The following is a 56,796-nucleotide window of genomic DNA, read 5'->3' as shown; positions in this document are numbered from 1 at the left end:
CTCGAGAAGATCTAGCGATCTGCCCGTGACATATCAGCCCTCCTCATCCGGCGCGATCAGCGAGTAGAATCCCTCCGAACTGCGTTTTGCAAATTGCGCGGGAGTCAGTATGAAAACCCTTTCACGGGTGTTGGTAGCAATCGCCTTCCTGCTTTTCCCCGTTTCATTCTTCGCAGAACCGCCGCACCTCGCCCGGTTCACCAGCGGGCACCGCCAGATCTCCTACGAAATCTTCGGCGGAACCTCCTCCGGCCCAATCATCATCATGCTGCACGGCGTAGGCGGCCCTCAGGTTCCGCTTTACCGGGGATTGGCGCAATACCTGGCGGAGAAGAATTACATCGTGCTTTTCCTGCATTACTTCGACGCGACAGACACCTATCGCGGCTCCGATCCTAACTATCTCGCCTGGGAGAAAGCCGTCGGCGACCTTGTCGACGAGTGCCATGAAAATCCCACTTTGGCCAAACGCAGGATCGTGCTTCTGGGTTTCTCCCTGGGGGCATCCGTCGCGCTGGCTGCCGGCTCGCAGGCCATTCCCGTCGATGCAGTAGCGGAGTGGTACGGCAGCCTGCCCGATGAATTCTTCTACAAGTTAAAAGGCATGCCACCGCTGCTCATTCTGCACGGCCAGCACGATGACAACATTCCCGTGGCGAATGCACATCAAATCCTGCAACTTTGCGGAATGAAGAATTTCACCTGCGAAAGCCACATCTATCAAGACCAGGGTCATGGATTCCTGCCACCCGACTACGATGATGCCGTGAAGCGAACGCTCGATTTCTTCGCGCGCCGTTTGAAATAGGAAGCCAGGATTCCCATCCGTATTGCAGGTTAATTAAGCCGCCCTGTCCGCCCACGCATCCGCCCCGTGGCAAACACATTGCCGCATCGGTCAAGATCACCGACGATGTCGTTACGAGGAACGCCTTCCCGAGGTCTCGATGTCCACAGTTTCAATCTCCAAAGCGGCTCAAAAGACCAGTCTCGCGCTTCCCATCCTGGTGGGAGGCGGGGTCGCCGGCTTGCTCGACATGACCTCCGCCTACATCAGCTTCGGACGTTATATGCCGATAGGAATCGCGGGCGGGCTGGTCGGTGCAGCCGGTCGTCATCTGTCAGTCGACCAGTACATCCTCGGCCTCTGCATCCACTACTTCATCGCTTTCTCGGCCGCCACCGTGTATTGTCTCGCAAGCAAAAAGCTGGGATTCCTGCGAGATCATTTCTTTGTCTGCGGCCTGTTCTACGGGATCGGGTTTTTCCTCTTTATGCAGTTGGTTGTCCTGCCGCTCAGCGCTTACCATGCCATGGGACCGTACCAGTACCACGCCCTGGTTCAGGGCTTGCTCGCACACATGTTTCTCATCGGACTGCCAATCTCAGTCAGCCTCCGCATGCTTTCGCGCTGACGCGATGGAGCCCTCGATTCGGCTCAATATTTGTGATTCAAACTCTGGGCTGGGCTGCCTCGGAGTTGCGCAGATCTCGATCATGCAATTCGGACAACTGGTAGTTTTACTCCAGCCCAATCACCAGCGCTTCCCGTCCCTTCGCTGCGGCCTCGTGGGTCTCAAGCCGCTTGGCCGGCTCTTCGCCGTTGAGCACGCGGAAGACGCCTTCCGCCAGCGCCTGCAACTCATCTTCGCCCGGATAGACGGTGATCGGCGCGATCCATTCAATGTATGCGCGCAGCCTGCTCACCAGGCGTTCGGAGTGCGCCATGCCGCCGGTCACCAGCAACGCATCCACGCGCCCTTCAAGCACCGCGGCCATCGCGCCCGTCTCTTTCGCAATCTGGTAGATCATGGCCTCGTAAACGCCGGCGGCCCTGGCGTCTCCCGCATCGATACGATGTTCCACCTCCTTGAGATCGCGCGTCCCCAGGTAGGCAAAAAGTCCGCCCTCGCCGAAGACCTTGCGATCAAGCTGCGTCTCGAAAAACTTGCCGCTGAAGCAGAGCTTGATGAGTTCGCGAACGGGCAGCCATCCCGTCCTGTCCGGCCCAAGCGGTCCTTCTTCGGGCGTGTTGTTGTCGATCATCTTTCCGCCGCGATGAGCCGAGACGGTGATGCCGCTCCCCAAATGTGCGATGATCAGGCGCAAATCGGAGTACGCGCGCCCGGTCTCGCGTGCAAATCGCCGCGCTACGGCCTTGATGTTCAGTGCGTGGCCGACACAGGATCGTTGAATCTGTGGCATCCCCGAGATCCGTGCACAATCCTGCCATTCGTCCACAGTGACGGGATCGACGACGTAGGCCTGCACCCCTGCGGCTTGCGCAAAGTGAATCGCCAGAACGGCTCCCAGATTGCATGCATGCTCACCCCGGCGCGCAAGGCGGAGTTCTTCGATCATCGCTTCGTCGACCAGGTAGGTCCCGCAGGCCATCGGCGGCAGTAATCCGCCGCGGCCGCCCACGGCAGCGAAATCCTTTGTATCGAGTCCCGCAGCAACCAGGGCCTTCTCAATCAGCGCCGCCCGATAGCCTGCCCGCGCCAGCATCGAGCGCCCGCGAAACCGCTCAATTTCCTCATCTCCGTGGTGTACGGCGCTCACCCATTCCGCGCCCACGCTGCTGAAAACACCGAACTTGGTAGACGTGGAGCCGGGATTGATGACAAGGACGCGGTTACCCTGGTGTGGCACGGAATTCTCCCCTGCCATGCTACACTCTTTGCAATCCCAGAATTCGATTAGAAGTTCTTGCTTGTTCCGAGTTACCGCTCCACACGCAGCACTTCCACATTGCGTTCGCGGTAAAAGCTTCAAAGGAGCATTTCAAATGGAACAAGGCACAGTTAAGTGGTTCAATGACGCAAAAGGTTTTGGCTTCATCACCCGCCAGAATGGCGAGGACGTATTCGTCCATCACACCGCCATTCAGTCGCAGGGCTTCCGCTCATTGCAGGAAGGCCAGCAGGTTCAGTTCAACGTGGTCAAGGGACCCAAGGGCTGGCAGGCTGAGAACGTTCAGGCTCTCTAATTCAGAGCTTTAAGATTCCGAAACAGCAGAAGGGCGGCCAATCAGCCGCCCTTCTCGTTTTTGGCGCCAGTTCCACAAACCTGGCGCACGAGACTATCAGGCTCTTGACGGATCATCCCAGAAGTGGGATAACTAATGACACGAAAGCTTGTGATGGGCGAAAAGCCCCTCTTCTGGATTGGATCGTCACTTAAAGACATCACTCGATTTCCATCGGAGGTTCAACGCTCTGTCGGCTTTGCTCTCAGTGCGGCCCAGTACGGCGGGAAGCATCCGTCGGCAAAACCGTGGAAGGGCGAAGGGCCAGGAATTCTGGAGATTATCAAAGACCATGACGGAGACACGTACGGGGCGCTCTGCACCGTGCGCTTTGCGAATGCCGTCTATGCTCTGCACGCGTTCCAGAAGAAATCCCCGCATGGAATTGCAACCCGAAAGTCGACGTTGCTTTGGTCAAAGAGCGTTTCAAGTTGGCGAAGATGGATTACGAGGAGAGATATGGCTAAGAGGATTCCAGAACAAGTCATTCGCAGCAGCGGCAACGTCTTTGCCGACATGGGACTGCCGGATGCGGCGGAACTCGATACCAAGGCCCGGTTGGGAGCCGCCCTCAAACTGATAGTCAAACGGAAGAGACTCACCCAGGCTGAGATCGCGACTGCGCTTAGCATCAACCAGCCGAAGGTCTCCGCCCTCCTGAATTACAAACTGGAAGGTTTTTCCGTCGAGCGCTTGATGCATTTTCTCGTGGCTCTCGGGCAAGACGTTGAAATCGTCGTCAAGGCCAAGCCAACCTCACGCTCTGCGCGCATTGCCGTGAACGCTGCCTGATTCTGCCAACTTTATTGCTGTCCGGCTACGCGTGCGAACGACCCCGTGGACCCGGAATAACTGCGAACCTTCCCCATCGCCCACGATACGCTCAGAATGCTGCAAAGATTCGTTTAGAATTGCCGTCTGGAAGCACAGATGCGCCTAATTGATCGGTTACGCACGGCTTTGAAGCCGCAGCAATTCACAGCTCCGCCATATTTGTCTGACATGAGCGATTCGACAGACGAAAAGATTCTCCAGTTCATGTGTCCCTGTCGGGCGTGCGGCAAAGAAGTGGTGAAGCGCGGAGATGGACACTCATACACCCTTCTCGCATCCGAAATTGCCCATGAAGAGTCGCAGGACCTTAAACAGTTCTTTCGACTCTATAACAGCAGGCGTTGGGCAGATTTGAATCAAATCAAGCGATTTGAAGGGGCTTTTAATGCCGCTCTTCTCTACGCAGTTCAGTGCACTGGGGGCATCACCCTGCTCTTAGTACGTTCTCCTGTCGAGCTCTTTGAAGATGACTCGCTCTTAGACGCTGTTGTTCTAGACGAGGCAGAGGTAAGCGCGATCAACATGTTGCATCTCACCTTCAAAAGTCTTTGAGTTGAGCCCTCAACGCACTCTAAAAAGGTCGCCGCGCGGGAGAATTACCGCCGATTGGGAAGCTTCAAGATCCGGGCCGATTTTACAGCGGCTGCCCCAGCCTCTTCTCCAGTTGCACGCGATACGTCCGGCTCACACGCGTCCGTGAGCCATTCTTCAGCACCGCCTCAAACTCCCCGTGCGAGATCGGCTCCAGTTGCAGCACGCTTTCGATATTGATAAGCGCCGAGCGATGCACGCGTACAAACCGCCGCGGGTCGAGCTTTTCGGCCAGGTCGTTCAACGCCGCGCGATACAGCAGTTCTTTCCCACCTACGTGCAGCGTCACATAGACCCCGGCCGCTTCAATCCAGTCGATATCGATTGCGCGCACAAACCGCGTCGTTCCGCCGGCCTTCACCACCAGCCGATCCAATCTGCGCTCCAGTGGAGCCGGTGCCGCGCTCACCATCTTCATCACGCGCTGGCCAAACTCCTTCATGCTGCGCTCATCGAACCTCGCCTTGGCGCGCGTCATCGTCGCCTCGAATCGCTCGTCGCTGAACGGCTTCAGCAGGTAATCGAGCGCATTGGCCTCAAAGGCCCGGATCGCGTGCTGATCGAAGGCCGTCACAAAGACGGTGAGCGGCATCTGCGCCGCGCCGATGGCATCGATCACGGCGAGCCCGTCCAACTCCGGCATCTGAACATCAAGAAACAACAGGTCCGGATTCTGCCGCTGAATCATTTCCACAACCGTCTGCCCATCGGCAGCTTCGCTCACTGAGGCCACCTGCTCGTCCCGCCGCAGCAGGTCGACGAGCCTCTGCCGCGCAGGCAACTCGTCGTCCGCCACCAGCACGGCTATTCGATCAGGCGTAGACGCGTTCATGTGCCTCTTCTCCCCGCCGGAACGGCAGCGAAACCTCGACCATGGTTCCGCCCTCCGCACGGTTTCTCACCGCAAAGCTGCTCGTTCCGTTGGGGTGAAGCCCCGCAATCCGTTGCCGCGTGATCGACAGGCCCAGGCCCTCTGAACCTTCGAGCGTCCAACCCAGAGGCAGGCCGACCCCATCGTCCATCACGCGAATCTCCAGCCGCTCGCCCACAGGCTTGGCGCGCACCACCAGCGTTCCCCCCGAAGCACGGCGTGAAATGCCGTGGCGGATCGCGTTTTCGACCAGCGGCTGGATGCACATCGACGGAACCGTCGCATATTTCACCTCGGGCGAAATATCCATCACAACGCGTAGCTGATCGCCGAACCGGATCTTCTGGATCTCCAGATAGTGCTCCAGGAATGCCAGCTCCTCGGCCAGCGGCACCTCCTGTCGATCCTTCGATTCAAGCGACATGCGCAGCAGGTCGCCGAGATGCTCGATCATACGGCGCGTCAGCTTCGGGTCGCGCTCCACATGCGATGAAATGGTATTCAGCGCATTGAACAGAAAATGTGGATCGAGTTGCATGCGCAACGCGTTTAGCCGCGCCTCGCTGAAGCTGTGCTCCAACCGCTCCAGGCGTAGTTCGCTGTTCATGTAGCGCTGGTAGTAGTGGTACGCCTGTATGCCGCCCAGGATGACCCAGTAAATCAGCCAGCACCAGATCTGCCACCCGATCACCGCCGGAGTGAAGAGATTCGAGATGCTGAGAGAACTCCACGGCGCAACCCCCATCAGGGCGCGCATTGTGGTGAACAGGTAGAAGTAAATCTCGGTGAAAACCAGGCTTGCCACAATATGTGCTGCCAGCCGCTTGCCCAGCGCCTCTCCGGCATACGGCAATCGCCGGTCGAGCCAGACGATGGCGGGCGTCAGCAAGCCCCATATCCAGAACTGGGCAAGATAAGTGCGAATCTCACTGTGCCACGCGCTGGTCCCGTACGCCGGCAGAGCGAACAGCGTCCCGGCTCCGGTACACACCACAGCTCCCAGCAGGGCCATACCCCACCACCGGCTGCAGAGCCGGCCGAGTAGACCTGTCTGCGGCTGAACCGCTTCCGTCCCGCCCCATTCGGTTGTATTCGCAATTCCCACGTTCTCACTCACCGGCAGCCGCCATTCTCCGCGCGTTGCCCGACTGCCGACATGCCAAATCCCGCCTGCATTCTGCGCACCAGGTGCGACCACATTATCTCGCAGCAATCCTTTTCGCGCTCATCCGGGCCTTCCATCGCCCTGTCTGGATTCTGCGGAGACTGCCCGCCAGACTGCACCATAACGGGATGGCCACCCCACAGCCACGGATATGTCATCATCTGGTCCGGTCACAGCGCAGGGCGGTTCCCTTCATCCCTCAATCGGGCGGTCGTTTGTCCTGCTGCCGCTCGTCGATCCCAAACCCGCTTCAGCGCAGTCAAGAAGCGTTCTGTGTTACACTTGAGGTAATCGTAGAATTCGATTCGAAGTCCTTGCCTGTTCCGCTTACCCGCCCACTTGCAAACTTCAGCATTGCGTTCGGCGGTAAATTCGTATCAAAGGAACTGCACAATGGAAACAGGCACAGTTAAGTGGTTTAACGACGCCAAGGGTTTTGGATTTTTGAGCCGTGAGAACGGCGAGGACGTCTTCGTCCATCACACCGCCATCCAGGCAAACGGCTTCCGTTCGCTTCAGGAAGGCCAGAAGGTCCAGTTCAACGTGACCAAGGGCCCCAAGGGCTGGCAGGCTGAGAACGTACAGCCCGTCTAAATCCGGACGAGCGTTCGAAGTGAGAATCAAAAAGGACGGCGTAACTGCCGTCCTTCTCATTTTTATACAGTATATTTTGCGGAAGCGACCCAGCCTATGCGGCTGATTTCAGTGACTTGTCTCCCGGGGAATTTGAAGTCGCATGAATCGACTTCTGATCTGATTTGTTGTTGCCGAGAAAATCCAGAGCATCGTTGATGGTGTCTTCAAACCGCGAGCCCAGCTTATGGGTGGCGCGCACGCCCTTGGAAACAAGCTGGCACACTTCAAAACGGTTAATGCCCTGTGCGAGCACCTTATGAATCTTGTCTGAACGCATGAACGACTCCGATCACGAGAGAATGTCGCCAGTGGGAGCGGCGGCATGTGGTTGCTGCGTGTGTTACGGAGCTCGTCGAAAGCAAGAGAGGGGGCCAAAGCCGAGCAGGCTGGGAGCTTCCAGATCACGTCCTGTCTCCATTCTACGCTGAGAACTGTAAATAACGCGGGAATTCGCAGCGTACAGCATTACGCAGGCAAAACAGTGATGTGCTGCCCATTCCCAGAGTTCGAGAACGTTTCCCCGAAGAGAAATCCCTGTTAACATAGGGTTCGCATCGTCCGCACATGCGGAACACATTGCATTGAATCAGTAAGAGAGGTTGCTCATTGGCAAATACAAAGAAGATTGAAGACAAAATCGAACGCAAGAAAGTGAAACGGGCGGCGCGCAAAAAGGCAGCGCCCAAGGCGAAGCGCACCACGCCGCGTGGAGCAAACAAGAAGAAAGTTAAGAAATTGGCACGCGGCCAGTCGAAGCGCTAAACGGCCGAGTCCGCACAAGCAATGGGCCCGGACAGGCAACATGCCGGTCCGGGCCTTGCCATCTAATCCCTTTCTCCCCAACGATCCTGCTCTGTCGCCCCTCTCTCCTGGTCCAATCCCCATCATGTACACTTCCGCATAAGGTTTCCCACATCGAACTGAAACCGCCTGCCAGTGCTGTACGACGGAACGGACGAGGAGAACTGCCCTGCCAAGCCAACTGCTTGCCCGCAAGTCCATCGATAAGCTCCTCCGCGAGTCGGAAGAACCCGAACACGCGCTGAAGAAGTCACTCGGCCCGTGGTCGCTCACCGCGCTCGGCATCGGCGCCGTCATCGGCTCCGGCATCTTTACCGTCATCGGCACCGCCATGGCGGGCCAGAAATTCGATAAACCTGAAATCAGCAATACCCCCCTGATCCACTACCTGCTCACCCATACCGCCATGGCCGGACGCCCCGGCGCAGGCCCGGCGCTCGCTCTATCTTTAGTCCTCGTCGCCATCGTCTGCGTCTTTACCGGCCTCTGCTATGCCGAACTGGCCTCCATGATTCCCATTGCCGGGTCTGCCTATACCTACACCTACGCTACCCTCGGCGAACTGGTGGCCTGGATCATCGGCTGGGATTTGATTCTGGAATATGCCTTCAGCAACATGAGCGTCAGCGTTGGCTTTGCTGCCCATATCGAGGCGCTTCTTGAGTGGTTCGGCCTTCATCCCGCGCTCAAGTGGATCTCTCCCGCATACCTGCCCACCGGTCTTCAGGACTTCGCAGGCCGCGATCTTTATGCCCCGGGCTGGCATTTCGGCTTCAACATCCCGGCCTTTCTCGTCGTGATGCTTCTCACCGTTATCCTGGTCCGTGGTATTCGCGAGTCGGCCCGCGCCAACAATGTCCTCGTGCTGGTCAAGATCGTCGCCATCCTCGCCTTCATTTTCGCCGCAGCAAGCTTCATCAAGCCCGCTTACTGGCATCCTTTCATGCCCAACGGCTGGACCGGCATGCTCTCCGGCGGATCGATTATCTTCTTCACCTATATCGGATTCGACTCGGTCTCCACCGCCGCCGAGGAATGCAAACACCCCCAGCGCGATCTGCCCTTCGGCATCCTCGCCACGCTGGTCGCCTGCACTCTGCTTTACGGCGGCGTGGCCATTGTGCTCAGCGGTATTGTGCCGTGGAACTCGATTATGGGAGATGCGGCGCCCGTCGTGAATGCCCTGAAGCGGCTCTCAATTGCTCCCGGCGGCGGAAGCCTTCATTGGGTTGAGCTCATCGTTCTCATCGGCGCCATGCTGGGCATGATTTCGTCGATTCTGGTCTTCCAGCTCGGCCAGGCACGCGTGTGGTTCGCGATGTCGCGCGACCGGCTGCTCCCCGACGTCTTCTCCCGCATTCATCACAAGTTCCGCACGCCCGCCATCGCCACCTGGGTCGCCGGATTTGTCGTTGGCATTCCCGCCGGGCTGCTCGACATCGGCACAGTTTCAAATCTCTCCAACATCGGCACCCTCTTTGCGTTTGTTCTGGTCTCGATCGCCGTGCTCATCCTCCGCTACCGCGAGCCCGAGCGTCATCGCTCCTTCCGCGCGCCACTAGGCCCCGTGTTCCCGATACTCAGCATCATCTTCTGCATCACGCTCATGATGGGTCTCGAAGTGCTCACGTGGGAGGCGTTCTTCATCTGGCTCTTGATCGGCCTGCTGATCTACTTCTTCTACAGCCGCCACCGGTCAGAGTTCGCGGGGATGCGATAAGGACGTTCGATATGAAAGTCGCGCCTCGCTCCTTCGCCCTCGCAGTTCTCTTGTTGGGGTCGATTTCCGATCTCACGTCCGCTCAGGATGATTCCATCGAAGCCCGCGCTAAACAGATGTCGGATAACCTCATCAGGCAACACGAAGCCTGGCGCACCATGTCCAGTCCCGGCGCTTCTATCCAAGCCAAGGCGGTTAGCCGAGAAGGAAACATCTTCTCTTACAACCTTTACGTAACTGGACTGCCGACCGACCAGCTCTATACAGTGGTCGCCTGGCCGGTGACTGGTGAAAAGCCCTACGTACAAATGGAGGGGGTAAGCCTGAGCAAGGACGGCCTTGTTAGCTGCACGTGGCGTCAGGAAGGAGAGTGCGAAGACCCTGATTCCTCGCCCAGAGATGCCGGTGCCGTCGATTTCACATTCAAACCGGTCAAAGGTGAGCCATATCGCTTCGCCCTGATCAACGGAGATTCGAAAGCATCGATCATTATTGTTCCGGACCCGATCACGGCCAAAGGCAAAGGATGCACCCTCGACGTGGTACGCCTGACTCCCGGCTTTGAACTAGCATTCTTCACCGGAACAGGCTATCCGCCGAATCTCGAAATCACGTTCGACAGCGATTCCTACGGTGAGAAACACACAGTGAAAGCGACTTCAGACAGAGAAGGCAAAATTCATTTCGCGATGATGCCCTTCGTCTTAGGCCACCCAAAAGGAACTACGCGGATCGCCGCAGTTGGCACCAATTGCTCTCCTTCGCTGAAATTCGAGTGGGGACAGCCCTAGGTTCGCAAGGCGCTAACAGGCTCCCTACAGCGAATTCAAAAACGCAATCAGCTGCCGCTTCTCCTTCTCCGTAAAGTTCATCTGGAACCGCTGATTATAAAAATTCACTAGCTCCTTCAGATCCGCAGCCGCTCCGTTATGAAAATACGGCGCGCGCGCCGCCAACCCCCGCAAAATCGGGCCTTTTCCGCGGTTCACATCGACGCATTTCCCCGTGACCAGCCCTTTTCCCGGATCGGAAGTGTAGTACGTGATCGTGCTCCCCGGATTCGCCGGGTCAGGACAGCCGCGGATCTCAAACACCGGCATATCCGGCGCGCTCAACTCCCGCAGCCCCGCCACGATTGCATTATCCGATTCATACCCCGGCAGCCGGCTCGTCGCAATATCCAGCGCAAGCGCAACCGTATGGTTGCCCACATTAGGCGAGTCGTGGCAGGTCGTGCACGTGCCCGTTATCGACGCCGGACTGCCCAGCGCAGGATTGTCATTCAACCCGCGCACTCCGGTAATGATCGCCGCCCGTGTATTAAACAGCTTCTCGCCCGCGGCAATATCTTCCCGCGCCGCGTTTCTTCCATGATCGTCCCAGTCGTCGCGGCCGTCATACCTGTGTCCGTTAACGCTCGGCTTCTCCCACGCCGTGTACAGCGAGAACGCATTCGCATTGAACGGAGATCCTTCTGGATCCCCTCCAAGAGCATCGTTGGCCCCCGGATAGTACGGCTGATTCGATAGCACCTTCGCGCCCCCCATCGCCCCGTGCTTGTCCAGCGCGCCCGCATCGTTATCGCGCACCTGCGCCGTCGAGAGCCCCATTTCGAATTGCACAATCTGCGCCAATTGCTCGTCGCTCGGCGCCACTCCCTGCGCATGTCCGGTAACGGCGCTTTTCGCCTGGTCGGCCAAATCGAAAATCATGTTCGCATCGATCGTCTGCGCATTATTCAGCGGCATAAGGGTCTCGCGCCCGTCGAACATGATGGCACTCAGGTAGCGCAGATTCGCGGTCGGCAGCGGCCGCCGGTACACAGAAATCAGCGGCCTGCCCGTCGCCGCGTCCGTCGTCATCGCACACCCATAAGGATCGTGCACCACCGCGATCTGAAACTCCGGCGCCGCCGGCAAAGTCATCCCCACGCGAATCAGGCCGCGATCGAGCAGCAGGCTGTGTGCATCCCGTCCCGTCGAGGTCGCAGTCGGACAATTCGCGCCATCAATCGCAGCAAACAGCGGATCGGTTCCGTGCGTACGCTCGTAAAGCTTCTGAACTCCCTTCGCAGTGATGCTGAAGGCCTGGTCGGCCTCGTGGCATGTCGCGCAGGTTCGCCCATTCGTGCCCAGGCTCTGGAAAAACGGATTGTCCTTATGGATATTGCCCGCGGTATTGAACGTGGCAACCGCGCCCGTTTCATCCTCAAATGGCTGAAGATTCGGAATCATCGACAGCATTGCAGCGCCCGCGCTGAGTGACAAAAACGAAACCACCGCTACCACCCCATGACGACTGCAGACGACCCTCATGCCGACAACCTCCTGAAACGACCCCGAGGCTCAGTGAATTGAATGCAATCATTTAGTGAACTCACCCTGCCAGTCGTTTCAGCAACCCAGGGGTTACGTTTGGAACATCTCCACGCAGCACCAAAGTAAACTCAATGCATGGACGATATTCAGGCGTTCATTCGCCGCCTCCCCAAGGCCGAGCTACATCTGCACCTTGAAGGCACCATCAGCCCCGCCACCCTGGTCGAATTGAGCCAGCGCCATGACGCCACGCCCATCACGCTTCCCGAAGCCGAAACGCTTTACCACTTCACTGACTTCACGGGCTTCCTCTTCGCGTTCAAGGCCGTCTGCGAACGCCTCGTCACTGCCGAGGATTATGAACTCGCCGCATGGCGCATGGCCCAGCATCTCGCCAAGCAGGGTGTCGTCCACGCTGAGGTCTACATCTCTGTCGGTGTCATCTACCACTGGCGCAATCCCGATCCCGACTGCTTCGATCCCATCTTCGCGGGCCTCGAACGCTCCCGCCTTCAGGCCGAGCGCGAGCTTGGCCTCACGCTCTACTGGATTCTCGATGCAGTTCGCCACTTCCCGCTCGACGAAGCCGAGAAAGTATTCCGCAAGGCTGCCCAACTTCGACCAAATAGCCCTTCCGTCATCGGCATCGGCCTCGGCGGCGACGAGCGCCGGCGCGGCTCCGAACCGTTTCGCGACATGTATGCGCGTGCCAAAGAAGCCGGCCTGCGCCTCACCAATCACGCCGGAGAAACGACCGGCCCCGAAGCCATCTGGGAAGCCCTCAATATCGGCTCCGAGCGCCTTGGCCACGTGCTCTCTGCGGTGGAGGACCAGAGTCTCCTCCAAGAGCTAAAAACACGGAGTGTCGGGCTTGAGCTCAATCCCACCTCGAACGTCCGCACCGGCGTCTGCCCGTCGTTCGCCGTGCATCCGCTGCGGCGCTACTTCGATGTGGGCCTTCTCGTCACTCTCAACTCCGATGACCCCGCCTTCTTCGGCTCCGACCTCGCCAACGAATACCTGCTGGCCCACACCGAACAGGGATTTACGCGGGATGAACTGCGAAATCTTGCAGCGAATTCCTTCCGCGCCAGCTTTCTCCCGGCGTCAATCAAGAATTCATGGTTAAGTAAAATTGATCAAACGTAGCGGCGTCTTTTCGCACTTTACTTAAGAATTGTGACAAACAATGTACCCATCAAACCAAAGTTTTAGTCTCACTTCACTCCTGTGGGGTACGTCAAACCAGAGTTGAGCTATCATCGATACTAGGAGAATGATCCACGCCATGTCTGCAGAAGCCAGCAACCTGACGCTCCTCGACGAACAAGAGGACAGCAAGACCCTCAAGGTCATTGGATGGGTCTCCGTCGGCATGGCCATCGCCGCCCTTGGCCTCTACGTGGGCCGCGAGATTCGCCAGCGCTACAAATTCAACAAGCGCACCCCCTATGACTTCTACTCGAACGCCGGCAATCGGCAGTCGACCGAGTTCGGCGTCGGCATCTAAGCCCTCCGCACCCCGAGAGTCAAAATGCCGCCTCGCGCGGCATTTTTCGTTTCGGGTCGTTCTTCCCAAATCGGAATTCATCGTCCGACTGAAGTCCAACGATCACAGCTGATTTCATTTCGATTCAGAAATCGCTCTTGCTTCATCAGCGAGACTTCTGCGTGGTAATCGTTTTGCACCCACGCGTAACCACTCCGCAGCGTTACTTCTTTATTTCCACATATTTCGAACGATCCTGTGTCCATCTCCGTACATCCAGATGTGCGCGAAGAACATCAGACTGAGGGAGAGTTGATATGAATTATCTACTTACACATTGGCTCCTCTCCCTCGCGGGAACAATGTTTCTCGGCATTTCCGCAATGGTGCTCCATGAGTTTGGACACCTAGCGACATCGCTGATGGTTGGCATCAAGGTCAAGAGCCTTGGGATGTGCATGAAGGGTATGTACATCGTGCGCGAAGCCGGATCGCCGATGAAAAACCTGCTTGTCTCGCTCGCCGGCCCGCTGACCAACGTTGCCCTGATCCTGCTCTTCTGGCACGTGTCGCCCACGTTCACACTGGCCAACATGTGCCTCGCGATCTGCAATCTGGCGCCCGTGCGCGGCTCAGACGGCGACCGCGCCTGGGCCTGCTTCGAACAGATGCAGAGAGAATCCTCCCCCGCCACACAACTGCAATAACCAGAGAATTCTCAATCCCCCCAAAGCCGGAAGCACCAAGCTTCCGGCTGTCTGCTTTTGCTGTTCGCTTTTGCTTTTGCTTTTTGATCCCTAGTCCCTCTGTCCTTCTGTCCCTCTGCCCTTCTGTCCCTGTCCTTCCCTGATACCCTTTCCCCATGGGGCGCATTCGTGTTCTTTCCGACCAGGTAGCGAATCAGATTGCTGCCGGTGAGGTTGTCGATCGTCCCGCCTCCGTCGTCAAAGAGCTGCTGGAAAACGCGCTCGACGCTGGAGCCCATCGCATCCGCGTCGAAGTCGAAGCCGGCGGCCGCAAGCTCATCCGCATCGCCGACGACGGCCACGGCATGAATCGCGACGACGCCCTCCTCGCCTTCGAGCGACACGCAACCTCCAAGCTCCGCACCGCCGACGAATTGCTCTCGATCTCCACTCTTGGCTTTCGCGGAGAAGCTTTGCCATCCATCGCTTCGGTCGCGCGCGTTGCGCTCGATACCTCCATCGGCGAGGACGGCCCCGGCACGCACCTCGACATTGCCGGCGGCAAAATCCATCACGTCGATGACGCTGCATTGCCCCGCGGAACCACCATCTCTGTCTCCGATCTGTTCTTTAACACCCCGGCGCGCCGCAAATTCCTTCGCGCCGAGTCGACCGAGCTTTCTCACGTAACCGCGCTGGTCACGCACTATGCCCTCGCCCATCCTGAAAAGCACTTTGAACTCATCTCCGCCACACACACGCTGGTCTCCGCGCCGCCGGTCACCAGGCCCGCTGAGCGCATCTACCAGATCTTCGGCAAAGACACGCTCGAGCAGCTGCTTCCCGTCGCCGCCGAAACGCAACTCGACCACGCCGGTCTTCCCGAGCCGCCTCCGTGGAAACGCGATCCCGACGAACCCTCCCGCAAACCGGGCACAGTTCGTGTATCCGGCTTCTACTCCAAGCCGGAACTCCAGAAGCTCAATCGCAACTCGATTTACATCTTCGTGAACAAGCGGCTCATCCGCGACCGCCTGCTGCTCCACGCCATTGCAGAAGCCTATCGCAACATCATTCCCCCCACCAGCTCGCCGGTGGTGCTGCTCTTTCTGGAGATGCCGCCCGAAGAGGTGGACGTGAATGTCCACCCCGCAAAAACAGAAGTCCGCTTTCGTCAGCAATCTCTGATTCACGACTTTGTGCGCGACAGCCTGCGCAACGCATTGATCGCCGCGCGCCCGGCCGCTGGCTTCATGACCGCGCTCGAGTCATCCCCCGCCGCAACACCCTCGCTGATCCCCGTACCCATCTCCCGCCTTCCCGGAGCACCTCAAGATTTGCGTCCCGACATGCCGCCCGACCGCGAAGGGGGAGTAGTCGACACTTCTGAAGCCGAGACGTTTCACCTGACGTCGCGCCCACTCACGCCGGTCCCTGGCAAGCTTCCTTTCGGCGAGCGCGAAATTGCCACGCACATCGAGCAGCAGACCATGCGCGAAGTTGCCGCAGCCTTGATGGAGCCGCCTACGAATGCCGCCGGCCATCTCGGCTGTTCGCCGGATGACATTGACCGCGCCTCCAGCCAGCAATCGGCACAAGCCGGAGCAGCCCAGGTTGAAGCCGACCAGCACGTCGCCAACCTCAACCACCTCGGCTCTCTGCGGCCCATCGGACAGTTGAAAGAGTCCTTTATCCTCGCGACCGGAGACGAAGGTCTCTGGATCATCGACCAGCATGTGGCACACGAACGTGTGCTCTTCGAAAATATTCTTCGCGATCGCCAGGTAGAAAAAGTCCAGCGCCAACGCCTCCTGATGCCCCTCCTCGTGGAGCTGAAACCCTGGCAAATGGTAATTTTTGCGCAAATTGCTCACGAACTTGAGCAAAACGGCTTCGAAGTAGAACCCTTTGGCCCTCAAACACTTGCGGTCAAGGCCGCTCCGGTGGGTTTGGAGGGCGCGGCTCTGGAACGGATGCTCCATCAGGTCATCGAGCAATCCGAAGCTCCGAGCGAAGCCTCCTTGAATGAGGATCTTACGTCCCTGCGTACGCGCATCGCCGCGTCCATTGCCTGCCACTCCGCCATCAAGATCAATACCCCACTTGACCCGAAGCGAATGGAGTGGCTATTGTTGGAACTTGCAAAGACCGAGCACCCAACGAGTTGCCCCCACGGCCGTCCGATAGCTCTGCTGTACTCCTGGAAGGACATTCAGCGGGCCTTCCATCGAATTTAAAAGGCATTTAAGATAGAACTTGGGTGGCATTCCTCCGCTTCACGTGAGGTTGCCAGGGCCTAGCGCCGACCCGGAAGTGAGGTTTTTCTTTGACATCGGAACAATTGCTACAAGCGCGCGCCGAAAGAATGCGCCAAAACGGCCTTGGAACACTTACCTTGGACGAAGCCCGTACGTGGATGGAAGAGACCGGACTTTGTCTCTTTTTGCCCAGACGGCAGTTTCCCCCTTCGGTTGCACCATCTTTCGTTGAGGCCGTCGCCGGACGGCCGGAGGCGACCGCGGATCAGAAGACCATCGCCATCGCTGAAGATCTCCTTATCCGTCTTGAAAATGAGGGAGTTGCGGTAAGGCTCAACCTGCAGGGCCAGCCCGGCGAACAGCCCGACTATGTGGTCGCTGCCTGGGTTCTGCCCTACGTGTACGCGCTGCGCGGCGATCGCGACTGGCGCCGCAGCCCGCAGCTTACCGGCTCGCGTCAGGTTTCACAGCTCGCGGTCCACGTCTACAAGCAGCTCGAAGGCGGCGACGCCAATGTCTCACACCTCAAACAGGCACTGGGACGCGAGGTTTCCGAGTCTGCCGTCGTTCGCGCCATCACTGAGCTCTGGCAGCAGTTGCGCATCATCCCCGTCATCGCAGCCAGGGGACAAGCCGCCAAGTGGCAGCTGCTCCGCACCCGCTTTCAGCGGGCCATCGCCGAGGGCGCTTCCACCTCGCAGGTCACGGCTATTTCAGTACTTGCCTCCATCTACCTTCAAGCTGTAATTGCCGCCAGCATGGAAGATGTCGAGCTCTTTCTGGCCGCCCTCACCGCGCGCAGCAAGATACGCGAAGTCATCCGCGGCCTGGTCGCAACGCGTCAGGTGCATACCATTTCGCTCGGCCATGCGCCGCACTTCTACGTAGCCGGCACTCTGCCGGAGTTCGAACCGGTTTCGACTATGTACGCTAGCTCCTCCATGCCGGCTTCCGCCTACTTCCTGCGCTCCTTCGAGCGGGACGAGGAAGCGCACGGCCCGGCCATTTCTCTGCAGCGCCCACATCAGCCGATGCCTGTTCCGCCGCCTGCGCCTCCTGTTCACCTCGACCAACCCGTTCAGGCTGAAAACCATGTTCCGCGCACACCGGTGCGCCGGCCCGCCGCCAATGGAACTTCCAACGGATCAACGAATGGAACTTCCAGCGCCGCACGGCCGCATTTCAATCGCGCCTCCTCAAGCGGACGCGATCGCAAGTCAACAAGTGCGAGCAGACCTGCGTCGTCAACTTCCAACGGCCATGCAGCGCGCCGCAGCTCGGATGCTCGCCCCGCTTCCAGCCGAACACAGAGCAGCTCACGATCTGCGTCAAGTCCGCGCTGGGGCGCCGCCAAGAACGGAAAGCATAACGGCACACATGCTCCCTCGCGCAACGGCAACGGAACCCGCTCGACAGGAACCGCCTCGCGCGTCACAAACGGCAATGGCGCCCATCGCAACGGCAAGTCGACGGCACCCTCGTGGAACAAGCGCACGGGAAACGCCAAGAGCGCAAAGCCGGTTGCAAAGTCGTCTTCGGCACGCAAAGAAGCGCGCCCGGTGCGCAAAAGCCGTCCCACGCTGGCTGCTGCCGGACGATCAGGGGCGAGCGGCAAGCGGTTCTTTAAGAGCCGCGGCAAACAGGGGACAAAGAAGCGCGGATGAAGGCGGACGAGGCTCCCGAGCCAAAACTGAAGCGAAACTTTGTAGTTGCCATCGACGGGCCGGCCGGTGCGGGAAAGAGCACCATCGCGCGACACCTGGCCCGGCATTTCGGCCTGCTCAACTTGGAGACTGGCGCGATGTATCGCGCTTTCGCCTTGAAGGCGCTTCGCCTTGATGTTCCGCTGGATGATCCGGCAGCCCTTCAACGTCTCGCCGCTGAAACCGAGATCAAGCTCGAGCCGGGCGACGAGGAAAACCGCGTCCTGCTCGACGGCGAAGACGTCACTGGCCAGATCCGCAATCACACCGTCACCGACGCCGCATCGCGTGTGAGCGTGTTCCCCCCGGTCCGCGCAGCCATGGTGAAGCGCCAGCAGGAAATAGGCGCCCAGGGCGGCGTGGTGATGGAAGGCCGCGACATTGGAACCGTCGTGTTTCCCAATGCCGAAGTCAAGATCTTCCTCGACGCGGCGCCCGAGGTGCGTGGCATGCGCCGTTATGACCAACTTGGCCAGACCGGACACCCGGATGCGAAACCCGCACGCCCGCCTGAAGAAGTGATTCGCGACCTCCGGGCGCGCGATGAACGCGACCGCAATCGCGCCGACTCCCCGCTGCGGCCCGCGCCGGATGCGTACCTGCTGGACTCAACCAATCTCTCTCTCGAAGAAGCCGTCAAAACAGCAGAGAATACCGTCGAGGCATGGCTGGCGAAGCAAGGGCGGGACGCCACCAATCGATAACTTGTTCGGTTTCTTACTTTAATCTCCAGTCCTCGGGCCACGGGACCTCCGCGCTGCCGTTTTTTAATCAAGTCGAGATCGTCCTGTGTCACACTGAATTGGCATCATCTCCTCCCAGTGTTGAGTCAGGAGGCTCAGATGTCTCTTCATTGTCACGAATGCGGGTCGAGCAGTCTGCGTCGGGCACATTTTCGCCTCTCCGACACACTTCGCCTGCTTGCTTTTCAATATCCGGTTCGCTGTCGCGGGTGCAGAAAACGCTGGCACGCATTCATTGTCGATGTGCGCCGGTTGCCCCACGCGCCCCATCGCCGCGAGAACGCCGAAAAGGTGTCCTGAACCCATCCGGTCTCCCATGCGGCGGGCCATCCCGTTTTAAGTGGATCGTGCCCAGGCGCCTCGTGCGCGCACCAGCCCCGGACCACCGCTTCCCGCCGGTCCACCTTCGCCCATCCTGAAGCCCACAATCCAGACCCCGATGCGATAGGCTTGTCACAGGATGGAGATCACCTGCAATCGCTGTCATCAGTCTGTTCCGGCCGAGAGCTGCTATTGCCCCGCCTGCGGACTGCCTCAGTTTGTCTACAGCGCCGAGGGTGAAAGCGCCGTCCCGCCCGCCTCTGAACGATGGCCCGAGCCTGTGCGCGATGCCGGTTCCATCGACTGGAAGCCGGGCATGCGCGCGGCCCTGGCGCTCGCAGTTCCCGCAGGTCTGCTCTCTTCCGGAATATCCCCGCTGAGCGCTCTCGGCATCTTCTGGATGGCGGGAGCAGCAGCATGGGCCGTGGTGCTGTACATGCGCAGCCAGCGGCCGGCGTGGATCACCATCGGGGCCGGAGCGCGCATCGGCCTCGTCACCGGTTTGATCGCAGGATGGGTCACCTTTGGCGTCAGCGGAATCTGGCTCTTCATTGAGCGCGTGTTTCTGCACCAGTCAGGACAGATCGACGTACTCTATTCAGCCTTTCTGACAACATTCCAGCAAAAGGCGCGTGAATCGATGTCCAGCATGTCCGGGCCGGATGCGGCACAGGTGCAGGCGTCGCTGGCACAAGTGCAGACGTGGCTCACTTCGCCCGAAGGTCACGCGGGAATCTGGGCCCTTTCCATCGCGGTCAACTGCGCCTTCCTCGTGCTGTTTGCTGTCGGCGGCGGCGCCCTCGGCGCCCGCATCCAGGGCCGCAAACGCCGGCCCGAAGTCTAGGCGAATTCCGCGGTCCGAAAGCGATTCTGACCATGGTGGCTGCACGGGAACTGAAGAACTGGCCACGATAGGCCCGGAACCTAAGTTTTGATTGCTCGTATTCAGAAAACTGCGAGAATATGAAGAACACCACATCCCACGCTGATTCAGCGATGAACTTCACCAATGGCGGTGAGTTGAAAGATCGCGCTTTCAAAAGATGGATCATCCCAATATTGGGCGGAGCTTGCCTATCTGTTGGGATGTCAGGACAATCCACCGAGCCGCAGAAGAAGGCGAAGAGCACCCCGCAAAAGGCAGAGATCACGAAGTTTTTTATTGGGAACCCGATAGAAGATTCTGGATATGAAACCGGGCCGTTGCACATTATTTACGACGACGGAACCGAAATTGTGAAAACCTTGCCGCCGGTGAAGGCGAGCACCGAGAAGGAAACGGTCTTTAATGCTGTTGGATTCTCAGATGTTCAGTTGGCGGAAGATCGACAAACGATTGGCTGGACGATCAATGTCGAGAACTGTTGTACGTCCTATTCCATTCCTTTGAGCGTGGTGGTATTCCGAGACAAACAGGTTCTCCATACCCTCAGTCAGGGGATGATGGTTTGGAGTTGGAAGTTTGTTCAGGGCGGCAAGCAAGTGGAGGCAGTCTTTGGGCCGACCCACGGTACTGACGTCGGCGACGATTGTCTCTACGACGTAAAGTCCGGCAAGCTCATATCGGAAACTTACGGTGACGAAGACACCCAAGCCCCGAAACCCGTTGCGCCGAAATTGGCCGACACTCCAGGAGACGATCTTATCCATGCGGCACAACAGGGAGATCTGCCACGCGTGCTGGCATTGCTCGGGTCGCACGTAGACGTGAACTCCGGGTTAAGCGGCAATTTGAACGGAGGCACCACGGCGCTCATCGAAGCATCGAAAGCTGGCCACTTCGACGTAGTAAAAGCCTTGATTGCGGCTCACGCCGATGTAAATGCCAGAGATGAGGTTTCAAAAGAGACAGCGCTAATTTATGCGTCTGGAAGCGGTCGATTGGATATCGTCCGGGCGCTGCTTGCCGCTCATGCCTCGGTCAATACTACGGGAATTTACGGCAACCCCTCCGCATTGTTGGTGGCTTCAGTTGGAGGGTATGCGGCGGTGGTAACCGCGCTAATCGCCGCAGACGCAGACGTGAACTACAGAACCTCTGACGGCAGCTCCCTGTTGATTCTAGCGTCAAGCCAGGGCCACTTGGACGTCGTACGAGTATTGATTGCAGCCCACGCTGACGTTTCTGCCAAGGAAGATAATGGTGACACTGCGTTGATCGATGCCGCTGCCAATGGCTATCTGGATGTTGTACAGGTCCTGCTGGAGAATGGTGCAAATCCGACGGACATGGCAGACTATGGCGGTACGCCATTAAAGGCCGCGGCAGAGGCAGACCACTTGGACGTCGTGAAGGCTCTGCTCGCCGCAGCCGCCAATATCAACGAGATGGGGAGAGATGGCACGACGGCATTGATGTCCGCTTCAAGGGCGGGTCATTTGGACGTGGTGCAAGTGCTTTTGAGGGCCCATGCTGATGTGAACGCGAAGCAAGGCTTTGCGATGCCTACAGCTCTGATGTTGGCAGCTGAAGAGGGCCGCCTCGACGTTGTTCGAGCATTGCTGGACGCTCATCCCGATTTGAACGCAGGGAAGGGTGAGTGGGGCACTGCATTGATGAAGGCGGCTGGAAAGGGTCACCTGGAGACAGTTCGGGCGCTCATTGCCGCTAATGCGGACGTAAACGCGGCAGATCAAGAGGGCTCGACGGCGCTGATGGCGGCAGCACGGAGTGGATATATGCAGGTCGTGAAAGCGCTGATTGAAGGCAACGCCGACCCGAGCATAAAGGCGCATAACGGCAAGAGGGCCGAAGATTTTGCCAAGCTCAATGGCCATGAGCAGATTGCGGAACTGCTTTTTAAGGCAAGACCCCCCGAACACTAGGCCGCCTCATACTCCAATTTGGAGTCAGTGATCCAGTTGGCCCAAGGGATTTTCAGGATTTGAGGCGCACTTTCGCACCGTGGGCGGAATACCGCCAAACGCCGTTCCCGTTGGCGCGTATAATCCCAGTGCTATGACGGCGGTTGACCACGTCTTAGCTGCTAAATTCCACGAAGAACCCAAATGGAAAGAGAATACCCACTTACACCTTATTTGTGAACGACGGAGCAATTGCTGCCGCAGCGGAAGGAGACGAGCAGATCAACAATGAAGAAGTTAGCTTGTCGCGTCCTAACTTTAATGATCACGTCGGTGCTCTCGCTGCCTGCACAGTCTGTTGATAGGCCTAAGCCGGGATTTGCGCTATCCATCGAAGGGGAGAAGTCCCCTCAATTGGGTTATCCCCCTGGCACTCATGTACTGTTGGTGAAATACACAAACATCTCGGACCAAATTGAAGAAAGGTCGAGTTCAGATTCTGAAGATTGGTTGAACATGATTGTGCTGTTCGACGGTGCCCCCGCACCAGAGACCGAGTTGATGCGCAGTCTTAAGAAGAGCAGGAGCCCGGTGCCTTCCTCTGGATCTTGGATCGGGAGCGTCCAGTTTGGGAAGAAGCTTCAGCCAGAAGAAAGTGTTACGTGGGATCTTTGGATCAGCGAATACTTCGACATGACCAGGCCCGGGACGTACACGATCACTGTCAACCGAGAAACATATCCTGGCGAACCGGAAAAGAGCGTAACAGTATGGTCCAATACATACACAATCTCCGAGCCTCCAGCTAAAACCCCATCGGCAGCACAAGAGGTGAAGCCACGGCATGTGTAAGGGACCAGAATAAACAAACTGCTGTCTCGCGACTCCCATGGTGGGCTTGCTCCTAAGGAAACTCCTCGTGGTCCACCGACTGCGCTGGTGCTAGACTCTGCGCATGGCAATCGCTGGGCGCATTTTCGTTGGGCTGGGGGTGCTTTGTTTAGCCCTTGCCGGGTATGTGCTCTGCGCGATCTCGTATGACCACAACCGCGGAACATGGTTCCCCAATCTCTTCGATTCGTTCTTCTATCACGCATCAGCAGTCCTCGCAATCCTGGGCGCAGTCGGCCTCCTTAGCGGAATCTACCTCCGTAGAAAAGGTCGAGAACTGCAGAGGTTTGATGAGGCGATGAAGGAGCAGTATCCGAAAGAGATTGAGTGAATCCAATACCCTGCACGACTGTTCGGAACATCTCCTTGCTTCTACTGCTATTGGCAAGCAGCGCGGCGCTAGCCGCCAGCTTTGATTGCACCAAAGCAAAGACGCGCCAGGAAAAGGCAGTTTGCTCCTCGCCGGAACTGAGCGAGGAGGACGACAAGCTGGCTGCGGCGTACAAGGCGGTTCTGGCGGCAGCCAAGCCTGAGACGGTGGCCGAAGTGCGCGACGGGCAACGGGCTTGGCTCCGTGCGATTGCGGATCACTGCGTAGTTCCAGGATCGGCGCCTCAAACGGCCCTAGCCGAATGCCTGCTCGGCTATTACGAGACGCGAACCGCAGAGCTGCGGCGCCTTATCGGCACAAATCACGATGCATTCATCACGCAATTTATCTACTTAACCTGGCCAGATGACCCCGGTGAGGGCTCGGACTTGGAACAAAACCCCGGCTTTGGCACGTTGAAGTCCACATGGCCTGAGTCGACCAGAAGCACTCCCGAATGGAAGGCGTGGAACAAGGGCATCGAAGCAGCGACACAGAGCCTGGCTTCGCTCGATGGGGAGAAAAGCCCCTCCGGCGAGTGGTTGAAAAAGTGGGCGGCAGACGGGGATTTCGACGTCAGTGCTTCGGTCGGCTTTTATAACGAGGAGTTGGTAACGGCATCCATTGGCATCGAAGGGATGGGCCACGGCTCCGGGCATCCAAGCGAATACGGGATCGAATTCAACTGGCTGCTCAAACAGAAGCGGGAACTGCGCCCCGAGGATGTATTCCGAAAGGATTCTCAGTGGGAGCAGATAGTTGAGGCGCGCTGCTCCAAGGAGCTACAAGAATCCGATGCGGACCGGCTGTACGACGACTGGGAAAAGGCGCTCCCTAAGGTCGTTCTCGATTCGCGAAACTGGCGCTTGAATGGCGAAGGCCTGACGATCGACTTTCCGGAGTACACGGTCGGGGGTCACGTGGCTCCTGTCGGTCCGGTGATGATCCCTTGGGCGACGCTGAGACCTCTTCTGCAGTCGAGTTTCGCCATTCCGAAATAGAAGCGGATGCTCCATCTCGAATCGTATTGTGATTCAGGGCTGGTTTACTCAGGACTGCTCTCGCTGAATATTTCTGTACGATTTTCAACTTTAGACAAGAATCTTAACGGCAGAAAATGTACAAGATTCGAATTTCAGCAAGTTCCGGGCGGGTCACCGCCTAACGACAACCGCCCAACTGTCAGTTACTTTTTCAGCAACATTACCGCAGGTTGGCCGTCGTTCGCGACGCTGTCTTGCCTTCTTTCCCGCATTTATCGAGAAGCAAAGCGGAGATCGGCGCGACCCTCCGAAGCCCGTCAGGCCATCGTCCACTTCTCCACAACTTGCCCCCTAACCGTCAAGCCTTCTATCATCCGGCGAGGGATAACGGTGAAACTACAGAAACCGTCTACGGGCTGCGCTCTGCAAGGTGGCTCGTCCAGGCCGGTTCCGTACCCCTGAGCGTTCCGGCGCTACGATCTCGAGTTTCTTGAACCGCGGTTTCGAGAGTGCTTATGACCGAAAAAACCAACGCGGCCGCCCTGCGCGTGAAGGGCAGGCTGATGTCCGCCTCGGAGGTGGAGCGCACATTGGTGCGCCTCGCCCACGAAATTGTGGAGAAAAGCAACGGCAGCGAAGACCTGACGTTGATCGGCATCAAGCGGCGCGGCGTCCCCCTGGCCGAGCGCCTGGGCAAGCTGATCGCCGGCATCGAGAAGCGTCCCGTCGACACCGGCACGCTCGACATCCAGTTTTATCGCGACGATCTCTCTACGGCCGGTGTGCGCCCCGTCGTGACGCCCGGCGCCCTCGGCTGCGAAGTCGAAGGCCGCGACGTCGTGCTCTGTGACGACGTGCTTTATACAGGCCGCACCATCCGCGCCGCTCTCGATGCGCTCTTCGATCATGGACGTCCACGACGTGTGCAGCTTGCGGTCCTCATCGATCGGGGACATCGCGAGCTGCCCATCGAAGCAACCTATGTCGGCCGCCACGTCCCCACCAGCAGCCGCGAAATCATTGAAGTCAAGTTCCACGAGGTCGATAACGACGAGCAGGTGTTGCTGGTCGAGCGGGTGGACTGAAACGAACAGCTGTCAGCCGTCAGCTTTCAGTTTCCGTGTCGGAAACGAATGGCTGAAAGCTGAGAGCTGAAAGCTGAAAGCCAGGAAAATGACTGCTATCGCACCAACGCCACCCGTCCGCCGCCAGCTACCAACACCACAACCGCCCGCATCGCCCTTTCCGTACAATCCCGGTTCGCTGCTTTCGGTCAGCGACCTCAGCATCGAAGACATCAGCCACCTGCTCTTTCGCGCAACCGTTCTCGAAAACCTCGATCCGCTGATCCGCGACTGCATTCTGCTCAAGCGCCGCATCGCGCTCCTCTTCTACGAGTCCTCCACGCGCACCCGCACCAGCTTCGAACTCGCCGCGAAAAGCCTCGGTGCCGATACCACGCTGGTTTCAAGCCTTTCCTCGAGCATCGAAAAAGGCGAGACGCTGAAAGATACCGGCCTTACCCTGCGCGCCCTCGGCGCTGAAGCCATCATCCTCCGCCACAACTCCTCCGGCGCAGCGTGGCTGCTGGAAGAGACAACACGCCTGCCTATCCTCAACGCAGGCGATGGCATGCACGAGCATCCCACCCAGGCGCTCCTCGATCTCCGCACCATCCTCGCGCATCTCCGCTACGGCGTTGAAACCCTCACCGCCGACACATTGAGCGGTGTCACGGTCACCATTGTCGGCGACATCCTTCATAGCCGCGTTGCCCGCTCCAACATGCTTCTGCTGCCACGCCTCGGCGCACGTGTCGTCCTTTGCGGACCTCCGCAGTTGCTGCCCGATTCCGCTGCCAGCGCCGGCCCCGGCATTTCCGTCGAACGCGACTTCGAAACCGCGCTGCGTGAGTCGCAGGTCGTCATGATGCTCCGCATTCAGGCCGAACGACTCGCAGGCCTCCAGCTCGACCTCGCGCAATACAAAGACGCCTACCAGCTCACCGGCCAGCGTCTTGCCGCACAGGCTCCCAACGCAGTTGTGATGCATCCCGGCCCCATCATTCGCGGCCTCGAACTCACTGCCGGTGTCGCCGACGGCGCTCAATCCGCCATCCTCGAGCAAATCCGCCACGGTGTAGCCATCCGCATGGCCGTCGTCGAACGCGCGCTCACAGCAGCGAAGAAGGAAGAAGGCCGGGCATGACCGCTCTCGTAATCCGCAATGGCCACCTCATCGATCCCGGCGCCGGCGTCGACACCCCCAAAGACATCCTGCTCAAAGACGGCAAGGTCGCCGAAATCGCCGCCCCCGGGAAACTCAAGCTCGCCAACGGCGCGGAATCTCTCGATGCCGCCGGCCTCACCGTCGCTCCCGGCTTGATCGACATCCACGTCCATCTCCGCGAGCCGGGCCAGGCATACAAGGAAACCATCGCCACCGGCACCGCAGCCGCAGCCGCCGGCGGATTCACCGCCGTCGCCGCCATGCCCAACACAACCCCCGTCAACGACTCGCCTGAAACCACTCGCTGGATGCTTGCCCCCGAACGCGGTGCCTGCGTGCGCGTATATCCCATCGGCGCCGCCACCCGCGGATCCAAGGGCGAAATATTGAACGACTTTGCCGCGCTTAAAGCCGCCGGCGCCGTCGCCATCACCGATGACGGCCACCCCATCCTCAAAGACAGCGTGATGCGCGAAACCCTCGCCGCCGCCGCCCGCGTGGGCTTAAGCGTGATCCAGCATGCCGAAGACACGCGCATGACCCAGGGCGCCAGCATGAACGCCGGCCCCGCCGCATTCAAGCTCGGCCTGCGCGGCATGCCGCCTGAAGCGGAAAGCTCCCTCGTCGAGCGCGACGTTCGCCTCGTCACCGAACTGCGCGATGCGCGCGTGCATCTCCACGTCGCGCACACCTCCACCGCCGCAGCCATCGCCGCCGTCCGCCAGGCGCGACGCAACGGACTCCGCGTCACCTGCGAAGTTGCGCCCCATCACTTCCTGCTGACCGAAGAGCACGTCGGCCTCTACAACACCAACGCCAAGATGAACCCGCCCCTGCGCTCCGCCGCCGACCGCGATGCCATGATCGAAGCCATTCTCGACGGTGTTGTCGACGCCATCGCCACCGACCACGCGCCGCACGCGACGCACGAGAAAGAAGTGGAGTTCGAGAACGCCCCCAACGGCATCACCGGCCTTGAGACAGCACTCGGCCTCTGCCTGCGCTGGTTGCACAAGGAGTGGAAGCTGCCCCTCGGCCGCGTCCTCAGCCTGCTCAGCGCACAACCCGCCGCGCTGCTCGGCCTCAAAGGCCGCGGCACCCTCGCCGTCGGCAGCTTCGCCGACGTTGTAGTCTTCGATCCCAAAGCCGAGTGGACCTATCACGCCAGGGAAACCCTCTCCAAGGCGCACAACACTCCCTTCGACGGTTGGGCAATGCAAGGTAAAGTTCGCTGGACAATCAGCGAGGGCCGGATAGCGTATGGGAGCCGGTAAAAAATGAAAACGGAACGTGTCCTTCCCGTCCTCTGCTGAATGAATGTCCTGCTGGTTCTGTCCTTACGAAGCCTTGCCTCTCAGCTCCTGCTCCGCGCGCAGCCAGTCTTCCGCGTCGTGTCCGTGCTGTCTGCCGCGTTCCGCCCAGAACTTGTGTGCGAGCCGCGCGATCTCTTCGTGCGATACACTGATCGACGTCACTTTCGAAGCTGTCGTTTTCCGTTTGGGTGCGATCTCCTTGATTGCCGATGCTGACGCGCTGGTCTTTTTGCGCGTCGACGGTTTTTTCGGGGTCTCTGCCATCAGAATCTTCTCCTTCATGTGGCCTGGGCCTTTGAACTGGCCATCCTCTACAGGTTACTAAATAGGCAAATCCCAATAAAGCACGAACCGGCGCTGCGTACCATTTCTGTCAGGACAGCCACGCATCCCCATTCATTGCAATGTGCCCGGTCCCTGCATTCAGCGCAGGGTTTCGTAATGCGACACAAATGCGGCTCCCCGTTACCCCCGCGCTCATCCCATTCATCTTTCCATAACATTTCATCCACCCGACTCTGCCGCCCGCCGCGTGCCTGTCTGACCTCAATAACACCGCATGCTATAAAAATCCCATGCGCCACGATTACGCACCGCGCCCCGCGCATATCCGCTGGCTCCTTGACTCCGACCCCGGCCTCCGCTGGCAGGTCATGCGCGACCTTACCGACGCACCTCCCGCCGCCATCGCCGCCGAACGATCGCGCATCGCCACCGAGGGCTGGGGAGCGGAACTGCTCGCCCGCCAATCCCCGCGCGGCCACTGGCCCGGCGGACAGTGGGACCTCGTCACCCTGTGGAGCCTCATCGTCCTCAAGGACCTCGGCCTCGATCCCGCCAGCAAACAGGCGCGCACCATGATCAACCGCATCGACCGCCACCTCGTCTTCAAGCCGCTCAATAACCGCCCCTACCTCAGCGGCGAAACCGAGCCCTGCATCAACGGCAGAATCCTCGCCATCGGCGCTTGCTTCAAGCAGCCCAACGACGCACTTGCCCGGCAGCTCCTCGCCGAGCAGCTACCCGACGGCGGCTGGAACTGCAAAGCCCCCCAAAGCTCTCGCTCTTCCTTCCACACCACCATCTGCGTGCTCGAAGATCTCCTCGAGTACGAACGCGCAGGACGCAAATCCGCAGTCCTCACCCGCGCCCGCAAGCGCGCCGAGAATTATCTCCTCAGCCGCCGCCTCTTCCGCTCGCTCAGCACCGGCGACATCGTCAACAAGCGCTGGCTCCGCTTCACCTACCCCACGCACTGGCACTACGACGTCCTGCGCGCGCTCGACTACTTCCGAAACGCCGGAGCCAAACCCGATCCGCGCATGCAAGAAGCGATCCAGATCGTCCTCCAGCGCCGCCACCAGAACGGCCGCTGGCCCCTCAATCTTCTCCACCCCGAATACATCCCCCTGCAGATGGAGACCAAAGTAGCCAGCGCCAGCCGCTGGAACACCCTCCGCGCCCTCAGAGTCCTTCGCTGGTACACCACCTCAACCTATACGCTGTGACCTGGGAAGCCGCGCGCCATTTCGGCGAAGGAAACCGTTGGTCTTGAGCCAGTCAGGAGAATCTGTCATCTTGAGCGAACCCTGAGCACAGCGAAGGGGTAGTCGAAAGATCTGCGGTTGTCTCTGTCACATCGCCGCAACCGTTAACTCGGTACCATGCCAATGATGTCGGATCGAACCTATTTCGCATACATCGTCGCGAGCCGAAGCCACACACTCTATGTGGGCGTTACGGGCAATCTGCACAAGCGCATATTCCAGCACAAGTGGAAAGAGCACGACGGATTCACTGAGAAATACAACTGCGATCGCCTCGTCTGGTTCGAAGTCTTTGAGGAAATCGGAAAGGCCATTGCCCGCGAAAAGCAGCTCAAGGGGTGGCGAAGAGAAAAGAAGATTGCCTTGATTGAAAAATCAAATCCAGCGTGGATTGATCTCAGCCGCGAATGGTATGAAGTGGAGCCTGCCGACTTCAAACGTGCAACTGATCGGTTGCATAGCTAGAGACAACCGCAGATCTTTCGACTCCGCTTCCCACCCCAGCGACGAAGATCTGTCGCCGGAAACCCCGGCTCTGCTTCGCTCAAGAAGACAGAACGCTGTCATGCTGAGCGCAGGTCGCCACAGCGACCGCAGCCGAAGCATCCGCGGTTGCTTTTCCGCTGCGGACACCGCGGCTGCCCACTGACAATCACCTTCGATTGGTTTTGTGTCAGGGCAAGACGCGGGGAACTCTTTGCGTCGCGCATCGAAAATTCCCTCAGAGACGTCGCGGGCTTCAGTTGTTGGATACGCTCCCGCATCTCCGCTCAATCGCTCCCAACTTCTTACGAACCCTGCCATTCCCCACGAACCCTGTCATCCCCCATGAACCTTGTCATGCTGAGCGAAGGTCGCCGCAGTGACCGCAGCCGAAGCAAGAAACAGATAGGATGTAAAAGGCGGACGACCGAGGATTCCCATGATGAAGCGAACGAAGGGGTCAAAGCCAGTAGCTGTGGCTGAAGATGATTTGGAAGAGAAAGACCTAGCCGAAGTTGACGATGACGATCCAGAGGAGAGTCCGGGGCCAGCTCAAAACAAAATCGTAAGCAAGTTCATACGCATGTTGCCGCGAGCGATTTTTGATATGCCCGAGATTAAGGGCGAAAAGGGATCGATCGCCAGCTACATTGACGAACTTAAGCAGCCCGGTGTTTATATTCTTTACCGCGACGATGTGCCCTTTTATGTGGGCAAGACGGAAGGAAAGCTCTTCGACCGTATATGGACGCACGCGAACGGCGTTTCCTCGACTCGGAGCTATTTTTGGAACTATTTTTCAGCGTTCATCGTTAAGGATCGACGCAACATTGCCGAAGTGGAAGCAATTCTGATCTCCGCAATGCCCTCGGTAATCACGAATGCTGCAAGGCCAAAGCTGCAGAAAGTGCGCAAGGGAATATCAACCATCAAGCTCATGCGCGAAATGAGAAAAACCTATCACTATTAGGCTGTTGTTACCGCTTTGGACGCCGGAAGCACATTCAGCCGCCGGGTGCGGGAGGTCTCGCTTCTGAGACCTGGGAAAGCGATCCCGTTCCCTAGCCGCAAGGCGCGCTCATTGTGCCGTCAAGCCCCACGCGTACGCACCCGCCCCTAAACCCCTCAATCCAAACGCAAAATAGATTTTCAGTTTTTGCAGGTTATATCGTGCATTGGCCTAGGATGTATCTATCCATGCAGATTCAAGGCATATCTCCCGCGCCCGGCCTCGGAGAGCCCGGATCTCTTCCAACGTGGAAAAGGGGTCAAAACGTGCCAAAAAGACGAATCCGCAAAAGCCGCTTGAAAAGGACAGGTGTTCCGGGCCTCTAACTCCTTTATTGAGACGACTCTGCGGCTAACCCTAATCCTAAGAAGACTTTGGAGCGATGGCTTCCTGGTAACTCCATTGGAATCACGACTTTCCTTCCAGAGTAGGGGTGGGGGGACACCCCCTCCCCGCAGAAGCAGAGAGCTGACGGCTGGGAGCCGGGCAGTTCCCTTGTCCCTCGGTCCCTTTGTCCCTTGTCCCTGACTCTTCACCCCTTGCGGCGGTAGAGGATCTGGAACTCGTAGCCCGCGTTCGGCGGAAACAGGCTGGCGATATGGCGCAGCCGCTCCGCCAGGGCCGGGGCGGCCAGCAGTGGATATTCGCGCTCCCGCAGATCGTGATAATCGAAATCGACCGCAAGCGAGAGCATGTAGATGGCTAGCGAATCAGAGAAGGCCGATTGATAAAACGTCGTCCGCGACCGCTCGTCGATCATCTTCTGCTGCCCGTTGTGCGAGTCCTGCGCGCGGCGCCGAGACTCCCACGCGTCCTGGCTTGTCTCCCCGCGCACCTGCGCCTCGGCCTGCGACCAGATCAGCTGCGCAAAGCTCTCCGGCACCCCCGCCACATCGGCGAAGTTGTGCGCCACGTTGATGAAAAACTCGAACGCCAGTCCGAAGCGGTCCTCAACCAGCCGCGTCGACAGAAATACAGCCTCGGTGGTGCCGAAGCTCGCATTGCGATGGCACACCGCGCGATCGCCCAGATCGACGGAATACGAGGGCGCGATCAGCACTTCGCCCGTATCGGCAATCGCCAGCGGAACAAAGTAATACGCGCGGCTCTTGAGCGCCGGCGCCAGCAGTGGAGGAACGGCGGCGACCAGTCGCTCGAGATCGGTCTCGCTCACGCGCGTCTCGCCCCATCCGGCAAAGCTGATGCCGTTGGAAGCGCGGCTCACATGCACCTGTGCAGCCACCTTGTCGGCTGGCCAAAGCTCGATTTGCGCCCCGCTCGGCATAAGACTGTATTCTAGACGACAGAGGTCGCGTCGATGCAATCCGCGCATACCCAGCGCCACCCCGGCGGCAGAGTTTTCGGATTTCCCCTCGAAGGCTTCAGTCTTTTTCAGAGCCTGCTGCTCGCGTTTGCTTCGGCATTCTTCACGTTTTTCGCAACGACATGTCTGGCGATCTTCACCCTGCTTGCGTGGAACATCTTCGGCCATCACACCGTGAATTATGCCGACACCTACCTTTACGTCGGCTTTCCCGCAGGCGTGATCGTTCTCGTCGTTGCGCTGCCGCTCTTCATCATGCTCTGGATTCGCGCCAGGCTGCGCAAGTAAGCGATCCGATCCCAAATACAACAGCCATTCCCGAAGGAATGGCCGTTTGTGCTTGCGCGAAATGCGTTCTGTGTCTAAAGCCCTGCAGGCTTGGGATCGGCGGGATCGTACTTGGCTACGTGAATCTTCTTGGCCAGGCCGATCTTCGAGAGCAGCCAGATTCCCCAGAAGTTGGGATCAAGCTCGTACCACTTCAGGCCGTGCCGCGCTGAGACAGGATGCGCATGATGGTTGTTGTGCCAGCCTTCGCCGCCCGTAAGCAACGCAACCCACCAGCTGTTGCGCGAGTCGTCATGGGTCTCGAAGCGCCGGCTTCCCCAAAGATGCGTGGCCGAGTTGACCAGCCAGGTTGCATGCAGGCCAAGCGTGACGCGCAGCAGCACGCCCCACAGCACCATCGCAACGCCATTGATCCATCCGCCCCAGATCCAGCCTCCAGCTAGCAGCAGCAAGCCGCTCACGGTGATAGGCAGCCAGTGATACTTGCTGAGCCAGACATGGAACTTGTCGCGACTGAGGTCGGGCGAATACCGCTTCAGGATCTCGACCTGCCCATGCAGCGCCTCGCCAAACAGGATCCAGCCGGTATGCGCCCACCATCCACCTTCTTTAGGTGTGTGCGGATCGCCTTCCTGATCGCTGAGCTGGTGATGGACACGATGCGTCGACACCCAGAAGATGGGGCCACCCTCAAGCGACATGGTGGCAAAGACGCTCATGATGTACTCGACCCACTTGGGGGTCTGATAGCCACGGTGTGTCAGCAACCGGTGATAGCACATGCCGATTCCGACGTTGATCGCGAGCACATAGAGAATCGCCATCACAGCCAAACGCTGCCAGCTGAAAAAGAAAAAAGCAACGAGCGCGCCCGCATGGAAAATCCCGATGATTGCCAATGTTGACCAGTTAATCCCGTAGCCAATGGTTGCGGCCTTACCCATACGGATAAGAAACTTTGCAGGAACTCTGCTATGAGGCGATGAATAGTCGTGCTCTGCAGCAACCCTTTTGGTTGCAGTATCTGGTGCATTTGCGGGAGGGGGAGCGGACACGAGTGATGCCATTCGGTAACTGATTCCTTTAGACAGGGGTCTGATGAAGCCGGTCTCTACAGAGATTGTATAGGAGGTTGAACTCTTCTCTATGTAAGATGCGCAACATTGTCACGAAAGTTACGGGGGACATTCCAATGGGATGAATATTCCTGGCGCGAAACGATCGATGCCATTGCGATAATCGCCTTTTCGGCTCTGCTATGATCCCGCGATGCTTGCGCGGTTGAATTGCACCGGAGCTGGAGCATGGTCGAGCGAAATCCGCCGGATTGAGGCATTTTCGGTTGGTGTTTTCTCAATCGCCGCCGCGCTGTTGGTGCTGGCGCTTTACTTCCTGATGTCGTCGGATACTTCTCTTCGAACGCACCGGGCCGAGAGGGTTTGAGTCTCGGGTGATTTATTCGCCGGGCGCAATACCGTATTCGCCTCCGCCGGTAACAAAGATTTTTTCGGCCGTTCCGCGGAGCACACGGTAAAGCGCGAACTGCCGCTGCGTGGCGCCGCGCAACTCAAACAGCAATTCGCCCCGATTATCGGCAAGGGCGTCCACGGCGTCGATGAGATGCATGCGGGGGGTCTCATCGAGATGCTCGCCGTCTGTGATGTTCTTGAGAAGCACGAGTGCATTGCCGTAAAGGTCGGGCTGGGCAATCAAGGTGACGAATTTCTGCTGCTTCGCGGGTCCCTCGGTATGTGCCGAAAGAACCATCGTGGCACCGGCGCCGTACGCAAGTTCGAAGACGCGAAACTTCTCGTCAACCAACGGAGGCGGCTCGAGCGGCGGAGCGGGCTTGGAGTGCGATTTCGCCGCGGTGCGTTTCGGTTTCGGAGGTGGAGGAGGAGTGAGGCCGAGGGCCTTCCGCGCGATGTCTTCCATGTCCTCTTTCATCTTGACTTCGTCGTCCGGGTTGGCCCACTTGTAATTCCATTGATGCTCGGGATGGTTTCTGGCGTCGGAGACGGCGACAGCCTGGTGCATGTTTGCAGGAAGCCCCATCAGACTTGGCAGGACGTCAGGACCCTGGCTGGAGGGCTTGCCGCGCATGAGACGGGGGCGATCGGGATCGGCGGATCCGGTGCGTTCCCCATCGCTCGTATCGGCCGATTCCTCGCTGCTCTTGTGCAGAACTGGGTGGTCGGAACTGCTGCTCGATGTGCGGCCGGATGAATCGTCGGAAGTCTTCTTATGCAGAGCTGGACGATCGGGATCGGCGGCAGGCCCCGAGCTGGACGTGGAACTGCCGGAATCGTTGGTGCTGGACGGCTTATGGAGAGTGGGTCGGTCGGGATCGGGTGACGGCCCGGATGCTCTGGAGTCAGAGCTGCTGGAACCTTCCTGATGCTTGCGGTGCAGCACCGGCTTGTCGTCGTTGGGATCGAAGCCGTCGTCCACAATGGGTTTCGGAGTAGCTGGTTTTGCGGAAGGCAAGGGCTTCCACAAGCCGTAGCCAACCCAGGAGCCTTGCTCCTGGCCGGCTGTCCTGATGTCGTAGAGGCCGAACGGAGCACCGTTCTTCTCGAGTTCGTATTCGACTTCGCCGGTGAGCGCGAGCGGCTGGGGCCGGGCTAGGTAGACTCCACCATCCTGGAGGGCTTGCCCATCGTACACAGTGATGGGAACGATACGGCTGGTCTTGGGTTTGCCTTCGTCGCCCGTCCACTCGAGAACAGCAATGGCTCGTAATTCAGGAGTATCTTTGTCCCTCTTGATGATTTGTCCGGGATACTGGGCGAAGGCCGACGCGGCCGTGAGTCCCAAGGCAACAGCGAGGGATGTTGGTCTGGTAAAACGTGAAATGGGCGTGCGCGATGACACCGAGGGTCCTCCTCGGGAATAATGCTTTCGAAATAGCCGTGCCGAAACTTTATCCACCATACTGACAATACGAGGAATCTCCTATGGAAGTGAACCAGAAGGTCGCCGATTTCGCGCTGCAGACGGACGAAGACAAGACTGTAAGCCTTTCAGACTACGCCGGCAAGCCGGTTGTGTTGTTCTTCTATCCCCGCGCCGATACGCCCGGTTGCACCATTGAGGCGTGCGGCTTTCGGGATACCTTCAAGAAGATCCAGGCAGCTGGCGCGGTAGTGCTCGGCATTTCGCGGGACACGCCCAAGGCACAGGCGAAGTTCAAGGCCAAGTACGACCTTCCGTACGCGCTCCTTGCTGATGTAGACGAGAAAGTCTGCAATCAGTTTGGTGTGTTGAAGGAAAAGAACATGTATGGGAAGAAAGTGTGGGGGATCGAGCGGACGACGTTTCTGATCGGACCGGATCAGAAACTTATCCATATCTTCCCAAAGGTGACGCCGGAAGGGCACGCGGAAGAGGTGCTGGCTCTCGTGAAGGAATGGAAGAAATCGCACAAATGAGGGTCAAAACGGCTACGAAAGCGCTGCCGGGGCGGCTGATTTCGCGTGAATTCTTTGAGAATTCGCCGGAATCTGTCGCACCGGGGCTGTTGGGGAAGCTGCTGGTGGTACGGGGGCCGGGGGGTGGGGTGCTGGCGGGGCGGATCGTGGAGGTGGAGGCGTACCTCGGGCCGCACAATGAGCCACCTGATCCGGCTGCGCATTCCCATCGCGGGCCGACGCCACGGAACCAGGTGCTGTTCGGTCCGGCGGGGCATGCGTATGTGTATTCGATCTATGGACAGTATTTCTGCATGAATATCAGCTGCGAGCGCGAGGGGCAGGCAGGGTGCTTGTTGCTGCGGGCGCTGGAGCCGGTGATGGGGCTCGCGGAGATGGCGCGCAACCGCGGGCTGGATGAGGATGCTCCGATGTGGATGATTGCGTCGGGGCCGAGTCGGCTTTGCCTCGCACTAGGGCTGACTCGACCGCTGCACAATGGGCTTGATGTAACGAGCACTGGGTCACCGCTTCAGGTACGAGACGACGGCAGTCCAGACGTGGAGGTGGTGATTACGCCGCGGATCGGCATCAAGCATGCGGTGGACTGGCCGCTGCGGTTTGCCTTGCGCGGACACGGTTGCGTTTCCGGGCCGAAGCGGCTGGCAGGAACGTCAACCAAACGCAACGGTGGTCCGTCAGTAGAATAGAGGTCATCCCACACCACGAGGAACTTTGCACTTGAAGCTCTCTTCCCCGTCTTTCTCCGCCCCTTTGACGGCGCTGGTCTCCGCACTGTTTGCCGTTGCCGCTCTCGCCCAAACCCCCACAGCGCAGCAGCCGCCTGCCGAGGAACATCATCATCACGAGGAACCGGCGCCAACCAACCTGAAGGTCCTTCCGAAGACCATGACGGGAGAGCAGGTCCACGATCTGATGCACAAGTGGGAAGCCGCACTTGGTGCTGAGTGCAGCACGTGCCATGCCGCCGATCCCAACAACATCGGTCCGAACGGAAAGGCGCGGCTGAATTTTGCCGACGACTCGAAGCCGGAGAAGAACACCGCACGACTGATGTACCGGATGGTCGAAGACATCAATAAGAACTACGTGAGTATGGTCGAGAACTCGGGTGTGCCGGTGAGCTGCGGGACGTGCCATCGCGGGCATCTCGATCCGCCAATCTTCGCACCGCCCAAGGAGGATCATGACCACGATCATGGTGGGCCGCCCCCGCCGAGTGCGAAGCCTTCTTCGCGGTGAACGGTGATCACTCAGCTTTCAGCTCTCAAGCTGTCAGCTTTCTGGTGGAGTTGTGCCGGGGGGGTATATATACACTCTGTAGAGAAAGTATGTACTTTCATTGGTTTACAGCCGCCCCTGCCGGCAGAGTCCTCTGCGGATTGAAGTTGCCCGTAGAGTTCTCTCAGCATTGGAGTTAGAGAACGAGTGAACAGTTGAACGAGTGAACCTACGGATCGGTGACCAGGGCCACTGCGGCGCTGGCGACCTCCGTTCCCAGGGTTTCCACCTGGGAGTCATTCGGATCGCCCTCCCAGGGCAGTTTCCTTTCACAGTTTCACGGCCTGGATTTTCGAGATACGGGGGTTAGCGAAGCCCAACCCCCTGTGGGAGAGGTAGTTAGCTTTTTCCGGCTGGTCATTTTGGCTCTTTTTGGCACGTTTTGGCATCGTTTAAGGGCCTTATTGAAAGCGATCTGTGAAACTGGGCTACCGGTGGTGAATCGCGCGGAAGCAGAACTGTCCCTGATCCGACGCAAGTTCATTGTGCGCCAGCGGGCCATAATTACCTGCAAAACGGGGAGGCGGTTTTTGATGTTTGGATTGTGTGGTTTGGGCGGAGTTGGCATGGCTCGGGTCTTGACATGGCGTGAAGTGAAGCCCTTGCGTGAGACAGATTGACCGCTGCCGATCGAAATCGCCAGCGAGAAGCGCGTTACCGGGACTGATCGTGGTCCGCCATTCCGGCATGACCCTAGCCTTCAAAACCACGTTTGAGGTATTGCCCGGGGTTGGCCCCGACAACGCGCTTGAACGCTTTACTGAACGCAGCGCCGGACTCGTAACCGACCGACCCAGCGACGTCGATGAGCTTTTTGTCGCGCTCTTCGAGTAACTGCATCGCCTTCTGCATCCGCCACTCGGTTACATATTCCAGTGGTGTTTGTCCGAGTAGCTCTTTAAAACGCGCTGCAAATGCGGAGCGAGACATGCCCGCCGCTTCGGCCAGGGATTCGACCGTCCAAGGTGAATTCACTCTGTCGTGAATGGCACTCAGGGCAGTGCCCATTTGAGGATCGAAAATCGCCCGAAGCCATCCTTTGTTACGTTCCGGCCCCGACGCGATATGCGCCCGGAGTACCTGGATAAACAGGACCTCGGCTAGCCGAGTCGCGACGACTTCAGATCCCGGCGACTGTTCTGCCATTTCCGAAGCAAGCGCCTGCACTGTGTTGTGAAGAGCAAGCGTGCGTGCCTCATCGGACTTCATCAGAATGAAGCTCGGCAATAGCTGAGTGATTGGCTTCAAGCTGGCGCGATCGAAACTCAAGGAACCACAGACGATTGTCGTCGGTGCGCCGCCGCCTCCACAAAGAACGACATTGCCGTTGGCTTTGGCCCCGATCTCGCGGAAGGTTGACCTTGGACGTGTTCGCGGGCTGTCGCGCAAAACAATCGAAGTCCCCTTAGCCAGCAAAAAGCAATCGCCACCGGTAAGGGGAATTGGGTCCGGAATCCCTTCTACACTCAGCCAGCAGTTGCCGCGCGAAAGCATGGCGAAGTGCGCCAAATCTGTTGGGGAAGTCTTCTTTCCCGAGGGCGTGAGTTTTTCTTCGGCCTGATTCTCCTGTTTTACGCCCCACGGCGCTGTGGCTTCGAGCCTGTGCAGACCAAAAGCGGTTACGTGCATCGTTCTGAAGATGTCTGTTATCGGGTCCAACTGAGCCTCCATCTACTCTCGAAAGCCATTGTGTTCCGTGAGAACTGTACGAAACTACACAGCTTCGCTTGTCCCACAAGCGCAGCATCAAGAAGTAGGAGAGGTCTCAACATTGACGGACATTCTCCTTCCTTCCAGCGTCACAACGCCTACAGTCCTTTTCCCCGAGCCGCGCGTCCCGGTTCCATCAAAAGGTGCAACACAGCTCGGCTAAGCCCTCTTTTTGGACGAATAGACAAAAGATCAGGACTCCCGAGCAGTTCTCGTCCACCGCCAAAGAACTCCAATCTACTGTGCCGAATTCTACAGATCTATAGAAGGGAGTAGTTATGGGAAAGCTTCAAGGTAAGGTTGCAGTCATCACGGGTGGGGCTACCGGCATCGGCCGCGCCGCAGCAAAGCGCTTCATTGAGGAGGGCGCCATCGTCTTCATCTTCGGCCGCCGGCAGGCGGAGCTCGACGCCGCTGTGGCCGACCTCGGGCCCAATGCCCGCGCAGTGAAGGGCTCGATCTCCGATCTGGCCGACCTCGACCGACTCTATGCGGCGGTGAAGGCCGAGCGCGGAACCCTCGACATCGTCTTCGCCAATGCCGGGGCGGGAAGCCCGCTTCCGCTCGGCAAGATCACCGCCGAGCACATTGACGAAACCTTCGACACCAACGTGAAGGGTACGATCTTCACGGTCCAGAAGGCGCTGCCGCTGATGGGCAAGGGCGGTTCGATCATTCTGACCGGCTCGAGCGCCGGCACCACGGGCGCCCCGGCAATGAGCGTCTACAGCGCGAGCAAGGCGGCAGTGCGCAACCTCGCGCGCACCTGGGCGGAGGACCTGAAGGGCACCGGCATCCGGGTAAACGTGCTGTCGCCCGGGGCGACGGCGACCGAACTCGCGAAGGCAGCGCTAGGCGTGGAGGGCCAGAAAGCCTACGCCTCGTTGACTCCGCTCCAGCGCATGGCCGATCCGGCGGAGATCGGGGCGGCGGCGGCCTTTCTCGCGTCGGACGACAGCAGCTTCATGACTGCCAGCGAGCTCGCCGTCGACGGCGGCCTTGCGCAAATCTGACGCACTACGCGCGGCCGTAAATTCAACAAAAAAAACACAACGAAAAACAAAAGGGAGAAAACATATGAGTAATAATCCTGGACAAAAATTGGCGGGCAAAATTGCGGTAATCACAGGCGGAAGCAGCGGGATTTGCTTGGCCACAGCCAAGCGCTTCGTGGATGAAGGTGCGCACGTCGTGATCACTGGGCGACGAGAGAAAGAACTGAAGGAGGCCGCAGCCTTCATCAAGAGAAACGTTACGACAGTCGCGGGCGACGTGTCGCGCCTGGAAGATCTGGACCGCCTCTATGCCGTTGTGAAAGAGAAACATGGTCACATCGACGTGCTCTTCGCGAACGCGGGCGCGGGGACAATCGCACCGCTCGCGGTGGCCACCGAGGCCCATTTTGATCAGACCTTCGATGTGAATGTGAAGGGGCTGTTCTTTACGGTGCAGAAGGCCCTTCCCCTCTTCAAAAACGGCGGCTCGATTATCCTGACCTCTTCAGTCTCGAACGTGTTGGGGCTCCCAGGGTTTAGCGCCTACGCCGCGAGTAAGGCGGCTGTGCGCAACTTAGCGCGCGGCTGGACTATGGAGCTGAAAGACCGCAAGATCCGCGTGAATTCGATGAGCCCCGGTGCAATCGATACCCCAGCGTTAGCGACGACGACGGGTCTCACCGCAGAGCAGGCCGAGCAAGCGGTCGCCCAGTTCACCTCGCAGATCCCAATGGGTCGCAGAGGCACGCCCGAGGAAATTGCGGCAGCAGTCACGTTCCTCGCCTCCGATGAAAGCTCTTTCATCACCGGTGTGGATCTCGCCGTCGATGGAGGCATGGCGCAGGTCTGACCCGGCGCTGTTGCTTCTCGAACTTTAGTTCTCACACGAGATCGGAGAAACATCATGAGCTATGCAATTGTAGGATTCGGCAAGATAGGCCAGGCACTCGCCCACGCCTTTGCCCGTAAGAACATCGAAGTCACCGTCGCGAGTCGCCGGCCCCCCGAGGCGTTGGCGCCGCAGGCTCGGGCGATTGGCCCCACGGTCGTCGCCAGGTCGCTGCGGGATGCAGTCGAGGCCGACACAATCATCTTGGCGGTTCCGTTCGGGGAACATCGCGAGATTGCGAAGGCCCTGCCGAGTTGGAAAGGCAAGACGGTCATCGATGCTTCCAATCCCACCTGAGGAGCTGGACGGTCTTCCGTCCTCCGCCTTCGTTGCGAAGTCGTTCACCGGCGCCAAGTTGGTGAAGGGTTTCAATCACCTGGGTGCAGCCATCCTGGCTACCGACCCGATCGTCGAGGGCGGCCACCGGGTCGTCTTTCTGTCGAGCGATGACGAGGACGCTATTGCTCCCGTGGCGGATTTGGCCAAGAAACTTGGGTTCGCACCCGTCAAGCTCGGAAAGCTCAACGAGGGTGGCGCGCTGGTGCACGCACGCGGCCGCACTTGGGGCCATCTCATCTTCCAGGATTTGTTCAAGAAGCAGCAGTAGTCGATCTACGACGGTGTGATTCGGCCCTGGTCCCCCACCGCCGTTTCCGACCCACGACAGATGAACCGTGCCCCATCCATCGAGCGTCTTTTTGCTCGATGGGTGGGAGACCACGAATGTCAACCGCCGGCAAATGCCCGTCTTGTTTCTTTCTAGAAGAACGATTCCAAAACGTCCGATGAGATCGGACACAATCCGAGTAAGGGAAATGGAGATTTCGATGAGTATCGAAAAGAATGTCCAGGTTGTGAAAGATTTCTTTGCAGTTCTCGGCCGCCGCGATCAGCAAGGTTTGCTGGCGTTGATTGCCGAAGATATTGAGTGGATCGTTCCTGGCGAGGACTGGCCTCTGGCCGGCACGCACCGCGGGCACGCGGGATTGGAAGATTTACTTCAGAAGGCTAACGAAACGGTGGAAACTTCGTACGCAGAGCCCCCCGAGTTCATAGCGCAGGGAGACCGGGTTCTGGTCATCGGCTTCGCTACAGGGAGAATCAAAGCCACGAATAGGACGTTCGAGGACCACTGGGTCTTCGACATTACCGTTCGAAATGGCAAGGTGACGAAGATCCGGGAGTATATCGACACGCAAGCCCTGGCGCGGGCCTCCGAGACTGCTAACGCAGGTACATCTACCGAAGGGAGCAATTTTGGGAAAGCTTGAGGGTAAAGTTGCAGTCATCACGGGTGGAGCGAGACGGCCCCGGCGCATGCAGGGCTCTGCACTTGTTGAGGGCAGTTCGTACTTGTCTCCCCTTGACAATCGACAAGAGGCAGGTGATTCTATTGTCGAACGTCGGGGGGAAGATGCCACCATCCACTGATTTGCTTCAGGGAACGCTGGACATGCTGATTTTGAAAACGCTCGCGCCGGGGCAGGAGCACGGGTGGGCGATTGCGCAGAGGATCCAGGAAATGTCGAACAACGTTTTGCAGATCGGGCAAGGGTCGCTGTATCCGGCTCTGCACCGGCTGGAATATCGCGGGTGGATTCGCGCGACGTGGGGCGCATCGGAGAACAATCGGCGGGCACGGTTCTATGCGCTGACAGCGGCCGGCCGGAAACAGCTGGATGCGGAACTGAAGAACTGGGATCGGCTGACGGGCGCGGTGAACCTCGTGCTGCAGGGCTCATAGCACGGGAAATCTGGCGGGAGAAACCATGCTGAGTGAATGGTGGTCGCGGATTCGCTTTTTTGTTACCGGCAAGAAGCGTGTAGACGTGGATGAGGAGCTTCGGTTTCACCTGGAGCGCGAGGTGGAAGCGAACCTGGCGGCGGGGATGCCGGCGGCTGAAGCGAGACGGTCGGCGATGATTGCGTTTGGAAGTAGAGAACGTGCGCGCGAAGAGTGCCGTGCGGAGAGGCCGTCGTATTTTCTGGAGTCGCTGGGACGCGATCTGCGGTTTGGTCTGCGGGGATTGTGGAGGAATCCTGGATTTACAGCGATGGCGGTGTTGACGCTGGGACTGGCGATCGGAACGAACGCAACCATCTTCAGCCTTTTCGACCAGGCGCTTCTACAATCGCTGCCCGTTCGCAGTCCGAACGAACTCATCGTGCTGAACTTTAAGGGGTCAGTTCACGGGCATCTGCACTCCGAGGGCGGAGACACGCTGGGCCACTTTCATGAATTCTCGTATCCGATGTACAAGGATCTGCGCGAGCGCAATACCGTGCTGAGCGGGTTGATCGCCGAGTCGTCGCTGACGCTGGGTGTGACGTGGAACAACCACGCGGAGTCTGTTTCGGCAGAGTTGGTGAGCGGAAATTATTTTGAGACGCTGGGCGTGCCGCCGGCGGTGGGGCGGGTGTTCGGATCTGGCGATGAAACGGCTCCGGGAGCGAATCCGGTTGCAGTGCTGAGCTTCAACTACTGGAAGTCTCACCTGGCGGAAGCGCCAGTCGTCGGCAAGACACTGCTTGTCAACGGAACACCATTCACGATTACCGGCGTCGCTGCACCTGGATTTCATAGCATGGTGTGGGGACACACGCCGGCTGTGTATGTTCCGCTCTCGATGGAGCAGGTGCTGACGCCGGAGTGGACGTCTCTGGCCGATCGCAAGGATTACTGGATAGACCTAGCGGGCCGACTGAAGCCAGGCGTCACACGCTCAGAGGCGGAGGCTTCGATCAATCCGCTTTTTCGTGCGCTGAGGGCCGAAGAGTTCAAGGACCTTACCGACCAATCTGCGAAAGCGCGACAGGACTTTGTTGGGGCTTCGTACCTGCATTTGGAGGCGGGTGCGAAAGGCTTCAGTCCGATGCGGGGCGACGTGCAGGCGCCACTGACGATCATTCTTGCGATGGTGATGCTGGTGATCGGCATGGCGGTGGTGAATGTGGCGAGCCTGCTGCTGGTGCGGGCAGCGGCGCGTACGCAGGAGATTTCGGTTCGCTATGCACTTGGTGCGACCAGTCGACAGGTTATGCGGCAACTGCTGGCGGAAGGAATGATGCTTGGTCTGGCAGGAGCGGCACTGGGGCTGGCGATTGCGCCAGAGGCGCTGCGGCTGCTGATCCATCGGTTGTCGGCCAATTCGCCGGACGCGTTGCCCTTTGCGGCAGTGCTGAACTGGCACGTCCTGGGCTGGACTTTCGTGGTCACAACGCTTTCAAGTTTGCTGTTCAGCCTTGCACCGGCTTTGCAGTTTCGGAATCCGAGACTGGCGGCGGTGATGCAGCAACGGTCGGGAACGAGCGGCGGCGGATCGCTGAAGTTTCGGCGCTCGTGCGTCGCGCTGCAGATTGGATTCAGTTTGCTGCTGATTGTGGCGGCGGGCATGTTTGTGAAGACGATCAGCAATCTTCGTCATGTGGAGACGGGGTTTGCAACGGATCATCTGCTGGCATTTCAACTGGATCCGACGCTGGCGGGATATCCGGGCAACCAGGTCGCACCGGTGGAACAGCGGGCGCTGGACGCAATCTCTGCGCTGCCGGGAGTGCGTGGAGCGGGAGCGACCAACGACGCGGATTTGATCGGGGACGATGTGCAGGGGGATATGGTTCCGGCGGGGTACGCGGGCAAACCTGACGAGGAATTCGATGTGGAGTTGCCGTGGGTGAGCAATGGATATCTGCAAACGCTGGGAGTGCCGCTGGTGGCGGGGCGGTATTTCAACACGAGCGACACGGCGACCTCGCAGCGGGTGGCGGTGGTGAACGAGAGCTTTGCAAAGCACTATTTTGGCGGAGCACAGCAGGCGCTGGGGCACATGGTGGCGAGACCAAAGAAGCCCGGCACCGATGCATCGATTGTGGGAGTGGTGCGCGATGTGAAGCATTCGAGCGTGCGCGATCCTGTGGTCGCTACGTGCTACACGCTCTTCTCGCAGGCGACGCGGCAGACAGGGCTTACCTTTTATGTGCGGACATGGCAGCCGCCCGACGCTGCGGCTGCGAGCATACGCGCGGCGATTGCTGAGATTGATCCCAAGCTGATTGTCAGCAATCTTCAGACCATGCAGGAAACGATCGATGTGAATCTCACGGCGGACCGGGCGATTGCGATGCTGGCCTCGGTGTTCGGCGTGCTGGCAACGCTGCTGGCGGGGATCGGATTATATGGAATTCTCGCGTATTCGACGGCGCAGCGGACACGGGAGATTGGAATTCGCATGGCGCTGGGCGCGCGGCGCACGACGGTGGTGGGACTGATCCTGCGTGAAGTGCTAATGCTGGCCGGGGGCGCTGTCGCGGTTACGATTCCACTGGCGATGCTGGCAACGCGAACCGTGCGCAGCGAGCTATTTGGCGTGTCGGTTGCTGATCCCGCGGTGTATGGAGCGGGGATCGTGATTATTTGCGTGGTGGCGGCGCTGGCGGGGTTTATTCCGGCGCGGCGCGCGGCAACGGTTGATCCAGCGCGGGCGCTGCGGACGGAGTGAAGTTCCTAGTTCGTAGTTCTTAGTTCGGCTCGGCGTTCGTGACGAGAAGCGCTTCATTTTTTGCGTTTGTAGTCGCCGGATTTGCCGCCGGATTTTTGTTCGAGCTGAATGTTGCGGATGACGATGGATTTGTCGAGGGCCTTGGTCATGTCGTAGACGGTGAGGGCGGCGATGGAGGCTGCGGTGAGGGCTTCCATTTCGACGCCTGTTGGGCCGGTGGTGGCGGCGGTGGCGCGGATTTGGACGCCTCCTGCGACGATCGTAGCCTCAATGTCTACGTGGGTGAGGGGCAGCGGATGGCACATGGGGATGAGCTCCGATGTGCGCTTGGCGGCCTGGATGCCGGCGAAACGCGCGACCTCGAGGGGATTGCCCTTGGGATTGGCGGGCAGCGCGGCGAGGACAGCGGCCGAGAGTTCGACGAATGCGGAGGCGGTGGCGGTACGTCGAGTGGCCTGCTTGGCGGTGACATCGACCATGCGGGCGTTGCCTGCGGCGTCGTAGTGGGACAGTTTCGGATTGGGCTGCTTCGGCATTCTGGATTCTTAATGTAGCAGGATGCGGACGGTTGAGCCGGCCGTAAGGAAGCCTGCGTCTTCAGGGATGACGAGGAGGCAGTTGGATCGCGCGAAGGCGGTGAGGTCGCCGGAGCCTTGCCAGGGGACGAGTGCGACCTGCGGGAGTTCGTTGACAGAGGACGAGAATTCGCATAAAGCGGGGAGGAAGCGGGTGAGGCCGGGCTTGGTTTTGCGGTCAGTGTCGCGGGAGAGGTGGGCGAGGACGAAGCGGGGATGGGATTCGCGACTGCCGGCGAGGGCGGCGATGATGGGCGCGGCGAAGAGGTGGAAGGTGGCGGCGGAGGAAATAGGGTTACCGGGAAGGCCGAAGACCTGTGCGGTCGGCGATCCTCCGCTTCGCGGGATTTGCCCGAAGACGAGGGGTTTGCCGGGCTGGATACGAACTCCGGTGAAGTGAAACTGTGCGCCGAGGCGGGCGAGGGCAGGTTCGACGAGATCGAATTTTCCCGCGGAGACTCCGCCGGAGATGAGGAGCATGTCGGCTTCGAGAGCTTGCGCGAGTGCGGCGTCGAGGGCTTCAGCAGTATCGGCGGCGGTGGGGAGGTTGACTGGTTCTGCGCCTCCATCCTGGACAAGGGCGGCGAGCATGGGCGCGTTGGAGTTGCGAATTTTGCCGGGCCCCGGAATGGCTTCGATGGGAACAAGTTCGTCGCCGGTGGTGAGTATGGCGACGCGGGGACGGACGTAGACGTCGAGGTGCGCGTATCCGCAGGAAGCGGCGAGGGCGATCTGAGCGGGGGAGAGTCGCGTGCCGGCGGGGAGTTGTTCGTCGCCGCGGCAGGCTTGCGCGCCTTTGGCGACTATGTTTTCGCCGGAGTTGATGGTGCGTGGAGGGACCAAGCTGATCGTGTTGGCGGATTTTTCGACGTGTTCGAGCATGACGACACAGTCGGCGCCAGCGGGGACGGGCGCGCCGGTCATGATTTCCCAGGCTGACGCGGGCGGAAGCGGACCGGCGGGTGCTTCGCCTGCGTGGGTGGCACCGGCAACGGGGAGAGTGATATACGCAGAGGCGTCGGCGGCGCGGCATGCGTAACCGTCGCGGGTGGAGCGGTCGAATGGTGGTTGATCGTCATCCGCCTTGATGGGTGCGGCGAGAATGCGGCCAGCGGCGTGGGCGAGAGCGATGCGCTCGGTGCGGGGGAGTTGCTGGCGGATTCTTTGGGCTTGGGCGGCTACGATTGCGGCGGCTTGTTCGTAGCTGGGGAGGTCGATGCCCATGGAGGGAATTGTAGTTTGTCGGTGCGGTGCACGGGATCGTGCTGTCCCACTCATGACGCGATGAAACTGCGTCATGAGTGGGGCACCCAGGTTCGTGGGCTGATTGAGAACCGGCGAGCAAACAAGACTTTCAATGCTTCACTACGCTGAGGGTGATGGTGGAGGGGTATTGGGTGGAGTGGTGGACCTGGTTATGGGCTACGACCGCTTTGACTTCGTCGTAGTTGTTGCCGCCGGTGTTTAGGTTGCGGTCGTAGCGGGGGAAGTTGCTGCTGCTGATCTCGATGCGAAGTTCCTCGCCCGACGCGAAGTAGTTGCTGGTCTGCATGGGTTGGAAGGCGATTTTGTAGACTTTGTCCTTTTCCATCCACACGGGCGGTTTGTCGTAACCTTCGCGGTAGCGGGCGCGCTGGATGTTTTCGTCGATGTTGTAAGCGGTGCCGTTGGGAAGGACATCAATGAGCTTGACGGTGAAGTCAGTGTCCTTGGCGTCGCTCGAGACGTAGAGCGTGACTTCGACGGGGCCGGTCACTTCCATACCTTCAGCGAGCGGGCCGGTGGAGTAGACGAGGACGTCGTCGCGTGCTTCGAGAGGACGCTGATCGACAGCGCCGGGCTTGAAGTCCGCGCCCATGCAGCAGAATCCGCCGCCGCGCGTGGGCACGGGATTCATCGGATCGTAGAGAAATTTGTCGGCAGCATCTTTGGGCTGAGGAGTTGTGACCAGTGCACCATCGCCGGCCAGTGAGTTGGCGTGGCCGGTTGAAGTTAGATAGAACGTGACGGGCTTGGATTCCTTCGGGGGCCAGGTGTCAGAGGACTGCCACTTGTTGAGGCCCATGGTGTAATAGCGTACCTTGGGCGTTTTTTCAAGAAGGCCGTTGTCTTCGCCTTTCAGGAAGTGATCGAACCAGCCGAAGGTGAGGGCGTCGTAGTCGAGACGTGCGTCGCCGAGATCGCGTTCGCCTACGATGGTGTGTTCGGCGGCGCGCTTGTAGCTGCAATGCGGAACGGGAGCGATGATGGCGTACTGTTCGTTGGCGACTTCGGGGCTGGCGGTGGAGCGGACGAAGTTGTAAGCGGCGAGATTAGGCGCGACGCTGACGTCGTACCAGGTCATCATCCAGAGGCCGGGGACGTTGATGTGCATGGAGTCATTCCACAATCCGCCCTTGTACCAGGTGGGATCGTTGGGTGTGCGCTCGATCATGCCGGGCTGGCCTGAGGGAGTTGTGTCGGCGTAGATGCCGTGAGGCGCGGCGATGGCGGCGAGGATATCTTTTTCGGGCAGGTGTGCGAGGGCCTTCGCCCAATCGACTTTCGGAGGATGCGCCCCGAGGTCCCACCATTTCGCGGCATCGATGAGAGCCTGCTGCGAAGTGCCTGGCGGGAAGTTGGGCTTGGCGTCGTTGGTTTGAAGGCCGGCGTCGTAGAGCCAGGTGGCGAAGAGCATTTGCACGGCTCCGCCGCGGAACCAGTTGCCCTGCTCGTAGTAGGGACCGACACGGCCAACGCCGGCGCCGAAGCTTTCGGGAATGATGGTGGTGAGCGCCTTTTTACCGCGTGAGGCGACGTTGAGCTGCCACTCCGCAGTGGAGGAGCAGCCAATGAGGCCGACTTTGCCGGTGGACCAGGGGAGCGCAGTCATCCAGTCGAATTCGTCGTCGGAGTCGGTGAGAGGAACGCCGAGGATGTCGTAGTCGCCTTCGGAAAAGTAGCGGCCGCGCTCGTTCATCTCAACGTAGGCGTATCCGTGCCCGACGGCGTCGAGCGCGGCGGACATGTCGCGCGGGGCGCCGAGCGCAATGTCCCAATAGTTAAAGTTGTAGGGGGTGCGGGAAAAGATAATCGGATATTTTTTGGATTCATCCTTGGGACGGTAGATGTCGGCCTGCATGCGCTTGCCATCGCGCATGGGCACCATGACTCTGCGCTCGATGATAGCGACGGATTCAAGCTGCTGCTCGATGGCATTGCGGTGAGCGATGGTTGCGGTGTCCTGGGGTCGCGGTTGAGCATGCGCCGGCAGAGAGAAGACAAGGCAAGCAAGCAAAACGGCGGCGAGTTTCAGGTTGCGTCCCATAGTGACCTCAAGGATGTTCTGGAAGAAGTGAAACCTGTGGAGCAAATATACTGCAGCCGCGCGAGCGGAAGGCATCGCACAGGGAAAGAAGAAGGGCGCGCCCGTGGAATCGGGAGCGCCCCTGGGTAGGCGTAGTTCTGAAATGCTTATTTTTTCTTGGTGGCCTTGTAGCTGGAGTTGATCTTTTGGCCCGCTTGGTCGAGGATGCCCTTGACGTCGGTGGAGTAGGGGCCGTTGGGATCGAGTTCCAGATACTTCTGGTAGGCTTCGCCGCAACCTTCAGGCAGAACGATGCGCTGGGTCTTGGGATCGACGGTGGCCTTGGCGACGAGGGCCTGACCCTTGAGATAGTAGGGCAGCGGGTCGTTGGGATTGGCGGCGATGGCTTTGTCGGCGGCTGCGGCCTGGGCGTCGCTGTTGCCCATCTGTGAGTAGATGACGGCTTCGTTCTTGTAGTAGAAGCCGGCCTTGGTGGGATCTATTTTGACGGCGGCATCATAGGCCGCCGCCGCGTCGGCTACTTTGGCGGTGCGGGCGTAGATTTCACCGAGACCGGATTCGGCCAGACCCTGAATTTCGGGGCGAGGCTTTTTAGAGGCGGCATCGAGTTCGAGGGCTTTCTTGAACGCGGTTTCGGCATCGTCGTACTTTTTAAGACCCAACTGACCCTGGCCCAGGTATGCCCAGAGGACTGATTCGGTGGGCCGGAGTCCTGTGTCCTTGGTCATGAGGGTTACGACGTCGGTGTACTTCTCGCTCTTGATCTGGTTCTCTTTGGTCTCGACGTCGGCCTTGGACGCGGAGGCACCGAGCTGCTGAGCGGCGGCGGCTTTAGCTCCGTCGGCATCGTGAATGTCTGCCATCGCGGTTTTGAGATCGGAGTTGAGAACCTTGATGACGGCGTTTGCCTTCATTGCCTCAGCATTGTGCGTCTTCATTTCAGCGAGTTGCTTGCGGGTTTCTTCGGGGAGCGTGTCGATGTACTCCTTGCGCGACATGTCATCGTCCGCGACTGTGTCCTCTCCGACAACGATTTTGATGTTGTCGATTTTGTCGGTTTCCTTATCCGGGGTCAGGCCGGGAGTGCGATAGATGAGCGTGTAGGTGCCCGGAGGTGCGGAGCCGCTGTATTCACCGTTGGCGTCAACGGGGAAGGAAGCCACTTCTTTGGTTTCCTTGTTGAGGGATACGGTGCCGTTCGCCTGAGATGCGCCAGTGGGATTGGTGACATGACCATGAATCTTCCCGGTTGGTGCAACATTGGCGGGCGCGGGAGTCTGGGCAAGTGCGGGCAAGGCGGCCAAAGCCAGCAATCCGATCCAGATCGAAATCGTGCGTTTCATGTTCTTCTCCTTGGGAGCTTGGGCGGTTAAACGAGCCCGCATGCTCGATCGAAAAATTTTCGTATCACTCCAACATCAACGAATCTTTACCTACTCCGGTTAGATGCGCTTGCGGTGACTCGCCGGACTGCGTCGGGAACCTCGACGTGATTCTAGAAGATCACCGGGCGCGTCAATAACCGGGAAATGCAGGGCGAGCAGTTGCTACAGCAAGCAAGTACTCTGCTTGGCACGACCAAAGGTAAATCCAACGGATGCTTCAGCACAAGGCCGGACGAGGCAACCATCCCGTATACCGACCCGAATGCATGCGTTAAGGCTGCACGCTGATGGTAGTTTGGGTCGGCGGAATGCTTTTGTGGCCTGCGTCACACCCTACAATACCGACATGGCAACCACGATTCGACCGGCGGTGGCGGAGGATGTGCCGCAGATTCTTGAGTTTATTCGCGCATTGGCCAAATATGAGCGCGAGCCGGATGCCGTGACCGCGACGGAGGCGGATCTGCTGCGCGATGGTTTCGGGCCGAACCCTTACTACTGGTGCCTGATCGCGGAGCACGACGGCAAGCCAGCAGGGTTTGCGCTGTGTTTTTTCAGCTATTCAACGTGGCTGGGACGGGCAGGTGTGTATCTGGAGGACCTGTTTGTGCTTCCGGAGTTGCGCGGTCTGGGAATTGGCAAAGCGCTGCTACAACGTGTGGCCGCGATTGCGGCGGAGAAGGACTGCCCGCGGCTGGGTTGGGAAGTGTTGGATTGGAATGCGCCGGCCATCGATTTTTATCGTGCGATGGGGGCGGAGTTCCTGGATGCGTGGCGAAATGTGCGCGTGACCGGCGAGGCGCTGAAGCGGCTGGGGGGCATTGAGGAAGCGGCGCAGTGAGAATTCGCGTGATTGGCGGCGGGCTGGCAGGACCGGAAGCGGCACTTACGGCAGCGCGGTTGGGTTGCCAGGTGGACCTCTACGAGATGCGAGCAATGGTTGAGGGAAAACCGCGGCTGACACCGGCGCACCAGACGATCGAATTTGGCGAACTGGTGTGCTCGAACTCGCTGAAGAGCGAATCGCCAAACACGGCGCCGTGGCTGCTGAAGAAGGAGATGCGACGTGGGGGCTCGGCTCTTTTGCGGATTGCGGATGAGACGGCGGTGCCGGCGGGACATGCGCTGGCGGTGGATCGCGTGGAATTTTCGCGGCGGATTGCGGAGGCGATTGCGAACGAACCGGCGATTCGCGTGATTCGCGAAGAGGTGACCAGTCTCGATTCGGCGGAGTATGCGCTTACGATTGTGGCGACGGGGCCGTTGACTTCGGACGCATTGAGCCAGGAGATTGCACGGATTACCGGGTCGGAGCACCTTGCTTTTTACGATTCGATTTCGCCTATTGTGGATGCGGAGTCGATTGATATGGAGCGGGTGTACTTCGCTGCGCGCTACGACAAGGGCACGGCGGACTATATCAATTGTCCGATGAACCGCGAGGAGTACGACAGGTTTTACGACGCTTTGATTGCGGCGGAGAAAGCAGAGAGCAAGGAGTGGGAGAAGCTTCAATATTTCGAGAGCTGTCTGCCAATCGAAGTGCTGGCGACGCGCGGGCGGGATACGCTGCGCTTCGGGCCGATGAAGCCGAAGGGGCTGAACGATCCGCGCACAGGCAGGATGCCGTGGGCGGTGGTGCAGCTGCGCAAAGAGAATGTGCGCGCGGACAGTTACAACCTGGTGGGTTTTCAGAATCATTTGAAATGGGGCGAGCAGGCGCGGGTGCTGCGGATGATTCCCGGGCTGGAGAATGCGAAGTTTTTGCGCTATGGGCAGATTCATCGCAACACGTATATCTGCGCTCCTGTTCTGCTGGATGAATTCCTGCGGTTGAAGAGCGCGCCGCGGATTCTCTTTGCAGGACAGATTTCAGGGGTGGAGGGATACACGGAATCGATCGCGACGGGGATGCTGGCGGGGATTTATGCGGCGTCTCTGGCGCGGGGCGAGGAACCAACGCCTGTGCCGCGGGGAACGGCGCTGGGATCGCTCGTGTACTACATCACGCACGCGGATGCGAAGGACTTTCAACCGGCAAATATTACGTTTGATCTGCTGGGGCCGCTGGAAGAAGAAGTGCGGAAGAAAGTGCGGGATAAAAAGGAGCGGCACCGGATGGTGTGCGAGCGGGCGCTGGGAAAGTTTGAGGCGTGGTGGGCTGAGCAGCAAGCTGGGACTTCTGTTCGGTAGAGGCGGCGAAGAGCAACTTCCGAATCGTCCACGATCCAGGCGTCACGCGATTAAACGGTGCATACGTAGTAGTGCCCTACCAAATGGCGCACCCTTCCTGCACAGTCTTCCCCAAATCCGTGCTCAAATCCCGATGGCTGTGTGTGCTGCGCCATGGGTAGTGCGATTTGATCAGTCCTATCATGGATTAGAAATGTGTTTGGGCCACCAGCGAGCCCGACGGACCAATCAAACACTTCAAAATCGCTTCCTTTGGGTTTCGAGGAAGAACCCGCTTGACCAGCTCCAAACCAAACCGTTAGCCCAAGGTGTGCACAGTCAGCGACCCAGTTGATGGGCGACCATAGCACTACAGGAATTATCAATGCGAGTAGAAAAGAAGCGGCTTTACGCGGGCGTTTCTTCGCGCCAAATATCCCGGCCGCTATCAGGAGAACGATACAAGCACCTGCAAAAGCAAGCCGCGAGATGGGTAACAACCAAAAACTCACCAGCCCAGGGAGTCCGCAGGCAACGGTGAATGCAAAGCCGATTCCTGAAGACGCGAAAGCGGGCCAGAATATCCATCGATCCATTTTCATTTCCCCGGATTTCTATCCTCAAGTAGTATCGCGCTCCCGTTCCGAAAGATTCAAGGAACTGCCATGTGACAGCGATGCTGCCTCCCAACTTGCTCAAGCGAAGTGCTGCGGCAGTTCACAGAGTTCTACAAATCCGAACGTTGTGCCTGAGTAACCGTCAACTCGGAAATTAATTCCCTTCAGGGGCTAAAGCCCGAATATCTTCTGCGGCCTTGCGGCGCGACTAAAGTCGTGCCCTGACGCTTCTTGCCTTTTCGATGGAGGCTCCTACATTGAAAAGGCCTGGCTCCCGGAACCTGAGTGGGGCGATTGGATGGTTCTAGGAAAACTGCGGATCAGGCAGGCGGCGCACAAATGGAACTCCCCCGATAGGTTTTGCGTATTTTCGGTGGTAGGCTGGGTTCCGCTCGGAAAGGTCACGTCTATGTACTCCATTTCTGCTGCAGATGCTATTTCTCCTGCTATTGAACGCACCAAGGCACTTCTGTTCAGGCCGTTCAAGTGGGGCACGTTTCTGAAGCTTGGACTGGTCGCCCTGATTACGGAGGGGCTGGGGAGTAATTTGCGGTCGTCTTCGCGCGGAGGGAATGGCCCTTCGTCGGGCGGCGGACCCATGATCCATTCCCTGAGCGATATCCCGCCACTATGGATTGTCGGGGGTGTTGCGGCATTGCTGTTGGTGTTCGTGATTGCGGCAGCGATCTACTACCTGATCACGCGGCTGCGATTCGCGTTCTTTCACTGCCTGGTGACGAACACGAAAAAGATTCGGCCGGGATGGGGGCTTTATAAGGAGCAGGCATCGCGCTTTTTCTGGCTGAATATCGCGGTGGGATTCTGCTTCCTGCTGCTGATGGGGCTGATTGCAATTCCATTTGTGGCGGGGTTCTGGCGCGTAATTCATGACATGCCGCAGGGGGGACATCCGGATTTCGGGATGCTGCTTGGCCTTATCCTTCCCCTGCTGCCCATTATCTTTCTGCTGGTATTGGCGGGAATCGCGCTGGACATCATTTTGCGCGATTGGATGCTGCCGCATTATGCGCTGGAAGATGCGTCGGCGGGCGAAGCATGGAGTTCAGTGTGGGCGCGGATCAAGGCGGAGAAGGGACAGTTTTTTGCATATGCGCTGCTGCGCCTGATTCTGCCGACGATTGCGGGGATCGCGATCTTTATGATTTTGCTCATTCCGGGGCTGGTGCTGGCGGGAGCGGTGGCGGGTTTGGAACTGGGTATTCACTCGGCTTTTGCGAACTCGACGGGCTCGGCTTCGGTTGCCGGGATTATGCTGCAGGTGTTCTTCGGGCTGGTGGCGTTTGGGTTTTTCCTGCTGGCGAGTATTTGCCTCGGCGGTCCGCTGAGCACGGGCACACGCGAGTATGCGCTGCTGTTCTACGGTGGGCGCTACCAGGTGCTGGGAGACTTGCTGTATCCGCCGGCGTTGGCGCAGGGATCGGCGCCTGCGGGCCTGCCCGCAGTGTGATCGTCGATCATTCAGAACAACGGACGATTGGAGAAGACTGTGCCGGATGAGCGCGGCGCGGAATCAGGCGCGGGTGCGGTGGTCCGCCCAGGCCTGTTGCAGCATGGATGCCGCTTTCGTGACGGGCATTGGCTTCTTCTTCTGTTGATTGCGATACGCGGCCCATGCGGCGACCAGCGCCGAGACCCCGAGAACATAGAAAGACAGACGAAACATCAGAAGATTTCCTCCGTGATGGTGATTCGATGCGCGGCTTGTGGATGGGAGATGTCGCGGTGCCGATTGCGGCTACCGGTGTGTGCCAGAAATAACCGTATCGGATAGACGGAAAGATTGGTGCTGCCCATCAAGCGGCGCACAACCGATGGCTGATCGTTTGAGCACCGATGCAAACGAACAATTGCGGAGTTCGCGGTGTCAAAAGAAGAGGTGGACGTGCCTCAAGATCGCTGGGGCGACGTTCTGAGCGCGAGCATGGACGCATCTGGCCGAGTGGTAGCCTGAGATTGGGAGTCAACGGGATGCGGTGGATGGCGATGGCGGCAGGCGCGGCAATTCTGGCAGGAGCCGGGCTGCGCATGGAGGCGCGGCAGGCAAGGCCGAAGAAGCCCGCGCCAATGATGGTGACGACTGGCGAGCCCACCGCAACGAAAGAGAAGCCCCTGCTGCCGGAGACATTTGCGGGCTGGGATGCCGCGGAGAAGCCGAAGCCCGTTTCCGATCCAGGACAACTGGACAATGCGAACGTGGCAGCTCTGAAAGAGTACGGCTGCACGGGCGGCGCAGTGGCTGACTACAAGCGTGGCAGCGAGACGCTGAGCGTGAAGGCGTTGACGTTCAATGACGTGAGCGGGGCATACGGCGCCTATTCGTTCTATCGGCAGAATGGCTGGCCAAAGGCGGACATCGGCACCGGAGGGACGTCGGATAACAACCGGGTACTGTTCTGGAAGGGCAATACGGTCGTGGATGCGACGTTCTCGCACGTGGGGCCGATGTCGGCTGCCGAGATGCGGGATCTGGCAAAGGGTCTGCCTTCGCCGCAGGGGAACCGGGCGCTGCCGCCACCGATTCTGACCGGCCTGCCGCAGGGTTCGCTGGAAAAGCAGACGACGCATTTTGCGCAGGGACCGGCTGGCTATGCAGGGGCCGGTGGTGTGCTGCCGGCGGAACTGGTGAGATTCGACCTCGATGCGGAAGCGGTGACCGCGAATTATTCGCTCACTTCCGGGCCGGCAACTCTGACCCTGATCGACTATCCGACACCGCAACTGGCCGAAGCGCAAGAGAAGAAGATTCGCGCGTATATCAAGGCAGGCAGCGGAGCGCAGCCGGCATTTCCGAAGCCTTTGGCGGATTCAGACCAGGCTTCGCTTGAAGTGCTGCACACCGGGCCGATTGTTGCGCTCGTGAGCGGCGATGCCGTTCCTGATGAGAGCCACAAGTTGCTGGCGCATGTGCATTATTCAGCCGAGCTGACGCAGATGCCGCAGGACCGGGAATCCGAGGTTGTGAAGACCAGCCAGTTCCTGATGGGCGTGGCGATGTTGGTGATTGTCGGGTGCAGCGCGGCGGTCCTGCTGGGGTTTTTCCTGGGCGGAGGTCGAGCGCTCTGGCGGGTTGCCAGGGGCAAGCCAGTTTCGTCGGTTTATGAGGTTGAATTTATCCGGTTGCATCTTGAAGACTGAAACTGAAGGGTGACAAGTGTCACCGGTGGTATCCGAAGCGTTCATGGGGACCTTTTGTCGGTGGAAAAACGGCCGTAAACCCTAGAAAACACCTAAAAAACGCGGCACTAAACATAGTTAAAAAGGCGAATGTCCGGCGAAGACAAAGAGGCCAACGCAGGAATTTGCCTCGCTGTAAGTTGTTGTAAATACATACAGTTAAATCAATTCCGATTTATTCTTGACACTCCGCCCCCCCGCACCTACTATGCAGCCAGAAAGTTCTGATGGTTTTGCCTCCGTTGGAACTATTCTCCCTGAGGAAGGAGCTGCCCTGTTGCCGGGCGGCTCTTTCCGTTTTTTGAGCGGTCTGAAAATGCCCTGTTGCCAACGC

56 protein-coding genes (1 of these 56 only partly in view) are annotated in these 56,796 nt (G+C 59.0%); 41 read left to right on the top strand and 15 right to left on the bottom strand.

Going from position 1 to position 56,796, the window contains the following annotated elements:
* The 3 genes from WCA10_RS22530 to WCA10_RS22520 all read left to right on the top strand — a co-directional run.
* Positions 1–15, top strand: partial view of an ATP-dependent helicase gene (locus tag WCA10_RS22530; RefSeq protein WP_472824781.1) — the 3' portion only. The gene continues 2,754 nt to the left of window position 1, outside the view; 15 of the gene's 2,769 nt are visible here — the last part of the coding sequence; its start codon lies off the left edge, out of view; it ends in the stop codon at positions 13–15.
* Between the two features lie 94 nt (positions 16–109).
* Positions 110–808, top strand: coding sequence for a dienelactone hydrolase family protein (locus WCA10_RS22525; protein WP_472824780.1), 699 nt, complete (start codon positions 110–112; stop codon positions 806–808).
* Between the two features lie 139 nt (positions 809–947).
* Complete coding sequence (locus WCA10_RS22520) at positions 948–1,415, top strand: hypothetical protein (RefSeq protein ID WP_472824779.1); 468 nt, start codon at positions 948–950, stop codon at positions 1,413–1,415.
* 106 nt (positions 1,416–1,521) lie between these two features.
* On the opposite strand, the gene buk is transcribed toward WCA10_RS22520, so the two are convergent.
* On the bottom strand, positions 1,522–2,652 hold the full coding sequence (buk, locus tag WCA10_RS22515) for a butyrate kinase (RefSeq protein WP_472824778.1): 1,131 nt from the start codon (positions 2,650–2,652) through the stop codon (positions 1,522–1,524).
* Between the two features lie 136 nt (positions 2,653–2,788).
* Here buk and WCA10_RS22510 point away from each other — a divergent pair, with 136 nt between their 5' ends.
* The 3 genes from WCA10_RS22510 (at position 2,789) to WCA10_RS22500 (ending at position 4,414) form a co-directional block, all read left to right on the top strand.
* Positions 2,789–2,989 carry a cold-shock protein gene (locus tag WCA10_RS22510; protein WP_348264127.1) on the top strand — a complete coding sequence of 67 codons (201 nt, stop codon included), beginning with the start codon at positions 2,789–2,791 and terminating at the stop codon, positions 2,987–2,989.
* A gap of 135 nt (positions 2,990–3,124) precedes the next feature.
* On the top strand, positions 3,125–3,820 hold the full coding sequence (locus WCA10_RS22505) for an XRE family transcriptional regulator (protein WP_472824777.1): 696 nt from the start codon (positions 3,125–3,127) through the stop codon (positions 3,818–3,820).
* A gap of 210 nt (positions 3,821–4,030) precedes the next feature.
* Positions 4,031–4,414, top strand: coding sequence for a hypothetical protein (locus tag WCA10_RS22500; protein WP_472824776.1), 384 nt, complete (start codon positions 4,031–4,033; stop codon positions 4,412–4,414).
* Between the two features lie 82 nt (positions 4,415–4,496).
* On the opposite strand, the gene WCA10_RS22495 is transcribed toward WCA10_RS22500, so the two are convergent.
* Complete coding sequence (locus WCA10_RS22495) at positions 4,497–5,285, bottom strand: LytR/AlgR family response regulator transcription factor (RefSeq protein WP_472824775.1); 789 nt, start codon at positions 5,283–5,285, stop codon at positions 4,497–4,499.
* Positions 5,266–6,441: a sensor histidine kinase gene (locus tag WCA10_RS22490; RefSeq protein WP_472824774.1), complete on the bottom strand. Its 1,176-nt coding sequence runs from the start codon at positions 6,439–6,441 to the stop codon at positions 5,266–5,268. The genes WCA10_RS22495 and WCA10_RS22490 overlap by 20 nt, the downstream gene beginning before the upstream one ends.
* A gap of 441 nt (positions 6,442–6,882) precedes the next feature.
* Here WCA10_RS22490 and WCA10_RS22485 point away from each other — a divergent pair, with 441 nt between their 5' ends.
* Positions 6,883–7,083: a cold-shock protein gene (locus WCA10_RS22485; RefSeq protein ID WP_472801942.1), complete on the top strand. Its 201-nt coding sequence runs from the start codon at positions 6,883–6,885 to the stop codon at positions 7,081–7,083.
* A 94-nt stretch (positions 7,084–7,177) separates the two neighbouring features.
* Here the strand turns inward: WCA10_RS22485 and WCA10_RS22480 are convergent, their stop codons facing one another.
* Complete coding sequence (locus WCA10_RS22480; RefSeq protein WP_472824773.1) at positions 7,178–7,402, bottom strand: hypothetical protein; 225 nt, start codon at positions 7,400–7,402, stop codon at positions 7,178–7,180.
* Positions 7,403–7,731: 329 nt separating this feature from the next.
* Between WCA10_RS22480 and WCA10_RS22475 the strand changes: the two genes are divergently transcribed.
* The 3 genes from WCA10_RS22475 (at position 7,732) to WCA10_RS22465 (ending at position 10,437) form a co-directional block, all read left to right on the top strand.
* The gene (locus WCA10_RS22475; protein WP_472824772.1) at positions 7,732–7,887 is read left to right on the top strand and encodes a hypothetical protein; all 156 of its coding nucleotides are present in this window, start codon (positions 7,732–7,734) and stop codon (positions 7,885–7,887) included.
* Between the two features lie 280 nt (positions 7,888–8,167).
* Positions 8,168–9,646 (top strand): amino acid permease, encoded by a 1,479-nt coding sequence (locus WCA10_RS22470; RefSeq protein ID WP_472824801.1) that lies wholly within the window; start codon positions 8,168–8,170, stop codon positions 9,644–9,646.
* A gap of 11 nt (positions 9,647–9,657) precedes the next feature.
* Positions 9,658–10,437, top strand: a complete 780-nt coding sequence (locus WCA10_RS22465) for a hypothetical protein (protein WP_472824771.1) — start codon at positions 9,658–9,660, stop codon at positions 10,435–10,437.
* A gap of 24 nt (positions 10,438–10,461) precedes the next feature.
* On the opposite strand, the gene WCA10_RS22460 is transcribed toward WCA10_RS22465, so the two are convergent.
* Entirely contained in the window at positions 10,462–11,961 is a 1,500-nt protein-coding gene (locus tag WCA10_RS22460) for a hypothetical protein (RefSeq protein ID WP_472824770.1), read from the bottom strand.
* 138 nt (positions 11,962–12,099) lie between these two features.
* Between WCA10_RS22460 and add the strand changes: the two genes are divergently transcribed.
* The 13 genes from add to WCA10_RS22395 all read left to right on the top strand — a co-directional run bounded on the left by add (position 12,100) and on the right by WCA10_RS22395 (position 27,716).
* Positions 12,100–13,113, top strand: a complete 1,014-nt coding sequence (gene add / locus WCA10_RS22455) for an adenosine deaminase (RefSeq protein ID WP_472824769.1) — start codon at positions 12,100–12,102, stop codon at positions 13,111–13,113.
* Between the two features lie 139 nt (positions 13,114–13,252).
* Positions 13,253–13,474: a hypothetical protein gene (locus tag WCA10_RS22450; RefSeq protein WP_472824768.1), complete on the top strand. Its 222-nt coding sequence runs from the start codon at positions 13,253–13,255 to the stop codon at positions 13,472–13,474.
* 296 nt (positions 13,475–13,770) lie between these two features.
* Positions 13,771–14,160: a zinc metalloprotease gene (locus WCA10_RS22445; RefSeq protein WP_472824767.1), complete on the top strand. Its 390-nt coding sequence runs from the start codon at positions 13,771–13,773 to the stop codon at positions 14,158–14,160.
* Positions 14,161–14,315: 155 nt separating this feature from the next.
* Positions 14,316–16,376, top strand: a complete 2,061-nt coding sequence (gene mutL, locus WCA10_RS22440; RefSeq protein WP_472824766.1) for a DNA mismatch repair endonuclease MutL — start codon at positions 14,316–14,318, stop codon at positions 16,374–16,376.
* 158 nt (positions 16,377–16,534) lie between these two features.
* On the top strand, positions 16,535–18,061 hold the full coding sequence (locus WCA10_RS22435; protein WP_472824765.1) for a hypothetical protein: 1,527 nt from the start codon (positions 16,535–16,537) through the stop codon (positions 18,059–18,061).
* A complete protein-coding gene (cmk, locus tag WCA10_RS22430) occupies positions 18,058–18,804 on the top strand; it encodes a (d)CMP kinase (protein WP_472824764.1) in 747 nt (248 codons plus the stop codon). Before WCA10_RS22435 ends, cmk begins: the two co-directional genes overlap by 4 nt.
* Positions 18,805–19,303: 499 nt before the next feature.
* Positions 19,304–20,008 (top strand): hypothetical protein, encoded by a 705-nt coding sequence (locus WCA10_RS22425; protein ID WP_472824763.1) that lies wholly within the window; start codon positions 19,304–19,306, stop codon positions 20,006–20,008.
* 119 nt (positions 20,009–20,127) lie between these two features.
* A complete protein-coding gene (locus tag WCA10_RS22420) occupies positions 20,128–21,990 on the top strand; it encodes an ankyrin repeat domain-containing protein (protein WP_472824762.1) in 1,863 nt (620 codons plus the stop codon).
* A 934-nt stretch (positions 21,991–22,924) separates the two neighbouring features.
* Positions 22,925–23,191: a hypothetical protein gene (locus WCA10_RS22415; protein ID WP_472824761.1), complete on the top strand. Its 267-nt coding sequence runs from the start codon at positions 22,925–22,927 to the stop codon at positions 23,189–23,191.
* Between the two features lie 35 nt (positions 23,192–23,226).
* Positions 23,227–24,231, top strand: a complete 1,005-nt coding sequence (locus WCA10_RS22410; protein ID WP_472824760.1) for a lysozyme inhibitor LprI family protein — start codon at positions 23,227–23,229, stop codon at positions 24,229–24,231.
* 497 nt (positions 24,232–24,728) lie between these two features.
* Complete coding sequence (pyrR, locus tag WCA10_RS22405; protein ID WP_472824759.1) at positions 24,729–25,298, top strand: bifunctional pyr operon transcriptional regulator/uracil phosphoribosyltransferase PyrR; 570 nt, start codon at positions 24,729–24,731, stop codon at positions 25,296–25,298.
* Between the two features lie 88 nt (positions 25,299–25,386).
* Positions 25,387–26,421, top strand: coding sequence for an aspartate carbamoyltransferase catalytic subunit (locus WCA10_RS22400; RefSeq protein ID WP_472824758.1), 1,035 nt, complete (start codon positions 25,387–25,389; stop codon positions 26,419–26,421).
* Positions 26,418–27,716 (top strand): dihydroorotase, encoded by a 1,299-nt coding sequence (locus WCA10_RS22395; protein ID WP_472824757.1) that lies wholly within the window; start codon positions 26,418–26,420, stop codon positions 27,714–27,716. Before WCA10_RS22400 ends, WCA10_RS22395 begins: the two co-directional genes overlap by 4 nt.
* A gap of 63 nt (positions 27,717–27,779) precedes the next feature.
* Here WCA10_RS22395 and WCA10_RS22390 read toward each other — a convergent pair whose 3' ends face one another.
* Entirely contained in the window at positions 27,780–28,019 is a 240-nt protein-coding gene (locus WCA10_RS22390) for a DUF2934 domain-containing protein (RefSeq protein ID WP_472824756.1), read from the bottom strand.
* A gap of 311 nt (positions 28,020–28,330) precedes the next feature.
* Between WCA10_RS22390 and WCA10_RS22385 the strand changes: the two genes are divergently transcribed.
* The 3 genes from WCA10_RS22385 (at position 28,331) to WCA10_RS22375 (ending at position 30,755) form a co-directional block, all read left to right on the top strand.
* Positions 28,331–29,263 carry a hypothetical protein gene (locus tag WCA10_RS22385; RefSeq protein WP_472824755.1) on the top strand — a complete coding sequence of 311 codons (933 nt, stop codon included), beginning with the start codon at positions 28,331–28,333 and terminating at the stop codon, positions 29,261–29,263.
* A 162-nt stretch (positions 29,264–29,425) separates the two neighbouring features.
* Entirely contained in the window at positions 29,426–29,767 is a 342-nt protein-coding gene (locus tag WCA10_RS22380) for a GIY-YIG nuclease family protein (RefSeq protein WP_472824754.1), read from the top strand.
* 457 nt (positions 29,768–30,224) lie between these two features.
* On the top strand, positions 30,225–30,755 hold the full coding sequence (locus WCA10_RS22375) for a GIY-YIG nuclease family protein (protein WP_472824753.1): 531 nt from the start codon (positions 30,225–30,227) through the stop codon (positions 30,753–30,755).
* Positions 30,756–31,326: 571 nt separating this feature from the next.
* On the opposite strand, the gene WCA10_RS22370 is transcribed toward WCA10_RS22375, so the two are convergent.
* Complete coding sequence (locus tag WCA10_RS22370; RefSeq protein ID WP_472824752.1) at positions 31,327–32,079, bottom strand: hypothetical protein; 753 nt, start codon at positions 32,077–32,079, stop codon at positions 31,327–31,329.
* Positions 32,080–32,112: 33 nt separating this feature from the next.
* Between WCA10_RS22370 and WCA10_RS22365 the strand changes: the two genes are divergently transcribed.
* The gene (locus WCA10_RS22365) at positions 32,113–32,406 is read left to right on the top strand and encodes a hypothetical protein (protein ID WP_472824751.1); all 294 of its coding nucleotides are present in this window, start codon (positions 32,113–32,115) and stop codon (positions 32,404–32,406) included.
* 74 nt (positions 32,407–32,480) lie between these two features.
* Here the strand turns inward: WCA10_RS22365 and WCA10_RS22360 are convergent, their stop codons facing one another.
* Both WCA10_RS22360 and WCA10_RS22355 read right to left on the bottom strand, forming a co-directional pair.
* On the bottom strand, positions 32,481–33,350 hold the full coding sequence (locus WCA10_RS22360; RefSeq protein WP_472824750.1) for an acyl-CoA desaturase: 870 nt from the start codon (positions 33,348–33,350) through the stop codon (positions 32,481–32,483).
* A gap of 511 nt (positions 33,351–33,861) precedes the next feature.
* The gene (locus tag WCA10_RS22355) at positions 33,862–35,280 is read right to left on the bottom strand and encodes a hypothetical protein (RefSeq protein WP_472824749.1); all 1,419 of its coding nucleotides are present in this window, start codon (positions 35,278–35,280) and stop codon (positions 33,862–33,864) included.
* A gap of 83 nt (positions 35,281–35,363) precedes the next feature.
* Here WCA10_RS22355 and bcp point away from each other — a divergent pair, with 83 nt between their 5' ends.
* The 3 genes from bcp to WCA10_RS22340 are packed head-to-tail and all read left to right on the top strand — an operon-like array spanning position 35,364 to position 37,079.
* Complete coding sequence (gene bcp / locus WCA10_RS22350; protein WP_472824748.1) at positions 35,364–35,837, top strand: thioredoxin-dependent thiol peroxidase; 474 nt, start codon at positions 35,364–35,366, stop codon at positions 35,835–35,837.
* Positions 35,834–36,526 (top strand): DNA-3-methyladenine glycosylase, encoded by a 693-nt coding sequence (locus tag WCA10_RS22345; protein ID WP_472824747.1) that lies wholly within the window; start codon positions 35,834–35,836, stop codon positions 36,524–36,526. The genes bcp and WCA10_RS22345 overlap by 4 nt, the downstream gene beginning before the upstream one ends.
* A gap of 31 nt (positions 36,527–36,557) precedes the next feature.
* A complete protein-coding gene (locus WCA10_RS22340) occupies positions 36,558–37,079 on the top strand; it encodes a c-type cytochrome (RefSeq protein WP_472824746.1) in 522 nt (173 codons plus the stop codon).
* 732 nt (positions 37,080–37,811) lie between these two features.
* Here the strand turns inward: WCA10_RS22340 and WCA10_RS22335 are convergent.
* A complete protein-coding gene (locus WCA10_RS22335; protein ID WP_472824745.1) occupies positions 37,812–38,777 on the bottom strand; it encodes an AraC family transcriptional regulator in 966 nt (321 codons plus the stop codon).
* Between the two features lie 329 nt (positions 38,778–39,106).
* On the opposite strand from WCA10_RS22335, the gene WCA10_RS22330 reads away from it, so the two are divergent.
* The 7 genes from WCA10_RS22330 (at position 39,107) to WCA10_RS22300 (ending at position 45,211) form a co-directional block, all read left to right on the top strand.
* On the top strand, positions 39,107–39,841 hold the full coding sequence (locus WCA10_RS22330) for an SDR family NAD(P)-dependent oxidoreductase (RefSeq protein ID WP_472824744.1): 735 nt from the start codon (positions 39,107–39,109) through the stop codon (positions 39,839–39,841).
* A 64-nt stretch (positions 39,842–39,905) separates the two neighbouring features.
* On the top strand, positions 39,906–40,673 hold the full coding sequence (locus WCA10_RS22325; RefSeq protein WP_472824800.1) for an SDR family NAD(P)-dependent oxidoreductase: 768 nt from the start codon (positions 39,906–39,908) through the stop codon (positions 40,671–40,673).
* A gap of 54 nt (positions 40,674–40,727) precedes the next feature.
* Complete coding sequence (locus WCA10_RS22320; RefSeq protein WP_472824743.1) at positions 40,728–41,009, top strand: NADPH-dependent F420 reductase; 282 nt, start codon at positions 40,728–40,730, stop codon at positions 41,007–41,009.
* The gene (locus WCA10_RS22315; protein ID WP_472824742.1) at positions 40,990–41,319 is read left to right on the top strand and encodes an NAD(P)-binding domain-containing protein; all 330 of its coding nucleotides are present in this window, start codon (positions 40,990–40,992) and stop codon (positions 41,317–41,319) included. Before WCA10_RS22320 ends, WCA10_RS22315 begins: the two co-directional genes overlap by 20 nt.
* Before the next feature lie 220 nt (positions 41,320–41,539).
* Positions 41,540–41,983, top strand: coding sequence for a nuclear transport factor 2 family protein (locus WCA10_RS22310; protein ID WP_472824741.1), 444 nt, complete (start codon positions 41,540–41,542; stop codon positions 41,981–41,983).
* 143 nt (positions 41,984–42,126) lie between these two features.
* Positions 42,127–42,456: a PadR family transcriptional regulator gene (locus tag WCA10_RS22305; protein WP_472824740.1), complete on the top strand. Its 330-nt coding sequence runs from the start codon at positions 42,127–42,129 to the stop codon at positions 42,454–42,456.
* A 25-nt stretch (positions 42,457–42,481) separates the two neighbouring features.
* Positions 42,482–45,211 (top strand): ADOP family duplicated permease, encoded by a 2,730-nt coding sequence (locus WCA10_RS22300; RefSeq protein ID WP_472824739.1) that lies wholly within the window; start codon positions 42,482–42,484, stop codon positions 45,209–45,211.
* A gap of 53 nt (positions 45,212–45,264) precedes the next feature.
* On the opposite strand, the gene moaC is transcribed toward WCA10_RS22300, so the two are convergent.
* From moaC to WCA10_RS22280, 4 genes are all read right to left on the bottom strand, one after another.
* Entirely contained in the window at positions 45,265–45,747 is a 483-nt protein-coding gene (gene moaC / locus WCA10_RS22295) for a cyclic pyranopterin monophosphate synthase MoaC (protein ID WP_472824738.1), read from the bottom strand.
* A gap of 9 nt (positions 45,748–45,756) precedes the next feature.
* Entirely contained in the window at positions 45,757–47,010 is a 1,254-nt protein-coding gene (locus tag WCA10_RS22290) for a molybdopterin molybdotransferase MoeA (RefSeq protein ID WP_472824737.1), read from the bottom strand.
* Positions 47,011–47,140: 130 nt separating this feature from the next.
* Entirely contained in the window at positions 47,141–49,093 is a 1,953-nt protein-coding gene (locus WCA10_RS22285; protein ID WP_472824736.1) for a CocE/NonD family hydrolase, read from the bottom strand.
* A 146-nt stretch (positions 49,094–49,239) separates the two neighbouring features.
* Positions 49,240–50,436 (bottom strand): carboxypeptidase regulatory-like domain-containing protein, encoded by a 1,197-nt coding sequence (locus tag WCA10_RS22280; protein WP_472824735.1) that lies wholly within the window; start codon positions 50,434–50,436, stop codon positions 49,240–49,242.
* Positions 50,437–50,794: 358 nt separating this feature from the next.
* Here WCA10_RS22280 and WCA10_RS22275 point away from each other — a divergent pair, with 358 nt between their 5' ends.
* From WCA10_RS22275 to WCA10_RS22265, 3 genes are all read left to right on the top strand, one after another.
* Positions 50,795–51,319, top strand: a complete 525-nt coding sequence (locus tag WCA10_RS22275; protein WP_472824734.1) for a GNAT family N-acetyltransferase — start codon at positions 50,795–50,797, stop codon at positions 51,317–51,319.
* Entirely contained in the window at positions 51,316–52,671 is a 1,356-nt protein-coding gene (gene trmFO / locus WCA10_RS22270) for a methylenetetrahydrofolate--tRNA-(uracil(54)-C(5))-methyltransferase (FADH(2)-oxidizing) TrmFO (protein WP_472824733.1), read from the top strand. The genes WCA10_RS22275 and trmFO overlap by 4 nt, the downstream gene beginning before the upstream one ends.
* A 1,005-nt stretch (positions 52,672–53,676) precedes the next feature.
* The gene (locus tag WCA10_RS22265; protein WP_472824732.1) at positions 53,677–54,735 is read left to right on the top strand and encodes a DUF7544 domain-containing protein; all 1,059 of its coding nucleotides are present in this window, start codon (positions 53,677–53,679) and stop codon (positions 54,733–54,735) included.
* A 63-nt stretch (positions 54,736–54,798) separates the two neighbouring features.
* Here the strand turns inward: WCA10_RS22265 and WCA10_RS22260 are convergent, their stop codons facing one another.
* A complete protein-coding gene (locus WCA10_RS22260; RefSeq protein WP_472824731.1) occupies positions 54,799–54,951 on the bottom strand; it encodes a hypothetical protein in 153 nt (50 codons plus the stop codon).
* Positions 54,952–55,256: 305 nt separating this feature from the next.
* Here WCA10_RS22260 and WCA10_RS22255 point away from each other — a divergent pair, with 305 nt between their 5' ends.
* Positions 55,257–56,423 (top strand): DUF6599 family protein, encoded by a 1,167-nt coding sequence (locus tag WCA10_RS22255; protein WP_472824730.1) that lies wholly within the window; start codon positions 55,257–55,259, stop codon positions 56,421–56,423.
* The last annotated feature ends 373 nt before the right edge of the window (positions 56,424–56,796 follow it).

It is taken from the genome of Occallatibacter sp. (assembly GCF_049582745.1).
Taxonomy (GTDB): Bacteria; Acidobacteriota; Terriglobia; order Terriglobales; family Acidobacteriaceae; genus Telmatobacter.
The sequence above is the reverse complement of the archived record's forward strand: the minus strand, read 5'-3'. Positions and strand labels throughout refer to the sequence as shown.

Coding starts and splice junctions, on each gene's coding strand:
- WCA10_RS22265 (WP_472824732.1), top strand. CDS start 53,677: ATGTACTCCATTTCTGCTGCAGATGCTATTTCTCCTGCTATTGAACGC.
- cmk (WP_472824764.1), top strand. CDS start 18,058: ATGAAGGCGGACGAGGCTCCCGAGCCAAAACTGAAGCGAAACTTTGTA.
- WCA10_RS22450 (WP_472824768.1), top strand. CDS start 13,253: ATGTCTGCAGAAGCCAGCAACCTGACGCTCCTCGACGAACAAGAGGAC.
- WCA10_RS22520 (WP_472824779.1), top strand. CDS start 948: ATGTCCACAGTTTCAATCTCCAAAGCGGCTCAAAAGACCAGTCTCGCG.
- WCA10_RS22465 (WP_472824771.1), top strand. CDS start 9,658: ATGAAAGTCGCGCCTCGCTCCTTCGCCCTCGCAGTTCTCTTGTTGGGG.
- WCA10_RS22370 (WP_472824752.1), bottom strand. CDS start 32,079: ATGCCGAGCGGGGCGCAAATCGAGCTTTGGCCAGCCGACAAGGTGGCT.
- WCA10_RS22390 (WP_472824756.1), bottom strand. CDS start 28,019: ATGGCAGAGACCCCGAAAAAACCGTCGACGCGCAAAAAGACCAGCGCG.
- WCA10_RS22285 (WP_472824736.1), bottom strand. CDS start 49,093: ATGGGACGCAACCTGAAACTCGCCGCCGTTTTGCTTGCTTGCCTTGTC.
- WCA10_RS22380 (WP_472824754.1), top strand. CDS start 29,426: ATGATGTCGGATCGAACCTATTTCGCATACATCGTCGCGAGCCGAAGC.
- WCA10_RS22320 (WP_472824743.1), top strand. CDS start 40,728: ATGAGCTATGCAATTGTAGGATTCGGCAAGATAGGCCAGGCACTCGCC.
- WCA10_RS22325 (WP_472824800.1), top strand. CDS start 39,906: ATGAGTAATAATCCTGGACAAAAATTGGCGGGCAAAATTGCGGTAATC.
- WCA10_RS22365 (WP_472824751.1), top strand. CDS start 32,113: ATGCAATCCGCGCATACCCAGCGCCACCCCGGCGGCAGAGTTTTCGGA.
- pyrR (WP_472824759.1), top strand. CDS start 24,729: ATGACCGAAAAAACCAACGCGGCCGCCCTGCGCGTGAAGGGCAGGCTG.
- WCA10_RS22255 (WP_472824730.1), top strand. CDS start 55,257: ATGCGGTGGATGGCGATGGCGGCAGGCGCGGCAATTCTGGCAGGAGCC.
- WCA10_RS22385 (WP_472824755.1), top strand. CDS start 28,331: ATGCGCCACGATTACGCACCGCGCCCCGCGCATATCCGCTGGCTCCTT.
- WCA10_RS22525 (WP_472824780.1), top strand. CDS start 110: ATGAAAACCCTTTCACGGGTGTTGGTAGCAATCGCCTTCCTGCTTTTC.
- WCA10_RS22395 (WP_472824757.1), top strand. CDS start 26,418: ATGACCGCTCTCGTAATCCGCAATGGCCACCTCATCGATCCCGGCGCC.
- WCA10_RS22400 (WP_472824758.1), top strand. CDS start 25,387: ATGACTGCTATCGCACCAACGCCACCCGTCCGCCGCCAGCTACCAACA.
- WCA10_RS22305 (WP_472824740.1), top strand. CDS start 42,127: ATGCCACCATCCACTGATTTGCTTCAGGGAACGCTGGACATGCTGATT.
- WCA10_RS22505 (WP_472824777.1), top strand. CDS start 3,125: ATGACACGAAAGCTTGTGATGGGCGAAAAGCCCCTCTTCTGGATTGGA.
- WCA10_RS22445 (WP_472824767.1), top strand. CDS start 13,771: ATGAATTATCTACTTACACATTGGCTCCTCTCCCTCGCGGGAACAATG.
- WCA10_RS22260 (WP_472824731.1), bottom strand. CDS start 54,951: ATGTTTCGTCTGTCTTTCTATGTTCTCGGGGTCTCGGCGCTGGTCGCC.
- WCA10_RS22280 (WP_472824735.1), bottom strand. CDS start 50,436: ATGAAACGCACGATTTCGATCTGGATCGGATTGCTGGCTTTGGCCGCC.
- WCA10_RS22500 (WP_472824776.1), top strand. CDS start 4,031: ATGAGCGATTCGACAGACGAAAAGATTCTCCAGTTCATGTGTCCCTGT.
- WCA10_RS22495 (WP_472824775.1), bottom strand. CDS start 5,285: ATGAACGCGTCTACGCCTGATCGAATAGCCGTGCTGGTGGCGGACGAC.
- WCA10_RS22485 (WP_472801942.1), top strand. CDS start 6,883: ATGGAAACAGGCACAGTTAAGTGGTTTAACGACGCCAAGGGTTTTGGA.
- WCA10_RS22360 (WP_472824750.1), bottom strand. CDS start 33,350: ATGGGTAAGGCCGCAACCATTGGCTACGGGATTAACTGGTCAACATTG.
- WCA10_RS22345 (WP_472824747.1), top strand. CDS start 35,834: ATGAGGGTCAAAACGGCTACGAAAGCGCTGCCGGGGCGGCTGATTTCG.
- bcp (WP_472824748.1), top strand. CDS start 35,364: ATGGAAGTGAACCAGAAGGTCGCCGATTTCGCGCTGCAGACGGACGAA.
- add (WP_472824769.1), top strand. CDS start 12,100: ATGGACGATATTCAGGCGTTCATTCGCCGCCTCCCCAAGGCCGAGCTA.
- mutL (WP_472824766.1), top strand. CDS start 14,316: ATGGGGCGCATTCGTGTTCTTTCCGACCAGGTAGCGAATCAGATTGCT.
- moaC (WP_472824738.1), bottom strand. CDS start 45,747: ATGCCGAAGCAGCCCAATCCGAAACTGTCCCACTACGACGCCGCAGGC.
- WCA10_RS22330 (WP_472824744.1), top strand. CDS start 39,107: ATGGGAAAGCTTCAAGGTAAGGTTGCAGTCATCACGGGTGGGGCTACC.
- WCA10_RS22300 (WP_472824739.1), top strand. CDS start 42,482: ATGCTGAGTGAATGGTGGTCGCGGATTCGCTTTTTTGTTACCGGCAAG.
- WCA10_RS22315 (WP_472824742.1), top strand. CDS start 40,990: ATGCTTCCAATCCCACCTGAGGAGCTGGACGGTCTTCCGTCCTCCGCC.
- WCA10_RS22510 (WP_348264127.1), top strand. CDS start 2,789: ATGGAACAAGGCACAGTTAAGTGGTTCAATGACGCAAAAGGTTTTGGC.
- WCA10_RS22415 (WP_472824761.1), top strand. CDS start 22,925: ATGGCAATCGCTGGGCGCATTTTCGTTGGGCTGGGGGTGCTTTGTTTA.
- WCA10_RS22290 (WP_472824737.1), bottom strand. CDS start 47,010: ATGGGCATCGACCTCCCCAGCTACGAACAAGCCGCCGCAATCGTAGCC.
- WCA10_RS22460 (WP_472824770.1), bottom strand. CDS start 11,961: ATGAGGGTCGTCTGCAGTCGTCATGGGGTGGTAGCGGTGGTTTCGTTT.
- WCA10_RS22310 (WP_472824741.1), top strand. CDS start 41,540: ATGAGTATCGAAAAGAATGTCCAGGTTGTGAAAGATTTCTTTGCAGTT.
- WCA10_RS22480 (WP_472824773.1), bottom strand. CDS start 7,402: ATGCGTTCAGACAAGATTCATAAGGTGCTCGCACAGGGCATTAACCGT.
- WCA10_RS22420 (WP_472824762.1), top strand. CDS start 20,128: ATGAAGAACACCACATCCCACGCTGATTCAGCGATGAACTTCACCAAT.
- WCA10_RS22375 (WP_472824753.1), top strand. CDS start 30,225: ATGATGAAGCGAACGAAGGGGTCAAAGCCAGTAGCTGTGGCTGAAGAT.
- WCA10_RS22425 (WP_472824763.1), top strand. CDS start 19,304: ATGGAGATCACCTGCAATCGCTGTCATCAGTCTGTTCCGGCCGAGAGC.